Source organism: Pseudomonas lundensis (assembly GCF_015377145.2).
In the GTDB taxonomy this organism is placed as follows: Bacteria; Pseudomonadota; Gammaproteobacteria; order Pseudomonadales; family Pseudomonadaceae; genus Aquipseudomonas; species Aquipseudomonas lundensis.
In genome coordinates this window covers 340,772-395,334 of the sequence record NZ_CP062158.2, presented here as the reverse complement: position 1 = coordinate 395,334, position 54,563 = coordinate 340,772, and the positions used below count along the sequence as shown (strand labels likewise).

62 protein-coding genes and 1 riboswitch (2 of these 63 running past the window's edge) are annotated in these 54,563 nt (G+C 60.5%); of the genes, 47 read left to right on the top strand and 15 right to left on the bottom strand.

Going from position 1 to position 54,563, the window contains the following annotated elements:
* From sctV to IF654_RS02025, 27 genes are all read left to right on the top strand, one after another.
* On the top strand, positions 1 to 118 hold the 3' end of the coding sequence (sctV, locus tag IF654_RS02155) for a type III secretion system export apparatus subunit SctV (RefSeq protein WP_194862801.1). 2,006 nt of this gene lie to the left of the window's left edge; 118 of the gene's 2,124 nt are visible here — the last part of the coding sequence; its start codon lies beyond the left edge, outside the window; its stop codon occupies positions 116 to 118.
* On the top strand, positions 115 to 549 hold the full coding sequence (locus IF654_RS02150) for an LcrR family type III secretion system chaperone (RefSeq protein WP_047278268.1): 435 nt from the start codon (positions 115 to 117) through the stop codon (positions 547 to 549). The genes sctV and IF654_RS02150 overlap by 4 nt, the downstream gene beginning before the upstream one ends.
* Positions 550 to 585: 36 nt before the next feature.
* Positions 586 to 870, top strand: a complete 285-nt coding sequence (locus IF654_RS02145; RefSeq protein WP_048375375.1) for an LcrG family type III secretion system chaperone — start codon at positions 586 to 588, stop codon at positions 868 to 870.
* A gap of 9 nt (positions 871 to 879) precedes the next feature.
* Entirely contained in the window at positions 880 to 1,824 is a 945-nt protein-coding gene (locus tag IF654_RS02140) for a virulence-associated V antigen (protein ID WP_070414101.1), read from the top strand.
* A 10-nt stretch (positions 1,825 to 1,834) separates the two neighbouring features.
* Complete coding sequence (locus IF654_RS02135) at positions 1,835 to 2,332, top strand: SycD/LcrH family type III secretion system chaperone (protein ID WP_047278274.1); 498 nt, start codon at positions 1,835 to 1,837, stop codon at positions 2,330 to 2,332.
* Positions 2,313 to 3,479, top strand: coding sequence for a type III secretion system translocon subunit SseC family protein (gene sctE / locus IF654_RS02130; RefSeq protein WP_047281458.1), 1,167 nt, complete (start codon positions 2,313 to 2,315; stop codon positions 3,477 to 3,479). The genes IF654_RS02135 and sctE overlap by 20 nt, the downstream gene beginning before the upstream one ends.
* A 9-nt stretch (positions 3,480 to 3,488) precedes the next feature.
* Complete coding sequence (locus tag IF654_RS02125; protein ID WP_230683752.1) at positions 3,489 to 4,379, top strand: YopD family type III secretion system translocon subunit; 891 nt, start codon at positions 3,489 to 3,491, stop codon at positions 4,377 to 4,379.
* A gap of 123 nt (positions 4,380 to 4,502) precedes the next feature.
* The gene (locus tag IF654_RS02120) at positions 4,503 to 4,946 is read left to right on the top strand and encodes a type III secretion system chaperone (RefSeq protein ID WP_047278277.1); all 444 of its coding nucleotides are present in this window, start codon (positions 4,503 to 4,505) and stop codon (positions 4,944 to 4,946) included.
* A 7-nt stretch (positions 4,947 to 4,953) separates the two neighbouring features.
* Positions 4,954 to 5,199, top strand: a complete 246-nt coding sequence (locus IF654_RS02115; protein WP_047278279.1) for a T3SS regulon translocated regulator ExsE family protein — start codon at positions 4,954 to 4,956, stop codon at positions 5,197 to 5,199.
* Positions 5,196 to 5,600, top strand: coding sequence for a YscW family type III secretion system pilotin (locus IF654_RS02110; protein WP_194862802.1), 405 nt, complete (start codon positions 5,196 to 5,198; stop codon positions 5,598 to 5,600). Before IF654_RS02115 ends, IF654_RS02110 begins: the two co-directional genes overlap by 4 nt.
* A 259-nt stretch (positions 5,601 to 5,859) precedes the next feature.
* Positions 5,860 to 6,672, top strand: a complete 813-nt coding sequence (locus tag IF654_RS02105) for a helix-turn-helix domain-containing protein (RefSeq protein ID WP_047279436.1) — start codon at positions 5,860 to 5,862, stop codon at positions 6,670 to 6,672.
* A 185-nt stretch (positions 6,673 to 6,857) separates the two neighbouring features.
* Complete coding sequence (locus IF654_RS02100; RefSeq protein ID WP_269468884.1) at positions 6,858 to 7,625, top strand: T3SS regulon anti-activator ExsD domain-containing protein; 768 nt, start codon at positions 6,858 to 6,860, stop codon at positions 7,623 to 7,625.
* A gap of 22 nt (positions 7,626 to 7,647) precedes the next feature.
* Positions 7,648 to 8,070 (top strand): YscB family type III secretion system chaperone, encoded by a 423-nt coding sequence (locus IF654_RS02095; protein ID WP_095009446.1) that lies wholly within the window; start codon positions 7,648 to 7,650, stop codon positions 8,068 to 8,070.
* Positions 8,067 to 9,860, top strand: coding sequence for a type III secretion system outer membrane ring subunit SctC (gene sctC, locus IF654_RS02090; protein ID WP_047283350.1), 1,794 nt, complete (start codon positions 8,067 to 8,069; stop codon positions 9,858 to 9,860). The genes IF654_RS02095 and sctC overlap by 4 nt, the downstream gene beginning before the upstream one ends.
* Before the next feature lies 1 nt (position 9,861).
* Positions 9,862 to 11,130 (top strand): type III secretion system inner membrane ring subunit SctD, encoded by a 1,269-nt coding sequence (gene sctD, locus IF654_RS02085; protein WP_194862803.1) that lies wholly within the window; start codon positions 9,862 to 9,864, stop codon positions 11,128 to 11,130.
* Entirely contained in the window at positions 11,127 to 11,333 is a 207-nt protein-coding gene (locus IF654_RS02080) for an EscE/YscE/SsaE family type III secretion system needle protein co-chaperone (protein WP_047296055.1), read from the top strand. The genes sctD and IF654_RS02080 overlap by 4 nt, the downstream gene beginning before the upstream one ends.
* On the top strand, positions 11,333 to 11,587 hold the full coding sequence (gene sctF, locus IF654_RS02075; RefSeq protein WP_047278292.1) for a type III secretion system needle filament subunit SctF: 255 nt from the start codon (positions 11,333 to 11,335) through the stop codon (positions 11,585 to 11,587). The genes IF654_RS02080 and sctF overlap by 1 nt, the downstream gene beginning before the upstream one ends.
* Positions 11,588 to 11,589: 2 nt before the next feature.
* A complete protein-coding gene (locus IF654_RS02070; RefSeq protein ID WP_094987259.1) occupies positions 11,590 to 11,946 on the top strand; it encodes a YscG family type III secretion system chaperone in 357 nt (118 codons plus the stop codon).
* Positions 11,943 to 12,356: a YopR/YscH family type III secretion effector gene (locus IF654_RS02065; protein WP_052959692.1), complete on the top strand. Its 414-nt coding sequence runs from the start codon at positions 11,943 to 11,945 to the stop codon at positions 12,354 to 12,356. Before IF654_RS02070 ends, IF654_RS02065 begins: the two co-directional genes overlap by 4 nt.
* Entirely contained in the window at positions 12,356 to 12,694 is a 339-nt protein-coding gene (gene sctI, locus IF654_RS02060) for a type III secretion system inner rod subunit SctI (protein ID WP_047278294.1), read from the top strand. The genes IF654_RS02065 and sctI overlap by 1 nt, the downstream gene beginning before the upstream one ends.
* Positions 12,694 to 13,449: a type III secretion system inner membrane ring lipoprotein SctJ gene (gene sctJ / locus IF654_RS02055; RefSeq protein WP_047279190.1), complete on the top strand. Its 756-nt coding sequence runs from the start codon at positions 12,694 to 12,696 to the stop codon at positions 13,447 to 13,449. Before sctI ends, sctJ begins: the two co-directional genes overlap by 1 nt.
* Positions 13,446 to 14,072: a SctK family type III secretion system sorting platform protein gene (locus IF654_RS02050; protein WP_194862804.1), complete on the top strand. Its 627-nt coding sequence runs from the start codon at positions 13,446 to 13,448 to the stop codon at positions 14,070 to 14,072. Before sctJ ends, IF654_RS02050 begins: the two co-directional genes overlap by 4 nt.
* The gene (locus IF654_RS02045) at positions 14,051 to 14,668 is read left to right on the top strand and encodes an HrpE/YscL family type III secretion apparatus protein (RefSeq protein WP_047281463.1); all 618 of its coding nucleotides are present in this window, start codon (positions 14,051 to 14,053) and stop codon (positions 14,666 to 14,668) included. Before IF654_RS02050 ends, IF654_RS02045 begins: the two co-directional genes overlap by 22 nt.
* Before the next feature lie 158 nt (positions 14,669 to 14,826).
* Positions 14,827 to 16,872 (top strand): patatin-like phospholipase family protein, encoded by a 2,046-nt coding sequence (locus IF654_RS02040; protein WP_094987261.1) that lies wholly within the window; start codon positions 14,827 to 14,829, stop codon positions 16,870 to 16,872.
* A 6-nt stretch (positions 16,873 to 16,878) separates the two neighbouring features.
* The gene (locus IF654_RS02035) at positions 16,879 to 17,289 is read left to right on the top strand and encodes a CesT family type III secretion system chaperone (RefSeq protein WP_047278298.1); all 411 of its coding nucleotides are present in this window, start codon (positions 16,879 to 16,881) and stop codon (positions 17,287 to 17,289) included.
* A gap of 76 nt (positions 17,290 to 17,365) precedes the next feature.
* Complete coding sequence (locus tag IF654_RS02030; RefSeq protein WP_047278299.1) at positions 17,366 to 18,199, top strand: DMT family transporter; 834 nt, start codon at positions 17,366 to 17,368, stop codon at positions 18,197 to 18,199.
* A 13-nt stretch (positions 18,200 to 18,212) separates the two neighbouring features.
* Entirely contained in the window at positions 18,213 to 18,599 is a 387-nt protein-coding gene (locus IF654_RS02025) for an MAPEG family protein (RefSeq protein WP_047278301.1), read from the top strand.
* 18 nt (positions 18,600 to 18,617) lie between these two features.
* Here the strand turns inward: IF654_RS02025 and IF654_RS02020 are convergent, their stop codons facing one another.
* Entirely contained in the window at positions 18,618 to 19,337 is a 720-nt protein-coding gene (locus IF654_RS02020) for a 16S rRNA (uracil(1498)-N(3))-methyltransferase (RefSeq protein ID WP_047278302.1), read from the bottom strand.
* Positions 19,338 to 19,456: 119 nt separating this feature from the next.
* The gene (locus IF654_RS02015) at positions 19,457 to 20,863 is read right to left on the bottom strand and encodes an adenosylmethionine--8-amino-7-oxononanoate transaminase (RefSeq protein ID WP_047278304.1); all 1,407 of its coding nucleotides are present in this window, start codon (positions 20,861 to 20,863) and stop codon (positions 19,457 to 19,459) included.
* 288 nt (positions 20,864 to 21,151) lie between these two features.
* On the opposite strand from IF654_RS02015, the gene IF654_RS02010 reads away from it, so the two are divergent.
* On the top strand, positions 21,152 to 21,703 hold the full coding sequence (locus IF654_RS02010) for a cytochrome b (RefSeq protein WP_047278307.1): 552 nt from the start codon (positions 21,152 to 21,154) through the stop codon (positions 21,701 to 21,703).
* 32 nt (positions 21,704 to 21,735) lie between these two features.
* Positions 21,736 to 22,314: a YceI family protein gene (locus tag IF654_RS02005; RefSeq protein ID WP_047278309.1), complete on the top strand. Its 579-nt coding sequence runs from the start codon at positions 21,736 to 21,738 to the stop codon at positions 22,312 to 22,314.
* 183 nt (positions 22,315 to 22,497) lie between these two features.
* On the opposite strand, the gene IF654_RS02000 is transcribed toward IF654_RS02005, so the two are convergent.
* The 3 genes from IF654_RS02000 to ahcY all read right to left on the bottom strand — a co-directional run bounded on the left by IF654_RS02000 (position 22,498) and on the right by ahcY (position 27,040).
* Entirely contained in the window at positions 22,498 to 24,348 is a 1,851-nt protein-coding gene (locus tag IF654_RS02000) for a DEAD/DEAH box helicase (RefSeq protein ID WP_047278311.1), read from the bottom strand.
* Between the two features lie 333 nt (positions 24,349 to 24,681).
* Positions 24,682 to 25,527, bottom strand: coding sequence for a methylenetetrahydrofolate reductase [NAD(P)H] (metF, locus tag IF654_RS01995; protein WP_047278314.1), 846 nt, complete (start codon positions 25,525 to 25,527; stop codon positions 24,682 to 24,684).
* 103 nt (positions 25,528 to 25,630) lie between these two features.
* Positions 25,631 to 27,040: an adenosylhomocysteinase gene (gene ahcY / locus IF654_RS01990; protein ID WP_047278316.1), complete on the bottom strand. Its 1,410-nt coding sequence runs from the start codon at positions 27,038 to 27,040 to the stop codon at positions 25,631 to 25,633.
* Positions 27,041 to 27,062: 22 nt separating this feature from the next.
* A riboswitch (S-adenosyl-L-homocysteine riboswitch) is annotated at positions 27,063 to 27,169 on the bottom strand.
* Between the two features lie 195 nt (positions 27,170 to 27,364).
* On the opposite strand from ahcY, the gene IF654_RS01985 reads away from it, so the two are divergent.
* A complete protein-coding gene (locus IF654_RS01985; protein ID WP_047278318.1) occupies positions 27,365 to 27,766 on the top strand; it encodes an acyl-CoA thioesterase in 402 nt (133 codons plus the stop codon).
* A gap of 135 nt (positions 27,767 to 27,901) precedes the next feature.
* Complete coding sequence (locus tag IF654_RS01980; protein ID WP_047279443.1) at positions 27,902 to 28,747, top strand: formate/nitrite transporter family protein; 846 nt, start codon at positions 27,902 to 27,904, stop codon at positions 28,745 to 28,747.
* Positions 28,748 to 28,795: 48 nt separating this feature from the next.
* On the opposite strand, the gene trhA is transcribed toward IF654_RS01980, so the two are convergent.
* A complete protein-coding gene (trhA, locus tag IF654_RS01975; RefSeq protein WP_047278321.1) occupies positions 28,796 to 29,413 on the bottom strand; it encodes a PAQR family membrane homeostasis protein TrhA in 618 nt (205 codons plus the stop codon).
* Positions 29,414 to 29,819: 406 nt separating this feature from the next.
* Here trhA and IF654_RS01970 point away from each other — a divergent pair, with 406 nt between their 5' ends.
* The 3 genes from IF654_RS01970 to IF654_RS01960 all read left to right on the top strand — a co-directional run bounded on the left by IF654_RS01970 (position 29,820) and on the right by IF654_RS01960 (position 31,621).
* On the top strand, positions 29,820 to 30,383 hold the full coding sequence (locus tag IF654_RS01970; protein WP_094987265.1) for a chromate transporter: 564 nt from the start codon (positions 29,820 to 29,822) through the stop codon (positions 30,381 to 30,383).
* Positions 30,384 to 30,392: 9 nt separating this feature from the next.
* Positions 30,393 to 30,941 carry a chromate transporter gene (locus IF654_RS01965; protein ID WP_194862805.1) on the top strand — a complete coding sequence of 183 codons (549 nt, stop codon included), beginning with the start codon at positions 30,393 to 30,395 and terminating at the stop codon, positions 30,939 to 30,941.
* Positions 30,942 to 31,300: 359 nt separating this feature from the next.
* Positions 31,301 to 31,621, top strand: coding sequence for a DUF6124 family protein (locus tag IF654_RS01960; RefSeq protein ID WP_052892220.1), 321 nt, complete (start codon positions 31,301 to 31,303; stop codon positions 31,619 to 31,621).
* 155 nt (positions 31,622 to 31,776) lie between these two features.
* Here IF654_RS01960 and IF654_RS01955 read toward each other — a convergent pair whose 3' ends face one another.
* Genes IF654_RS01955 through pilG form a run of 7 tightly spaced genes read right to left on the bottom strand, consistent with a single transcriptional unit; the run spans position 31,777 to position 42,604 of the window.
* On the bottom strand, positions 31,777 to 32,694 hold the full coding sequence (locus tag IF654_RS01955; protein ID WP_047281466.1) for a hypothetical protein: 918 nt from the start codon (positions 32,692 to 32,694) through the stop codon (positions 31,777 to 31,779).
* 45 nt (positions 32,695 to 32,739) lie between these two features.
* Entirely contained in the window at positions 32,740 to 33,189 is a 450-nt protein-coding gene (locus IF654_RS01950; protein ID WP_047281467.1) for a chemotaxis protein CheW, read from the bottom strand.
* Entirely contained in the window at positions 33,182 to 39,088 is a 5,907-nt protein-coding gene (locus tag IF654_RS01945; RefSeq protein WP_194862806.1) for an Hpt domain-containing protein, read from the bottom strand. Before IF654_RS01945 ends, IF654_RS01950 begins: the two co-directional genes overlap by 8 nt.
* A 27-nt stretch (positions 39,089 to 39,115) precedes the next feature.
* Positions 39,116 to 41,173: a methyl-accepting chemotaxis protein gene (locus IF654_RS01940; RefSeq protein WP_047283232.1), complete on the bottom strand. Its 2,058-nt coding sequence runs from the start codon at positions 41,171 to 41,173 to the stop codon at positions 39,116 to 39,118.
* Between the two features lie 53 nt (positions 41,174 to 41,226).
* Positions 41,227 to 41,766, bottom strand: a complete 540-nt coding sequence (locus IF654_RS01935; RefSeq protein ID WP_047281469.1) for a chemotaxis protein CheW — start codon at positions 41,764 to 41,766, stop codon at positions 41,227 to 41,229.
* A gap of 10 nt (positions 41,767 to 41,776) precedes the next feature.
* The gene (gene pilH, locus IF654_RS01930) at positions 41,777 to 42,154 is read right to left on the bottom strand and encodes a twitching motility response regulator PilH (protein WP_047281470.1); all 378 of its coding nucleotides are present in this window, start codon (positions 42,152 to 42,154) and stop codon (positions 41,777 to 41,779) included.
* 42 nt (positions 42,155 to 42,196) lie between these two features.
* Complete coding sequence (gene pilG / locus IF654_RS01925) at positions 42,197 to 42,604, bottom strand: twitching motility response regulator PilG (RefSeq protein ID WP_048375337.1); 408 nt, start codon at positions 42,602 to 42,604, stop codon at positions 42,197 to 42,199.
* A 269-nt stretch (positions 42,605 to 42,873) separates the two neighbouring features.
* Between pilG and gshB the strand changes: the two genes are divergently transcribed.
* From gshB to IF654_RS01890, 7 genes are all read left to right on the top strand, one after another.
* Positions 42,874 to 43,827, top strand: coding sequence for a glutathione synthase (gene gshB / locus IF654_RS01920; protein ID WP_047278335.1), 954 nt, complete (start codon positions 42,874 to 42,876; stop codon positions 43,825 to 43,827).
* A gap of 76 nt (positions 43,828 to 43,903) precedes the next feature.
* Complete coding sequence (locus IF654_RS01915) at positions 43,904 to 44,803, top strand: energy transducer TonB (protein WP_047278337.1); 900 nt, start codon at positions 43,904 to 43,906, stop codon at positions 44,801 to 44,803.
* A 102-nt stretch (positions 44,804 to 44,905) separates the two neighbouring features.
* Complete coding sequence (locus IF654_RS01910; RefSeq protein ID WP_083333066.1) at positions 44,906 to 45,478, top strand: YqgE/AlgH family protein; 573 nt, start codon at positions 44,906 to 44,908, stop codon at positions 45,476 to 45,478.
* Positions 45,478 to 45,918: a Holliday junction resolvase RuvX gene (gene ruvX, locus IF654_RS01905; protein ID WP_047278341.1), complete on the top strand. Its 441-nt coding sequence runs from the start codon at positions 45,478 to 45,480 to the stop codon at positions 45,916 to 45,918. The genes IF654_RS01910 and ruvX overlap by 1 nt, the downstream gene beginning before the upstream one ends.
* An 82-nt stretch (positions 45,919 to 46,000) precedes the next feature.
* Entirely contained in the window at positions 46,001 to 46,519 is a 519-nt protein-coding gene (gene pyrR / locus IF654_RS01900; RefSeq protein ID WP_047278343.1) for a bifunctional pyr operon transcriptional regulator/uracil phosphoribosyltransferase PyrR, read from the top strand.
* A 12-nt stretch (positions 46,520 to 46,531) separates the two neighbouring features.
* The gene (locus IF654_RS01895) at positions 46,532 to 47,536 is read left to right on the top strand and encodes an aspartate carbamoyltransferase catalytic subunit (RefSeq protein ID WP_047278345.1); all 1,005 of its coding nucleotides are present in this window, start codon (positions 46,532 to 46,534) and stop codon (positions 47,534 to 47,536) included.
* On the top strand, positions 47,533 to 48,804 hold the full coding sequence (locus tag IF654_RS01890; protein ID WP_194862807.1) for a dihydroorotase: 1,272 nt from the start codon (positions 47,533 to 47,535) through the stop codon (positions 48,802 to 48,804). The genes IF654_RS01895 and IF654_RS01890 overlap by 4 nt, the downstream gene beginning before the upstream one ends.
* 69 nt (positions 48,805 to 48,873) lie before the next feature.
* Here IF654_RS01890 and IF654_RS01885 read toward each other — a convergent pair whose 3' ends face one another.
* Entirely contained in the window at positions 48,874 to 49,290 is a 417-nt protein-coding gene (locus IF654_RS01885) for an NINE protein (RefSeq protein WP_047278349.1), read from the bottom strand.
* A gap of 252 nt (positions 49,291 to 49,542) precedes the next feature.
* Here IF654_RS01885 and IF654_RS01880 point away from each other — a divergent pair, with 252 nt between their 5' ends.
* Entirely contained in the window at positions 49,543 to 50,190 is a 648-nt protein-coding gene (locus IF654_RS01880) for a C40 family peptidase (protein ID WP_047279454.1), read from the top strand.
* A gap of 41 nt (positions 50,191 to 50,231) precedes the next feature.
* Here IF654_RS01880 and IF654_RS01875 read toward each other — a convergent pair whose 3' ends face one another.
* Positions 50,232 to 51,227 (bottom strand): type IV pilus twitching motility protein PilT, encoded by a 996-nt coding sequence (locus tag IF654_RS01875; protein WP_194862808.1) that lies wholly within the window; start codon positions 51,225 to 51,227, stop codon positions 50,232 to 50,234.
* A gap of 57 nt (positions 51,228 to 51,284) precedes the next feature.
* Between IF654_RS01875 and IF654_RS01870 the strand changes: the two genes are divergently transcribed.
* The 5 genes from IF654_RS01870 to metX form a co-directional block, all read left to right on the top strand.
* Positions 51,285 to 51,971: a YggS family pyridoxal phosphate-dependent enzyme gene (locus IF654_RS01870; protein WP_047281473.1), complete on the top strand. Its 687-nt coding sequence runs from the start codon at positions 51,285 to 51,287 to the stop codon at positions 51,969 to 51,971.
* Between the two features lie 32 nt (positions 51,972 to 52,003).
* Positions 52,004 to 52,822, top strand: coding sequence for a pyrroline-5-carboxylate reductase (proC, locus tag IF654_RS01865; RefSeq protein WP_094988773.1), 819 nt, complete (start codon positions 52,004 to 52,006; stop codon positions 52,820 to 52,822).
* Between the two features lie 11 nt (positions 52,823 to 52,833).
* A complete protein-coding gene (locus IF654_RS01860) occupies positions 52,834 to 53,421 on the top strand; it encodes a YggT family protein (protein WP_194862809.1) in 588 nt (195 codons plus the stop codon).
* Complete coding sequence (locus IF654_RS01855; protein ID WP_047279458.1) at positions 53,421 to 53,717, top strand: DUF167 domain-containing protein; 297 nt, start codon at positions 53,421 to 53,423, stop codon at positions 53,715 to 53,717. The genes IF654_RS01860 and IF654_RS01855 overlap by 1 nt, the downstream gene beginning before the upstream one ends.
* A gap of 148 nt (positions 53,718 to 53,865) precedes the next feature.
* Positions 53,866 to 54,563: the 5' portion of a homoserine O-succinyltransferase MetX gene (metX, locus tag IF654_RS01850; protein ID WP_047278370.1), read on the top strand. It continues 442 nt past the right edge of the window; 698 of the gene's 1,140 nt are visible here — the first part of the coding sequence; its start codon is at positions 53,866 to 53,868; its stop codon lies beyond the right edge, outside the window.

Sequence of the window (54,563 nt, the reverse complement as noted above, 5' to 3'; positions counted from 1 at the left end):
CATTCGCCGCTACGTGCGCAAGTTGATTGAAAGCGATTACTACGGGTTGCCGGTGCTGTCGTATCAGGAGCTGACGCAGCAAATCAACATTCAGCCCTTGGGCAGGATTGCCATGTGAACCGCGACCCGCTGTGTGACTGGTTCGAGCAAAGCGGCCGGGGCGTGCGCCCGCACTTTCTGCGCAACACAGGCCTTCAGTTGGGCTGGCAATTTATGTCTGGCGGTTGCGAAGTCGCGTGGCGCTGCGAGGGCGCGCGGGTGTGGATTGTGATGTTTCGCCGCCTCGACGAACGCCTCGGCCTGGCCAACCCCTTTGCGCCTTTGTATCTACTGGCCGAAGCGGCGCGCTGCGTACTACCGCCCCCGGCCTCGCTGTACGGGAATGTCGAGGTACTGGCCCACAGCCCGCTGGCGGCTGCGCGCCTGGGCCGTTTCTATCAGCGCTGGGCGGGTGCCCATCAACCGCAACCCGGCTGGTTCGAGCTGGACGTAAGCCGCGTGTGCTCGCTACAGCACATGCGAAAACGACAAAAACTCGACCGTGCCTGACAGGAAGCCGTGCGCGCTATCCCTACTATAGAGCGCATGAACAAAGACCCTGCCCCCCTCGCCACGACCGTCCAGGCCGCCCGGCTGGCCATTGAAAACAATGCCCAGCGCGGCCGCCTGCTGTCTGAAATGTGGGAAGGCCTGGGGCTGTCTCCCGAGGTGCGTGACCGGGTGTTTCGTCCCGGCCACGACCGTTTGATACAGGCCGCCGAGCAAGAGCTGCTCAAGGAAGTCGAGCGCATGCGCGCCGCCCAACGACCTGTCGCCCAAGCAGGCAGCCGCGTGCGGCGCCCTGCCCGGATGCGCGGGCTTATGGTTTAAGGACTCAGCATGAGCATTTCCCATTACAGCAAAACCACGCCGTTTCTCAGCGACCTGAACGGTGCGTCGCTGGACCAATTGCGCGGCAAAGACACCCACGCGCTGGCCGACCTGCAACAGACACTGGGCAGGCTGAATATCCGCGTCACCCATGACGGCACGCCCCTGACCCAGGAGCAGATGACCAAGGTGCTGGCGTACCTGTTGCCACCCCAGGCGCAGGTTGCCAACGGCTGGTACGCGAGCCAGACCCAAAGCGGGCTTGAGGCGGTGAAAAAGACCCTGGCCGCTTACGCCAAGGCACACCCTGCCACGCCATGGCCGCTGAGCGATTTTCTGGCGCTGACCCATGCCGACCTGACATCCGACACGCTCGACGATGACGTGATCGACGTGTACGTCGCCGTCATGGAGCAACAGGACGCCAAGCGCCTCACGCTGCGCGACGAGTTGACATCGCTGACCGGCGAGCTGTCGATCTACAGCGTGGTGCAGGCGCAGATCAACGCGCGCTTATCCTCCAAAAGCGCCATCAACATTGAAGACACCTCGGCCACAACCGGTCTGAACCTGCTGGACAAGACGCTGTACGGCTACAGCGAGGACAGCCGCTGGCTGAAAAGCGCCGAGTACGCCTTGTTGACCGGGATGGACACCGGCAAAGGCAAGACCCGCATCAGCATCAAGGACTTTTTGAGCGGCGTGCCCAAAGAAAGCGGCGCCATCAAGGCCGTCGATTTGAAGCGCGACTACCCCTTCGAAAAAGATAACAACCCGGTCGCCAACCTGGCCACGACGGTGGGTGATCGCGCGCGGCCGCTGAACGACAAAGTGAGCGAAAAAACCACCCTGCTCAACGATGTCAGCTCGCGCTACAACGCCGCCATCGAAGCGCTTAACCGCTTTGTGCAAAAGCACGACAGCCTGCTGCGCGACATTCTCAATGCCATTTAAAGGAACGCCCATGACCCAGCCCACCCAAGACGCCTGCGAGCAGGAAATGGAAGCGTTTTTGCGCGACGGCGGCACCCTCGCCATGCTCAAGGACGTGTCGGCCGACAGCCTGGAGCAACTCTATTCGCTGGCGTTCAACGACTATCAGGCCGGCAAGTGGGACAGCGCCCACAAGGTGTTTCAGGCGCTGTGCATGCTCGACCATTACGACGTGCGGTTCTTCCTCGGGCTGGGCGCATGCCGTCAGTCCATGGGGCAGTTCGAGCTGGCGTTGCAGAGTTACAGCTACGGCGCGGTGATTGACGTCAACGAGCCACGATTCCCGTTTCACGCTGCTGAGTGCCACCTGCAACTGGGTGATCTCGACGGAGCCGAAAGTGGCTTCTATTCGGCCCGGGCCCTGGCCGCAGCCCAACCTGCACACGCGGCGCTGGCCGAGCGTGCAGGCGCTTTACTGGAAGCCGTCCTCATCAGAAAGGATCAACACCATGATTGCATCAGCGATTGATCGCAACGGGCTCACGCCGGGGGCAGCCTCGACTGCCGAACCGGACGGGCCCAAACGTGCAGAACGCGAACACGACGTCACCGTCAGCCGGGTCCAGGCACAGGCGTGGTCCGCTGTCCCGTCGCAGGGCGTGCAATTGCCCGCCCCTGCTCCCGGCGTTGCCCACAGCCTGCAACCGCAGACGCTGGCCAACATCAAACAGTTGGTCAGCACGGTCATTCACGACAGTAGCCGCCTGACACAACAACTGCTTGTCGCAGTACCCCGCCTTGCCGCCGCACGCCTGAGCTCGCCGCAAGCGTTCGAGATTGAACTGTCCCGCATCACCAGCGAGCTGGGAAGCGCGCAAAAAGCCAACAAACTGGAAGACATCAAGCGGGCGCGCGAGCAGAACCTGCAAAAGATGGACGACAACCAGAAGAAGATTCAAGAGTCGCAAGACGCTGCCAAAGAGGCCCAGAAATCGGGCCTTGCAGCCAAGATTTTTGGGTGGGTCAGTGCCGTGGCCTCGATCATCGTGGGCCTCATCATGGTCGCCACCGGCGCAGGCGCAATTGCTGGCGCGCTGATGATCGCCGGCGGGGTCATGGGCATTGTGTCCCAGTCCGTGCAGGCCGCTGCGGCGGCGGGCTTGATCAGTAAAGAGACGATGGAAAAACTCGGCCCGGTGTTGATGGGCATTGAAATCGCCGTGGCCCTGATGGCCGCCGTGGCCAGTTTTGGCGGCACAGCAGTGGCGGGCGTGGCCAAACTGGGCGCGAAGATGGGCACTAAAGTGGCAGAACTCACGGCCACGATTGCCAGCAAAGTCACTGAATTTGGCAGCAAGTTTGGCACCGTGGCGAGCCTGTCCATGTCCCATGGCGCCAAGCTCGGCGTGCAAGTGGCCGACGTCACACTGGACGTGGCCAACGGCGCCTCTCAGGCCGTCAACAATAGCTATCAGGCCCACGCAGCCCTGCGCCAGGCCGACGTGCTGGAGAACCGCGCAGAGCTGAGCGCGTTTCAAGCCGTGATCGACATCCTGCGCGAAGAACTGACCCGCATGGTCGAGGCGTTTACCCAGGTCATGGAACAGATTTTCCAGATGATCAACGCCAAGGGCGACCTGCTGCATAACTTGTCCAGCCGCCCTGCGGCCATTTGAGGAGCCCCCATGATGATTGATATGAGTGTCAGCCCTCGGGCATTGAGTGACGTCGCTTCCAGCGGCCCGGTTGAAAAGAGCGCTGCCCCGGTGAGCCGCGAGACGGCTCACCGGGCCGCCGATGTGTCGGCCCCTGCCACCTCACCGGCGGGCAGCATCGAGCTGGTCAAACCTGCACAACACTTCAACCCCGCCACGCTGGGCAAAGTCACCCGCGAACTGGACACCACCGTTGAGCTGATGGTGTTGCTGTTTCGTATCGCGCAAAAGGCCCGGGAGCTGGGCGTGCTGCAACGCGACAGCGAAAACACGGCGATTATCGAGGCACAGAAATCCCAGGTCACCGAGATGCGTTCGGGCGCCAACCTGATGATTGCCATGGCAGTGATCTCCGGCATCATGGCCGTCGGCACGGCGATCATCGGCGCGGTGGGCGCGAGCAAAAATGGCAAGGCCATCAAGCAGGAAGGGCAACTGGAAAAGTCCATTGCCGGGCGCAACGAACTGATCGACGCCAAGATGCAATCACTGGGCAAAACGTCGGACGCCGATCGCAAAACCGTCGGCGCTGTTTGGGAGCAGGCCCAAGCGTTCGATAGCGAACTGCTGACTAAAACCGGGAGAAAAATAGACACCCGCACTACCACTTACCAGGCGATGAACAGCGTTAATCAGTCACTGGGGCAGATGGCCAATACTTCGGTACAAGTCAGGCAAGGACACATTCAGGCCAACGCCAAAGAGGACGAAGTTGAGGCGTCAATTGCACAAAGTCGCAAACAGATAGTTGATGAACAATTGAGTTATAACTCTAACTCCATGAAAGAGCTGATTCAGACACTTCATGAACTTTCTCAGAACTACGTAGCCGCCTGGAAAGCAGCGGCGGCGATTGTTTGATCGATTGATGCGAGTAAGAAAAAAGCCACTGAGATGTGGCTTTTTTCTTAAAAGATAAGTCTACCAGTGACAAAATCAGGTTGTGGCCTGGTGCTAGCATTCGCCTGGTACGAGGAGACAAGCATGGATTTAACGATCAGGGTTAATCGGCTGCTGGCCGAATTTGCCAATCGCAGTGGGTTGCCCGCCTTGTCGCTCGACGCAGACGGGGTCGCGACGTTGCTGTTTGATGAACAGTTACACGTGACGCTGGTGCTTTTGGGTGGCCGTGATCGGCTGGTCATGGAAGCCAATGTGGCCGGTCTGGACACATTGGGGGAAGGCATCTTCCGTCAATTGGCGAGTTTTAATCGCCGCTGGTATCGGTTCGACCTGCATTTCGGGTTTGACGAGCAAACCGGTCAAGTGCAGTTGTACGCCCAGTTGCCAGCCGCCGAGCTGACGCTGGAAAACTTCGAGCGCACGTTGGCCAACCTGCTTGACCACGCCGAGTTCTGGCAGCAATTGCTGCCCGGCCACGTGCGTGTCACGCCGCCGGCGGCCCAGCCTGCAGGCATGCGAGTGTGAGCCTGTGATGAAGATCGAAAGCGCGGGCATTGCGCCGTTATCCGCGAATGAAGGCCCGACAGAGGTGGGCCATTTCAACGGCCGTGCGCTGACGCCGGGGGCCAACCCCGCTCAGGCGCAGATCACGTTGGCCGAGCTGCTGGACTGGCTCGGCACCGAGTTGCAGACCAGCCCTCACAGCGAGCAACGGCTGCAACGGTTACTGGACGGCGACATCACGCCCTTGCATGAGCGCCGGGTCCGGTTGCCATGAAGCGCGCGGCGATGGGCGCACTGCTGGTCAGTGCCTTGTCGGGGTGTATCAGCCAGCCCGCCGCCCCTGCACACACGCTGGACCTCACAGGGAACGTGAGCAGCTGCCTGGTGTTGACCCGGGCGGCTTATGTGCGTGTTCGCCTGTATGAAGTGGTGGCCGGGCAACCGCGAATGGTCGCGAAGTCGGACTATCGGGTCAGCGCCCTGCCGCTGGGGTTCAGTTTTCACGTCCCCGCTGCGACGGATCGCCAGTGGTTGATCAGAAGTGAGTTGGCGTGGTCCGAGGCCGGTTCGGTTCAGGCACGCGGGTGGCGACAGGTTGTGCCCGGCCAAGCGGCGCAGCTGCAGTTGACCCCTTTAACGTGCTATCCGAACTGCCGGATAAACACACCTTGGTAACACCGTGTTGCAAGTCTGGTTATAAATAATTAAACGATTTCGGCACGCAGCCGAAACACCAACAGTTCGAATCATATTGAGCGGTTCATTGAATAAGAGTAACTATTCTAAATTTGAATAATTACTCTTATTCATGACCTGGCTTGCTTTCAAGAATTTGCTATATGCGAATGACCGCATGTGCATGGAGATAGAGTGTGCTCATACGTCTGTCAGTAATGACGCGTCAATACGCCGCACACGTTCAGGATCACTACCTATGCAAGGTGCCAGTTTACGTGGCCAACGAATAACGCAGTGTCGATGGTGTATGCCCACCTTCGAATTCAAGTCCAACCCCGAAGAAGGAATTGCCGTACTTATTGAAGGTGAACTGATTGTTCAAGATGTCTGCACCACGTTGCGCATTGCGCCCGGTGAAATGATATTTGCCCGACGCGGTAATTACGTCGTGAGCACTGAAGGTCAGGAGAGTCGCATTCTGTGGATTCCGTTAACGGTTACGCGCTTGCAAAGTTTTATACAGCGCTTCGGCGCGTTGCTCAGCGAAGTTGAGCGCTGTGAAGAACCCAGCAGCGGGATGATCGCGTTTGCCAGCACCCCGTTGCTGGCCGACTGTGTCAAAGGGATCAAAGCATTACTGGAACACGAGCACCCGCCCGCTCTGGCGGTGTTGCGCATTGAAGAGTTGTTGATGCTGTTTGCATTCAGTCCGCAGGGCCCGGCCTTGATGGCCATGTTGCGCCAGCAGGGCAACCGGCAAGTGGAGCGGTTGCAGGCGTTCATGGAGGCCAATTATTTACAGGAGTGGCGCCTGAGCGAATTCGCCCGCGAGTTCGGCATGGGCCTGACCACGTTCAAGGAGTTGTTCGGTTCGGTCTACGGCGTCTCGCCCAGGGCCTGGATCAGTGAGCGGCGCATTCTGTACGCGCACCATTTGCTGCTCAACAGCGAGATGAGCATTGTCGACATTGCCATGGAAAGCGGGTTTTCCAGCCAGTCGTATTTCACCCAGAGTTACCGTCGTCGATTTGGCTGTACCCCCAGCCGTTCGCGGCAGGGCAAAGAATAGCCCCGGACTAAAAAAAACTGACGTTTATTGCAAGTCACTCGCGCCACTCACCCGTAAGATTGACCCGCAACGCAGGCCCCTGATGTGCGTGTCACGAAACAAAACAGTCAAGGCAGAGAATGAGCCAGGAAGACCCTAATCAAAGTCCCCGCCAAGGGATGTTCGCCGGCCGGCGCGTCTCTGTCGTGAGCCAGGATGCTCGTGCGCGGGGAAGTGTCGCCGGTTGTATTTCGGGCAAGATTTACCGTGATAGCGACATCATCAGCGCCCGGCAACTGATGCTCATGCAACGCCTGTTGCCCCGCGAGCAATTGGAGCAACTGTTTCAATCCCATTGGTTACAGCAGCGTCTGGCCCGCGGCATGGCCCTGGAACGCGGGGATGTGCAGTTGGTGTTGCGCAAGGCCAGCGAACAAGGCGAGAACTGGTGTAACTGGCTGGGCGACCGCATCAACCTGGCCTGCCCGCAAACCCTGATCGACTGGGTATTGCTGCCGGTGTACAGCTGGTGGGAAAGCCTGTTTGACGAAGCCATTCCCAGCTGGCGCGCTTCGTTGATCGAGTTCGAAACCCAGTCGCGGCAATTGCGCATCAAGGCGCAATTCTGGCGTCAGGCCACCGATGCCGACCCGCAACTGGTCGACGAGGAGCTGCAAGCCGTCGCTCGCCGCCAAGCTGAAACCGAAATCGAAATAGCCGCGCTGGCACGCAAGCTGGGCGCCATTTCCGAACAGGCCCGCGCAGCGTGGCCCAACTGGCATCAAGGCGTGGCCGTGCTGCTGGCCGATGGCAAGCTGGACGGTTTTTCACCGGTGCCGCTGGCGCTTATTTCCCTGTGGGAACCCCTGATCAGGCTCGACGCAGACGCCAGCGCTGCCGACGCCGTGCAGCACTGGCTGCACGAACGCAGCCTGTGTCAGGCCCAGGATCACTTTTACTGGCAAGGCGCCTGACCAACCGCGGCACTGAGGACTCATGGAACGTTTACTGACTGGATTGGCCGCGCGAACCGGCCAAGGGCCTTTTGTTGCCGATCAAACAGGTGCCTACCACCTGCGCATCGATGGCCACAGCCTGTTTCTGGCCCGCCAGGGTGCAGACCTGATCGTCCATAGCCCGCTGGACTGGCAAGCCCGTGCCGACGCAGCGGGGCAGCGCGAGGTGTTGCGCGACGTGCTGGAACACGTGACCCGCTGGAGCCGCCACTACCCCCAAGCCCTGGTGCTGGACGAAAACGACCACCTGCTGCTCGAAGCCCGCCTTGAGTTCGCCCCCCTTGAGCTGGATGAACTTGAGCGTGTGCTGGCAGCGCAGGTGGGCATTCTTGAGTCCCTCAAGCCCGGTTTGCAGCAGGCTGAGCGCCCACCGCAGTGGACACCCACCTTATGGCGCCCATGAAGTGGCTGCGCGTTGCCGCCTGGCTGCTGGCCAGTGCCGCCTGCCCCGCCACGGCTCAGGAACTGGACTGGGCGCCGGTGCCTTACCACTACGTGGCGCAGGGTGAAAACCTGCGCGATGTGCTGATTAACTTCGGGGCCAATTACGACAGCCCGGTGATTGTCAGCGACAAGGTCAACGATCAAGTCAGCGGCCGTTTCGACCTGCCGACGCCACAAGCCTTTTTGCAACAGATGACCGCGCTCTACAACCTGATCTGGTACTACGACGGCGCGGTGCTGTACGTCTTCAAAAGCACGGAAATGCAGTCGCGGCTGATCAAGCTCGAACAGGTCACCGAGTCCGACCTGCAAGAGGCGTTACAAGCCGCGGGCGTGTGGGAGCCGACATTCGGCTGGCGTTCGGGCGGCGATGGACGGCTGGTCTATGTGTCAGGCCCGGCCCGATACCTGGAACTGGTAGAGCAGACCGCGCAGGCGCTGGAACAACAATCCACCCTGCGCAGCGAAAAGACCGGCGACGTGTCGGTGGAAATCTTTCCCCTCAAATACGCGTCGGCCGAAGACCGCCAAATCAAGTACCGCGAGGACGACATTCAGGCGCCGGGCGTGGCCACCATTCTGGCCAACGTGCTGGGTGACGCCAATGTGGTGTCGGTGGACGGCCAGGCGAACGGCAGCCGCGCACCGCTGCGCTCCGGGCGCGCGGTGATTCAGGCCGAACCGTCATTGAACGCGATCGTGGTGCGCGACAGCGCCGAACGCATGCCCATGTACAAACGCCTGATTGAAGCGCTGGACCGGCCTTCGGCGCGCATCGAAGTCGCGCTGTCGATTGTCGACATCAACGCCGAAAACCTTGCCGAACTCGGGGTCGACTGGCATGTGGGGATTGGGCTGGGGCCAAAGAAAGTCATCGACATCCGCACCAGCGGCTCCGGCGCACCCGGCGCGCAAGCCCCTGGCGCAAGCCTGGTCGACAGCCGCGGCCTCGACTTTTTGATGGCCCGCGTCACCCTGCTGCAAAGTCAGGGCCGCGCTCAGGTGGGGTCGCGCCCGACCTTGCTGACGCAGGAAAACACCCTCGCGGTGATCGATCACAGCGAAACCTATTACGTGAAAGTGACCGGCGAACGCGTCGCTGAACTGAAGTCCATCACCTACGGCACCATGTTGAAAATGACCCCGCGGGTGGTTCAGTTAGGGGAAAAACCGGAGATCAGCCTGAGCCTGCACATCGAAGACGGCAGCCAAAAACCCAATAGCTCCGGCCCCGAAGGCATCCCCACCATCAACCGTACCGTGGTCGACACCGTGGCCCGCGTCGGCCATGGCCAAAGCCTGTTGATTGGCGGGATCCACCGCGACGAACTCAGCGAAGGCGTGCGCAAAGTGCCGTTACTGGGGGACATTCCGTACCTTGGCGCCTTGTTCCGGTTTCAGTCCAACACCGTGCGGCGCTCGGTGCGCCTGTTTCTGATCGAACCGCGCCTGATTGACGACGGGCTGGCCCATTACGCAGCCTTGGGCAGCCAACGGGGCTACCTCGACGGTTTGCTCAATGTCGATCAACTGTCCAACCAGAGCCTGGAGCTGGCCAACGCGATTGGCGCCACCCAGTGCCAGGCGCTGGCCACCGCGCAATTGCTGCAAAACGCACTGCAACAGGCGGGCAAAAGCTCACGGCTGTCCGCGTGTCGCATGGACGGCGAAAGCCGCGGCTGGCGCGTGATTGAAGGCACGTGCGATGACGCGGCAACGCACTGCGTCCGCCCGCTGAAGCGCCCCTGACATGGGCTGGAAAATCCGGTTCTACAGCGGCTTGAATCAAGGGGCCGAAGTGCCCCTGAGCGCCGGTCGGGTGGTGATCGGTTCAGACCCGCTGAGCGCCGACCTGGTGCTGGTGGACGACGGTATCGCGGCCATGCACCTGTTGCTGGAGGTCGACCCGCAAGGGGTGCGCTTGCTGGAATGGGACGCCGCGTGTGAGCCGACCCAGGACGGCCTGCCCGTGCAGCCGGGCACGGTGTTGCACGCTTTGGCCATGCAGCAATGCGGCCCCTTGAGCTGGGCGTATTGCGCGCAGGAACGCGCCTTCGCGCCGCTGCAACCGGTGATCGGCCGGGCACAGGAACGTCGGGCCCCACGCCACCCTGCACATTGGAGCGGTCGCGTGATGGCGGGGTTGAGCGTGGTGCTGGTGGTGCTGTTGATTGGCTTAATGAGCGACCCGTGGTCCAGCGTCAACCGCAGCACGGCCGGTGAAGATCCGCTGCTGGGGTTGCAGACGTTCTTGAGCGACAAGCCGTATCAGCACGTGCAGATTGAAGCCCCGCAAGCCGATGGCGGTGTGTTGCTGACCGGGTATCTGGATGACAACCGCAGCCGCTTGCTGCTCACCCAATACCTTGAAAAAAGCGGGCTGAGTTATCGGCTGGAATTACGCAGCATGGAAGAAGTGCGTCAGGGCGTGGACTTCATCCTGCAAAAATTCGGCTACTCGCGGGTGCGCAGCACGCCCTCGTCAAAAGCCGGCTGGATCATGCTTGAAGGCGAACTGGCCGAACAGGACGACCACTGGGCCAACATCGACACCCTGCTGATGGCCGACGTGCCCGGCCTGATGGGCGTCGAGAACCGCGTGCGGCTCGCCGGTTCGCACATCAAGCGCCTGGAACAACTGCTCAGCGACGCACACCTGACCTCGGCGCTGAGCTATCGCGATCACGGCGAGCGCATTGAGCTGCGCGGCCAGCTGGATGAGCGCCAGTTGAATGACTTTGCACAACTGCAACGCACGTTCCGCCGCGAGTTCGGCGCCAGCCCGACGCTGGAACTGATTAACCGCTCACGCCGTGGCAGCGCAGAAGAACTGGCCTTCGTGGTGCGCGGCGTGTCACTGGGCAAAGTGCCCTACGTGGTGCTCAACGACAGTCAGAAATACCCGGTAGACGCTTCAACCCCCAACGGCGTTCGCGTGTTGTCGATCACAGACGAAGCGATTGTGGTCAGTCGCGGCAAACAGCAATTCATCATCCACCTCAAGGGACAAACGCAATGATGACCGCATTGGAGGAACGCCTGAGCCGTGAAGGCGCGGGCTATCACGCGCAGGTGCGCGCTACGCTGCAAAGCGCGCAAAACGACTGCAAACAGCGCCTGCAAAAAGGCGCGACGCCTGCGCAGTACCAGCAATGGCAACAGGAGGCGCAGGCACTCGAAGCCGCCCTGAGCATCCTCGACACCCTCAAAGGAGCCTGCTGATGGCCGCCATTTTTGCCAACGACACCACCAACACCCTCGATCAGGTTGCCGAGCAGATCAAAGCGCAGGCGAACACCGCCAACACGGACGTGAAAAACGCCATTACGGCGCTCAGCAACGACAACGGCGATAACCCCGCGGTGTTGGCCGACCTGCAACACAAGCTCAACAAGTGGTCGGTGATCTACAACATCAACTCCACCGTGACCCGCTCCATGAGAGACCTCATGCAGAGCATTTTGCAGAAGATTTGATTATGGACAGTTCATTGAAAGGGCTTTTGGCCGAAGTCGCGCTGGCGGGCACCGGGCACCATTGTCATGCGCAGGCCCTGCACATCGCTGAGTGGCTGGATCAGGTCGAAAAACACTCCGAAGCCGCGTGCCTGATCCGCCTCTGCAGCCTGATGAACCGCGGTGATTATCAACAGGCGTTGCTTGAAGGCCAGGGCAAGGATCAGGACTGGCCCTCGTTGTCGCCCTGGCTGGCGCTGTGCGAATGGCGCCTGGGCATGGGGTCAGCACTGGACCGACGCCTGGCGCACCTGGCGCTCAGCGATGACCCGCGCCTGGTGCAGTTTGCCGAGGGTATGCGTCATCCGGAGCACGCATGAACCCGCTCGACCCCCTGACGCTCAATCGCGGTCTGTCGCCACCGGCTGCCCACCCTGTGCGGTCGGCACAAACGGCCGACACGCACGCCTTTGAACAAGCCATGCACGCGCCCGCCGAGGTGGCGAACCCCGTGAGCCCGGTGGCGCTGCGGGTGCTGAGAACCCTGGACGCCCACCGTGACAACGAGCGCCAGGCGCGTGCGGCACTCAAGGACCTCATCAAACAAGAAGCACCGTTTGCCAAGCAACAGCAAGACGCACTGCTGCGGGTGTTGGGCGAGATCAAACCGCTGCCGGACACCGCCGCCGCGAGCCGCGTCATCAACACCGAGCTCAGGCACGTCATCCCGCTGGCCGGGATGATCGACAACCTGATGCGCTACACCCATAAACCCGACCTGGAGTCGTAATGGACATCAGCCAGATCAGCCAATCGGTGGTTACCAGCCTTGAAGAACTCCAACCGGCCGAAGCCAATGCCGCGCAGGTTGCAGACTTTGATCACGCCATGAGCAACGGGGCCGACAGCCTGGGCGGCAGTTTTTTGAGTGAAATCGGGCACATCAAAGAGCAGTTCACCGAGGCCAAAGAAGCGCTGAAAGTGCAACTGTCGACCCCCGGTGACGACCCCAACAGCCTGATGCAGATGCAGTGGTCGCTGATGCGCATCAGCATGCAGGAAGAACTGATCGCCAAAACCGTCGGACGTATGAGCCAGAACGTCGAAACCTTGATGAAGACCCAATGATGCGCCGTGTTCGAACCGCTTTGAAAACCGTGCAGCGCGGCCTGCTGCTGGCCGCCGTGCTGGCGCTCGCGGGGTGCAAGATCGAGCTGTACGCCGGTGTCAGCCAAAAGGAAGGCAACGAGATGCTAGCCCTGCTGCGCTCCGAAGGCATTTCGGCCGACAAACAGCCGGACAAGGACGGCAAAATCAAATTGCTGGTGGAAGAGTCGGACATCGCTGAAGCCGTGGATGCCCTCAAGCGCAAAGGGTATCCGCGTGAAAGCTTTTCGACACTCAAGGACGTGTTCCCCAAAGACGGGCTGATTTCATCTCCGGTCGAAGAACGGGCGCGCCTGAACTACGCCAAGGCGCAGGAAATCTCCCGCACGCTGTCTGAAATCGATGGCGTGCTGGTGGCGCGTGTGCATGTGGTGTTGCCAGAAGAACGTGACGGGCTGGGCAAGAAGTCCTCACCGGCCTCCGCCTCGGTGTTTATCAAGCACGCTGCGGACATCCAGCTCGACGCCTACATCCCGCAGATCAAACAATTGGTCAACAACGGCATCGAGGGCTTGAGTTACGACCGGATCAGCGTGGTGCTGGTGCCGTCGGCGGACGTGCGTCAGGTGCCCTTGGCACCGCATTACGACACCCTGTTTTCGATTCAAGTCACCGAAGATTCCCGGGGGCGGCTGATCGGCCTGTTTGGCGTGATGGTCGCCCTGCTGCTGGTGAGCAATGCGGCGCAGTTCATGTGGCACCGGACTCAAGCATGACCCGCTGCCTGACGCCCTATCAGCTGCGCTTCTGCCCGGCCCGCTACATTGACGAGGGGCACGTGCCCACGGCCTTGCTGGCAGTGCGCAAGGCGCTGCCGGACTGGCGCCAGCGCAGTGCAATCAACGCCTGGTTGCTCAATGAACTGGGGTTGCCGACTGACTACCAAATGCCTCCCCGGCTCGGCGGCTTGGCGCTGTTCGGGCAAGTCGCGCTGCAGCATACCCTGCGTTGCCTGGGCGGCCTGTTGCATGGGCAGGCGTTGCGCCAGGCGTTGACCGCCAACGCGGCGCAACGGGTCCGCGCGGCGCTGGGTGAAACCGGTCACCGGTATTGCCTGCAACAGCTGGACGTGATCATCGGTCCATGGCCGACGGGCTGGCAGGGCACGTTGCCGGACGGCGACCTGGGGGGCTATCTGCAAACCTGCGGTCTGGAGTTCTGGCTCAGTGCAGCCGGTGACATCGACAGCGGCTGTGCCCGGCGCTTGCGTGTACGCCTGCCGCCGGGGCCGCCCTCGCGTTACGCCGCGTTACCCGCCGAAAACCCCGCGCTGGCGCAGGCGCTGTGCCTCAAAGTTGCTCGACAGGTGAGTCCGGAATGTTGCCATTTATTGAAATAAAAAGTGATCAAGTGCTCTTGGCGCCAGATCAAGTGGTGCTGCGCAGTGCCGACTATCAGGCCTACCTGACCGCCAATCAGTTGGTGGAACTGGCCCGGGAACGGGCGCAAGCCATCGAGCAAGGCGCGCGGGACGTCTACGAACAACAAAAGGCCCTGGGCTGGCAGGCGGGCGTCGACGAGGCGCGCACCTCGCAGGCAACGTTGATCCAGGAAACCTTGCAGCAATGCAACCAGTACTACCGCGCGGTCGAGCAAAAGATGAGCGATGTGGTGCTGCACGCGGTGCGCAAGATCCTCAAGCAGTACGACAACACCGAGCTGGCGCTGAGCGTGACCCGCGAAGCGTTATCGTTGGTCAGCAATCAGAAACAAGTGATCCTGCACGTCCAGCCCGAGCAAGTGAGCGCTGTGCGCGAGCGCGTCTCGCACATCCTCAAGGACTTCCCGGAAGTGGGGTATGTGGACGTAGTGGCCGACGCCCGGCTGGACGAAGGCGGCTGCATTCTGGAGACCGAAATCGGCATCATCGACGCCAGTGTCGACGGGCAATTGGCAGCGCTGGCAACGGCCCTGACACAATCCCGTGAGCGCTGAAAACTCGGCGCAGCACCGGCAGGCGAGGTGGTGAGCGTCATTCCTTTTCAAGGCGCTCGTGCAAAGTGACAAAAATGCGCCTGATACTAAAAAAGCCCTTCAAACGATTCACTTAAGCTTTGCGCCATCAAGGAACTCAGGTCCTCCAAGGAGCGCATATGAAAATTCAGTCCACCCCGCCTGCCGGTCTCAACCCCGCCATCGCCACACCTGCACCCCCTGCCGCGCAAGCGCCCAAAGCCACGTTATCCACTGACCCGGTCGGCCAAAGCCTGACCAGCGCACTGAAGAGCGCGTCGGGGATTGTGATCAAAGACCAACTGCCGGACATCGGCCGTATCAAGCTGCTGACCCCGCTGCCGCAAGGGGCTGCGCACACCGTGGCGCAACAGGTCGGTCAGCGCCAATTGACCCTGCGTGAATTCGACAATGGCGTGGCGCAGCTGGAACTCAGCCGTCCGCCGTTGACCAGCCTGGTGCTCAGCGGGGGCGGTGCCAAAGGGGCCGCCTATCCGGGCGCGATCAAGGCGCTGGAAGACAACGGCGCACTCGACGGCATTCGCAGCATGTCGGGGTCGTCCGCAGGCGGCATCACGGCAGCGCTGCTGGCATCGGGCATGGGCGCGGGCGAATTCAAGACCCTGTCCGATGGCATGGACCTGATTTCACTGCTCGACAGCACCCACACAAAACACAAGCTGTTCCAGCGCATCTGCACGGAAATCGGCAATCTGGCGCACAAATACCTGCCCAAGGTCGGCAGCTTCACCCAGCTGATTCTCAACGTGTTGCCACGGGTTCAGTCCGAAGCCCTGCCGCTGGAAAAAGTCATTCGCGACGAGTCGTCCAAAGCCGTTCTGAACCAGATCAGCGCTCACCCGCAGGTGGCCAGCCAACCGGCCGTTGCGGCCATTGCCCACAAACTGGAGCAGGGCGGCGCGGTCACGTTTGGCGACCTCAAACTGTTGAGCCAGCACATCCCGCAGATCAAGGAACTGAACATCACCGGCACCGCAATGTACGAAGGTCGCCCACAGATGGTGGTGTTCAATGCCAGCCTCACGCCGGACATGAGCATTGCGCGGGCCGCGCATATTTCCGGCTCTTTCCCGGTGGTGTTCAAGCCGGTGGACGAACAGGCGCAACCGTTCCAGGTTGAAGGTGAACACACGGCATTCAAGGACGGCGGCGTGATGCTTAACGTGCCCGTCCCGGAAATGGTCGACAGGACGTTCAGCACCAGCCCGCTGCGCCAGTCAGACAACCTGATCCTCATGTTTGAGGAAGAAGAAGGCGTGGCGCCGGACCGTGGCGATCGTTTCGGCGGCGCGCTCACGGACTGGATGGTGGGCGCCCCGGTGGCCGCCCGGCTGATTCTGCAAAACGAAGCGCTGGCCGCGCACGACGACCAGACCGTGATCGTGCCGCTGAAAACGGACAAGGGCGATTTCAGCACCACGTTCGGCGGCACGCTGAATTTCAGCATGCCGGGGGATGTCAAAAATCACCTGCAAGAACGTCTCGATCAGGCGGTCAGCGGCCATCTTGAGCAGCGTGCCCTGACGCGCGAGCAGTACACGTTCGCGTCGATGGAGGCCGCCTTGAACGCGCTGGACGATGACATGCTCACCAGCCTCGCCGCCCAAAACCCCGCCCAGGCCGGGGACGTGTTGCAGTTCCGTCAGCAGGCACGCGAGGCGTTCAGCGAATTGACCGTGGCGATTGTGGCGCAGAACGGCACACCGGCCGGGCTGACGTTCAACGATCAGATGCGGGCGGCCTTCACCCAACTCGACGCGCTGGCCAGCACGCCGGAGCGCAAGGAGTGGCTGGCCAAGGAGCTGAACCACGCCGACAACGTGGATCATCAGCAATTGCTCAGCGCCGTGCGCGGGCAGGCCATCGAGTCGCCAGTGCTCAAGGCCGCGATCGAAGAAATGCAGGTGCGGACCGTGGCCGTGGTGGCCGAGAACATCCGCAAAGAAGTCATTTACCCGTCGTTGTACCGCGCCGGTCAGCCGGACTCCAACGTCGCCTTGCTACGCCGCGCTGAACACAGCCTGGCCCGGGCCACGACGGCGGCGCAGGTCAATCAGGTGCTCGACGACATCATCGACAACTATGGCGCGCGCAATAAGCCGTGGAGCAAGCCGTTGAGCTCCCCCACGATTGAAATGGCCAAAGCCTGGCGGATGGCGGAGTAAACACACATGAGCGTGCAACACTGGCTGGACCAATGGGGCATCCAACTGCCCGCGAACAATGCCGAAACCTGCCGCCTGCAAGTCGCGGATGACCCCGAGCTGGTGCTGGAGAAAGTGCCGGGCGGCTGGCTGATGGCGATGCGCCTGGGACGCCTGCCCAGCCCGATGCTACTGGGTGTGCAGCTGCAATTGCTGCAAGCCAACGGGCCCTTTTCAGCACTGGCGCCGGTGCATGTGGCGGCAGACAGCGCCGGGGATTTGGTGCTGTGGGTCGAGGTTCAGGAAGGGCACGTCGATGTGCCGACCCTGAATAACTGGTACGCCAAGCTGTGTCAGGGTCACAGGCATTTGAGCCCGTTGCTGGAGGCCGTGCCGGATCAGCCCCGGCCTGCGTCGGGCGCACGATTATTCGTTTGACCCCACACACGGTGCCCGCGCCGACGGCTGTTTGACGTATAAACAGCCGTCGTCCCATCGCATTAAGGAGCACGGGGTGCTGGCCACTTTATTGGTGTTGATCGCGGCCGTGTTGCATGCGGTCTGGAATACCCTGATCAAATTCAGCGGCGAGCGCCTGTTGGTCATCGCCTGCATGGACACCGTGGCACTGCTGGTTGTCGCCGTGCTGGTGGGGTTTGTGTCGTTCCCGCCGCTGGCTATCTGGCCGTGGATTCTGGCGTCCGCACTCTTCGAGTTGCTGTACCGCGTGCTGCTGATCCGCGCTTACCGGGTGGGGGATCTGGGGCTGGTGTACCCGCTGATGCGCGGCCTTTCGCCCTTGGTGGTGCTGGCGCTGACCCTGACGTTTGCCGCAGAAGCACTGAGCGGTCAGCAAATCATCGGCATCCTCCTGATTCCGTGCGGCATGGCGTGCCTGCTGTGGCAGGGCGGCGGCGGTGATCGTCTGCCGTGGTCAATGCTGCCGGTGGTCGCACTCATCGGCCTGTGCATTGGCTGCTATACCTTTCTTGATGGTCAGGCGCTACAGCGCTGGTCGCACCCGCTGGATTATCTGGTGTGGCTGACGCTCATCAGCGCGTGGCCGTTCCCGCTGCTGGCAATCACCCGCAAACGTGCCGCGTTCACGCTGTTCTGGCGCACGCAATGGCGGTTGGGGTTGGCGGTGGGGGTGTGCGTGCTGGTCAGCTATGCGCTGGTGCTGTGGGCGATGCAACTGGGCTCGATTGCCGAAGCCGCAGCCTTGCGCGAGGTCAGCGTGATTTTGGTGGTGCTGTTCGGCATGCGGTACCTCAAAGAACCTTTTGGCGGGCCCAGACTCTTAGCCTGTGGGCTGGTGCTGATCGGCATGCTCGTGATGAAACTCTAAAAAGGAAATTCCAATGACGGTTGCCTTCTGGTGTGTACTGATTGCCTTGTGTCTGCCGTACGTGTGTACCGCGGTGGCCAAGTTCAGCGGCGGCAAGTTCGGGCCTCGACAAAACCATGACCCGCGCGCGTTTCTCGACACCCTCGACGGGTTCGCCAAACGCGCCCACAGCGCCCAACTCAACAGCTTCGAAGTCACCCCGGCGTTTGCAGCCGCCGTGATCATTGCCGACATCGTCGGCAACGCCCAGCCCGTCACGATTGATGTACTGGCCGTGCTGTTTATCACCAGCCGCTTGCTGTACATCATTTGCTACCTGGCGGACTGGGCACTGCTGCGTTCGCTGGTGTGGTTCATCGGCATGGGGCTGATCGTCAGCTTTTTCTTCGTGTCGATGTAAACACTTGACGCCTGCGTGTCAGAAGTCGCCCCACAACTGCTGAGCCACGGCCAGCGCGACCACCGGGGCGGTTTCGGTACGCAACACCCGTGGGCCAAGGCGCGCCGGTTGATAGCCCGCCGCCTGGGCCTGATCGACTTCAGGGTCGGTCAAGCCGCCTTCCGGCCCGATCAGGAACGCCAGGCGTGACGGTTTGGCATGGCTGGCCAGCGGCGCGGAGACCGGATGCAGCACCAGCTTGAGGTCGGCTTGCGTGCTGTTGATCCAGTCAGTGAGCAGCATCGGCGGATGAATCACCGGCACCCGTGAACGCCCGCATTGCTCACATGCACTGATCGCCACCTGACGCCAGTGGGCCAGGCGTTTGTCGGCGCGTTCGTCCTTGAGCCGCACTTCGCAGCGCTCGCTCATGATCGGCGTGATTTCGTTGACCCCAAGCTCGGTGGCTTTCTGAATCGCCCAGTCCATGCGCTCGCCACGGGACAACCCCTGCCCAAGATGGATGGCCAGCGGCGACTCGACTTGCCCGGCGAAGGTTTCTTCCAGCAGCACGCGCACGCGTTTTTTGCCAACTTCCAGCAAGCGCCCGAGGAACTCGTGACCCGAGCCGTCGAACACTTGCAGGGCATCGCCCTCGGCCATGCGCAGCACGCGGCCTATGTAATGCGCCTGAGCCTCAGGCAATTCATGCTCACCGAGGCTCAACGGCGCATCGATGAAGAAACGGGACAATCTCATGTGTTTTCTCTGAAAAATGTGCGCTTCAGGCGCGAACGTGCGCGCATCTGAAGAAAATAACCCGAGGGTCTGCTCCCCGTTTCATTGCAAGCCGCGTCGCGGTGACACGGGAACAGCCCCTAGCCCGGGTCGCGGAAGTCCGGGTGGAAGTTCGCCGGTACGGCCACGCTGATGTCGCTGCGGGTCGCGATGTCGATGCCTTCGCTGGCCACTTCGGCCAGAAAGTCGATTTGCTCCGGGGTGATTACGTAAGGCGGCAAGAAATACACCACGCTGCCCAGCGGACGCAACAACGCACCACGTTCCAGCGCATGCTGGAACACTTTGAGCCCTCGGCGTTCCTGCCACGGGTACGCCGTTTTGCTGGCCTTGTCCTGGACCATTTCAATCGCCAGAACCATGCCGGTCTGACGCACTTCCGACACATGCGGGTGATCCGCCAAATGCGCCGTCGAGCTGGCCATGCGCTGCGCGAGGGCCTTGTTGCGCTCGATCACATCGTCTTGCTCGAAGATGTCCAGCGTGGCCAACGCGGCCGCACACGCCAGCGGGTTGCCGGTGTAGCTGTGGGAATGGAGGAAGGCGCGCAGGGTCGGGTAGTCGTCGTAGAAGGCGCTGTAAACCTCGTCGGTGGTCACACAGGCCGCCAAGGGCAAGTAACCGCCGGTCAATGCCTTGGACAGGCACAGGAAGTCGGGAGTGATACCGGCCTGCTCACACGCGAACATCGTCCCGGTGCGACCGAAGCCCACCGCGATTTCGTCGTGAATCAAGTGCACGCCATAACGGTCACAGGCTTCGCGCAACAATTTAAGGTACACCGGGTGGTACATGCGCATGCCCCCCGCCCCCTGAATCAGCGGCTCGACAATCACGGCGGCCACAGTGGCGTGGTGCTCGGCCAGGGTCTGCTCCATGGCCATGAACATCACGCGCGAGTGTTCTTCCCAGCTCATGCCGTCCGGGCGCAGGTAGCAATCGGGGCTGGGCACTTTAATCGTGTCGAGCAGCAGCGCCTTGTAGGTTTCAGTGAACAGCGGCACATCGCCCACCGACATCGCGGCCATGGTCTCGCCGTGATAGCTGTTGGTCAGGGTCACGAAGCGCTTTTTGTTCGGCTGGCCACGGTTGAGCCAGTAGTGAAAGCTCATTTTCAGCGCCACTTCTATGCAGGACGAACCGTTGTCGGCATAAAAGCAGCGGGTCAGGCCGTCTGGCGTCATCTTCACCAGACGCTCCGACAGCTCGATCACCGGCTGATGGCTGAACCCGGCCAGAATCACGTGCTCCAGCTGATCGACCTGATCCTTGATGCGCTGATTGATGCGCGGGTTGGCATGCCCGAACACGTTGACCCACCACGAGCTCACGGCATCGAGGTAGCGTTTGCCTTCAAAGTCTTCGAGCCACACGCCCTCACCGCGCTTGATCGGGATAAGCGGCAATTGCTCGTGATCTTTCATTTGGGTGCAGGGGTGCCATAAAACGGCTAAATCGCGCTGCATCCACTGATTATTCAGGCCCATTTCCACTCTCCTGGCGCTGGCTCCCGGCGTGTGCGGGCAAACAATCGCGCAAGCCTATGCAATGCGCGAGTTCGTAACAAGTCATTGCACTTGCAACAATGCGTATCGCTTCTATGGTGTGCTGACGACCGCCGTCGCCGGGGAGTCATGAATCATCGTTAATGTTTTCTTAATACCTTCCTCCCAGGCTACAGATCGTATTTATCGATACCTTCCAGCAAAAAAATGCGCTTTCATTCGATAGGTAAACGATTAGTCTTAGGCCCAAGTTCCTACAGGATGTTGGCAATGCAGCTACGCAACTCTTCTTCTCGCTACGGTGCGGTCAGTATTTTCTTGCATTGGTTTATTGCCCTGGCCGTGTTCGGCCTGTTTGCCCTGGGCTTGTGGATGGTCGGTCTCGACTATTACAGCCCTTGGCGCAAGGAAGCCCCGGACCTGCACAAAAGCATCGGTTTAACGCTACTGGCCCTGATGGTCATTCGCGTGGTGTGGCGCTGGATCAGTCCGGCACCGCCTGCATTGGCCAGCTACAGCCGTGCCACACGCATTGGCGCCAAGCTCGGCCATGGTTTTTTGTATCTAAGTTTGTTTGCGGTAATGATCGCCGGTTACCTGATTTCCACCGCCGAAGGCGTGGGCATCCCGGTATTCGGGCTGTTTGAAGTACCCGCACTGATTTCAAACCTGCCTGACCAGGCGGATGTGGCCGGTGTCGTGCATTTGTACCTGGCGTGGGCCGTGGTGATCTTTGCCGGTTTGCATGGTCTAGTCGCTCTCAAGCACCACTTTATCGATCGTGATGCGACCCTGACTCGTATGCTGGGACGCAAAGCCTGATGTTCAACCTCAACTCAAAAGGAATAGAACGCATGTTGAAAAAGACTCTCGCCGCTTTGGCACTGGGTACTGCACTGTTGTCCGCCGGCCAGGCCATGGCTGCTGACTACACCATCGACAAAGAAGGTCAGCACGCCTTTATCGACTGGAAAATCAGCCACCTGGGCTACAGCTTCATTCACGGTACGTTCAAAGACTGGAGCGGCACATTCTCCTGGGATGCTGCCAAGCCTGCTGACAGCAAAATCGACGTGACCCTGAAGACCGCCAGCCTGTTCTCGAACCACGCTGAACGTGACAAGCACATCGCCAGCAAAGACTTCCTGGACGTGAGCAAGTACCCGGAAGCCAAGTTCGTCTCGACCAAAGTCGTGCCGACGGGCGAGAAAACAGCTGACGTCACCGGTGACCTGACCCTGCACGGCGTGACCAAGCCCGTGACATTCAAGGCAACGTTCAACGGCGAAGGCAAAGATCCATGGGGCGGCGAACGTGCTGGCTTCAACGCCACCACGACCCTGAACCTGAACGACTTCGGCATCAAAGGCCCGGGCCCTACGTCTCAGACCCTGGACCTGGACATCACGCTGGAAGGTACAAAGAACAAGTAATAGCGCGTACACACGGCTAAAAAGAACGCCCCGGCTTGTGAGAGCCAGGGCGTTTTTTTGTGCGTGGGATTCCCCCCTTGGCCCGCGTCTGATGAGCGAACGGCGAGGGGCGAAGCCATGTTTGGCGACACAAAAAAACGCCCCCGATCTTGCGATGGAGGGCGTTTTTTATTCGTCAGTCACTCAGCGGTTGCGGGTCAGCAAGGCTGGCTTCTCACCGCGAGGACGGTTCGGCAGTTGATCGAGCTGCTCAGGGGTCGGGAAGCGATCGCTTTTCGACTCTTTGTGCATGATCTTCGGCTGATTCTCGCGAGGGCCTTTAACGGCTGGCTCCTGGCGATCATCCCGGGCTGGACGGTTCTCGCGACGGGCCTGGCCGTCACGCGGAGCGCCGTTGCGCGGGCCACTGCGTTTGGCAGGCGGCGTGCCGGTGCTGGCGCCCGTGCCGGTGCGTGGACCGTTCTGACGACCGCCGGTGCGACCGGCCGGAGCCGCGCCGGTGCCTTGCGCCGGAGCGCCCGGACGACGACCACGGCTCTGGTTGTTTTTGTTCTGGTACGGGCTGACGTAATCAGCGCGGTTACCAAAGTTGTCCACGTCGTCATCACGGAACTCGTCCGGCGCACGGTTGGCGTCCGGGCGCGGGACGGCAGCGGCCGCTTGCTGACGCGGTTCACGCGCCGGTGTGCCTTCGCGTGGTTTGTGCTCACGGGCCGGGCGTTCGCCACGGGCTGCGGCCGGTTTTTCTTTACCCTTGTCTTTGCCTTTGTCCTTACGACCGCCACCGCCGCCATTAGGACCATCGCCACGTGGACCACGCGGCGGGTTGCGCGGGTTACGCACATCCGGACGCTCACGCACTTCAGGCTTTTCAGCTTCAATCGTGCTGGCATCGAAGCCCATCAGGTCGCCGTCGGCGATTTTCTGCTTGGTCATGCGTTCGATGCTTTTCAGCAGTTTTTCTTCGTCCGGCGCAACCATCGAGATCGCTTCGCCCGAGCGACCGGCACGGCCGGTACGGCCGATACGGTGAACGTAGTCTTCATCCACGTTGGGCAGTTCGAAGTTGACCACGTGCGGCAACTGATCGATGTCCAGGCCACGGGCCGCGATATCGGTCGCAACCAGAATACGCACAGTGCCTGCCTTGAAGTCAGCCAGCGCTTTGGTGCGCGCGTTCTGGCTCTTGTTGCCGTGGATCGCGACAGCGCTCAGGCCATGCTTGTCCAGGTATTCAGCCAGACGGTTGGCGCCGTGCTTGGTGCGGGTGAAGACCAACACCTGCTCCCACGCACCGGCCGTGATCAAGTGCGCCAGCAGGGCGCGCTTGTGGCTGGCTGGCAGGCGGAACACGCGCTGTTCGATACGCTCGACCGTGGTGTTGGGCGGCGTGACTTCAATACGCTCCGGGTTGCGCAGCAGCTTGCCGGCCAGATCGGTGATGTCTTTGGAGAACGTCGCCGAAAACAGCAGGTTTTGACGCTTGGTCGGCAGACGCGCGAGCACTTTTTTCACGTCGTGGACGAAGCCCATGTCGAGCATCCGGTCGGCTTCATCGAGCACCAGGATTTCAACGTGGGAAAGGTCGACACTGCCTTGGCCCGCCAGGTCAAGCAAACGACCGGGGCAAGCGACCAGCACGTCTACACCGCGGGCCATGGCTTGAACCTGAGGGTTCATGCCAACGCCGCCGAAGATGCAGGCGCTGACGAACTTCAGGTCACGGGCGTAGAGCTTGAAGCTCTCGTGGACCTGTGCGGCGAGTTCGCGGGTAGGCGTCAGGACCAGTACGCGTGGTTGGCGTGGACCGTGACGCTGGGATTTGTCTGGGTGGCCATTGGGAAACAGCTTTTCCAGAATCGGAAGAGCGAAGCCGCCGGTTTTACCAGTACCTGTCTGAGCCGCAACCATCAGGTCGCGACCTTGCAACACGGCGGGAATGGCCCGCTGTTGCACCGGAGTAGGCTCGGTATAGCCCGCTGCTTCAATGGCGCGGACTAAAGCCTCGGAGAGACCGAGGGAAGCAAAGGACATGAGTAATCCTGTTCTAGTTAGGGCTTTGCCCAAAGGGATAGTCTTGCCTGGCGTGAATGGCGTTTATAGGAGACGCAATCCCGTCCGGTCCTGCTTCGGTCCTGAAGGTCCATTCGCACCGCTCGCGCTGGCAAGTGCTGCGCAGTAGCGGGGTTGAATGCCTTGTACAAGGACGAGCGGCCGGGCGTAAGCCTGGCGGAAAGCCCGGAGTATAACAGAGCATTCACAACGCGCCGATTTCATGCTGCTCAACGGTTTTGTACCCATCGAGCGCACCCGGCCTGTAACCGCTCGCGCCCGTGCAACGTGCGGCGGCGGTTACAGGCGCGTGAATCAGCGTGGCAACTTCAGGTTGTTCCAGATCGCCAGGCTCGGCTCAGACTGGTTCAAGGTGTAGAAGTGCAGCCCCGGCGCGCCGCCGTCCAGCAAGCGTTCGCACATCTCGCTGATCACTTGTTCACCAAACGCTTGAATGCTGTGCACGTCGTCGCCATAGGCTTCGAGCTGCTTGCGAATCCAGCGCGGGATTTCAGCGCCACACGCGTCAGAGAAACGCGCCAGCTTGCTGTAGTTGGTGATCGGCATGATACCCGGCACGATCGGCAGGGTGACGCCCGCGGCCTGTACGCGCTCAACAAACCGGAAGTAGCTGTCGGCGTTGAAGAAGTACTGGGTGATGGCGCTGTCAGCGCCCGCGTGGGCTTTGCGCACGAAGTTGCTGATATCGTCTTCGAAGTTGCGCGCTTGCGGGTGCATCTCCGGGTAAGCGGCGACTTCAATGTGAAAGTGGCTGCCGGTCTCTTCACGGATGAAGCTCACCAGGTCATTGGCGTAACGCAGTTCACCGCTGGCCATGCCCATGCCCGAAGGCAGGTCGCCACGCAGCGCAACAATGCGTTTGATGCCCGCAGCCTTGTACTGCTCCAGCAGGCCGCGCAGGTCGCTTTTGCTGTCGCCCACACACGACAGGTGCGGCGCCGCAGGCACGTGTACTTCGCTCTCCAGTTGCAGCACGGTATTGATCGTGCGGTCACGGGTAGAGCCACCGGCACCGTAAGTGCAGGAGAAAAAATCCGGGTTGAAGGTCGCCAGATGGCGAGCCGTGTTCATCAGCTTTTCATGTCCAGCATCGGTCTTGGTCGGGAAGAACTCGAAGCTGAAACGACGGTCTTGAGACATGGGAATACCCTTGCGTACGCGCAGGGGGCCAACAGCAACCCCTGACGCTGAACTCACACACAAAAAAAAGGCGGTCAGTGCATGCCTGGCCGCCTTTCTTTAATCAGTAACGGTAAGCGTCTGGCTTGAACGGGCCTTCGACGGTGACGCCGATGTAATCAGCCTGTTGCTTGGTCAACTGGGTGACCACGCCACCAAAACCGCGAACCATTTCCAGTGCTACTTCTTCGTCGAGCTTCTTGGGCAGCACTTCTACGGTCAGACGCTCGGCTTGCAGTTCAGCCGGCATGTCAGCGTACTTCTGGGCGAACAGGAAGATCTGCGCCAGCACCTGGTTAGCGAACGAACCGTCCATGATGCGGCTCGGGTGGCCTGTGGCGTTGCCCAGGTTCACCAGACGGCCTTCGGCCAGCAGGATCAGGTAGTCGTCGTTCTGCGGATCGAAATCGTTAGGGCCGGTACGGTGGATCTTGTGAACCTGCGGCTTCACTTCTTCCCATGCCCAGTTCTTGCGCATGAAAGCGGTGTCGATTTCGTTGTCGAAGTGACCGATGTTGCACACCACGGCGCGTTTTTTCAGCGCAGCCAGCATGTTTTTGTCGCACACGTTGACGTTACCGGTGGTGGTCACGATCAGGTCGATCTTGCCCAACAGCGCCGCGTCGATGCTGGCAGCAGTGCCGTCGTTCTGGCCGTTGATGAACGGCGAAACCACTTCGTAGCCGTCCATGCACGCTTGCATGGCGCAGATCGGGTCAACTTCGGAGACTTTAACGATCATGCCTTCCTGACGCAGGGACTGGGCCGAACCCTTGCCCACGTCACCGTAGCCGATCACCAGAGCTTGCTTGCCGGACAGCAAGTGGTCCGTGGCGCGCTTGATGGCATCGTTCAGGCTGTGACGGCAGCCGTACTTGTTGTCGTTTTTGCTTTTGGTCACCGAGTCGTTCACGTTGATCGCCGGGATCATCAGCTCGCCCTTGGCCAGCATGTCCAGCAGACGGTGTACGCCGGTGGTGGTTTCTTCGGTCACGCCGTGGATCTTCTTCAGCATGTCCGGGTATTTCTTGTGCAGCAGCTCGGTCAGGTCGCCGCCGTCGTCCAGGATCATGTTGGCATCCCATGGCTGGCCATCTTTGAGGATGGTTTGCTCCAGGCACCACTCGTACTCTTGCTCGGTTTCGCCTTTCCAGGCGAAAACCGGAATGCCGGCAGCAGCGATAGCGGCAGCGGCCTGGTCTTGAGTCGAGAAGATGTTGCACGACGACCAACGCACTTCGGCACCCAGGGCAACCAGGGTTTCGATCAGTACGGCGGTCTGGATGGTCATGTGGATGCAGCCCAGAATCTTCGCGCCCTTGAGCGGTTGTTCAGCGGCATACTTGCGACGCAGGCCCATCAGCGCCGGCATTTCGGACTCGGCGATAAAGGTTTCACGACGGCCCCATGGGGCAAGGGACATGTCAGCGACTTTGTAGTCGGTAAAACCTGCAGGCGTGTTTACAGCGCTCATAGAGAGCCTCCATTCGTTTAATCGCGAATGGGCGCCGTTGTGCGTTGAGTGCCTGCCCAGGGAGCCCTGAACAAACAACGCCCCATCCGAGCCTGACAGGTAAGACCTGCTGCAGCGCCCCTCGGACAGGTGGCGGGAACGGTACTGGGTGACAATGACCGTTGTGAAGCGGGGGTGATTATAGCCATCCGGGCAGATGATCCCAAGGCTTTATCCAAGGCTTTTTCATTTGCGTAATCGAGACCATAGTCGAAGCTTAATAGAGCTGGGCGCCATGGTCTGACATCATGCGCGGCATCTAACGGCAGACGGTCAGGAGTGAACATGAATTTCCACACCCGCAAATGGGTAAAACCCGAAGACCTCAACCCCAATGGCACCCTGTTTGGCGGCAGCTTGCTGCGCTGGATCGACGAAGAAGCCGCCATCTACGCCATCGTTCAACTGGGCAACCAGCGCGTAGTGACCAAATACATCTCTGAAATCAACTTCGTCAGCGCCTCCCGTCAGGGCGACATCATCGAGTTGGGCATCACCGCCACCGAATTTGGCCGCACCTCCATCACACTCACCTGCGAAGTGCGCAACAAGATCACGCGCAAGAGCATCCTCACCGTCGACAAGATGGTGTTCGTCAACCTCGGTGAAGACGGCCTGCCCTCACCTCATGGCCGTACCGAGATCAAATACGTCAAAGACCAGTTCCAGGATGAAAACCAGGCCTGATCCACCGCCTGCCCTCGCTGTCCGGGCACGGGACAACCTCAAGCGTCGCTGAGCCCCCTGTAAAGCAGGGGCACAGTGAACAGCTTCATGCCGCCAGTGTCGTACGCTTACACACGCTAACGGTCATGAAGCCTCATGGACACACAAAACACCGGCAAAACCCCCAACCTGTCGGCTGAAGAAGAGCACGACATCACTAAAAACCAGCCCCCGCGTGCGGCGGTGCTGCATGAAATCATCCGCTTGCAGGGCGATCAGGAATTGGAGCGCAGCGTCGCGGCCCTGTTCTGGTCAGCCCTGGCTGCCGGTCTGACCATGGGCCTGTCGCTCATGGCCATGGGGCTGCTCAACTCGCGGCTGCCCAGCGGCGAAGCCTTCAAAGTGATTGCCAGCTTCGGCTACTGCGCAGGCTTTTTGGCCGTGATTCTGGCTCGCCAGCAACTGTTTACCGAAAACACCCTCACCGCCGTGCTGCCCATCATGAGCAAACCGACGTTGAGCAATTTCGGGCGCCTGTTCAGGCTATGGGGAGTGGTGCTGGTGGGTAACCTGCTCGGCACCCTGCTGGTGGCCTACGTCATGCTGCACTTGCCGATTTTCGACACCCGGACCGACAACGCCTTTCTGGAAATCGGCCGTAAGGTCATGGAAAACGACACGCGCCAGATGTTCGCCAAGGGCATTATTTCCGGCTGGATGATCGCGACCATGGTGTGGATGATCCCGTCGATGGAAAGCGCCAAGATGTGGATCATCATCCTCATCACCTACCTGATGGCGCTGGGCGATTTCACCCACATCGTGGTCGGCACAGCAGAAGTGTCGTATCTGGTGTTTGCAGGCGAGCTGCCATGGAAGGACTTCTGGCTGATCTTTGCCGGCCCCACACTGGCGGGCAACATCATTGGCGGCAGTTTCATCTTTGCCTTGATCAGCCATGCGCAAATTCGCAGCGACAACCCGAAATCCACGAAAAGCTGATCGCTGCATCCGCAGGGGCCAAGGCGCCCCTGCGGGTCGAGTGGCGCTTTAAATCACGTAATGCGCGATTGCCACAAAATGCAGCAGGCTGCCTGCGATCACAAACAAATGCCAAATGCCATGGGCATGGCGCAGGCGATGATCCAGGGCAAAAAAGATAATCCCCACCGTGTACATCACACCGCCCGTGGCCAGCCAGATAAACCCGGCCGTGCCGAGCGCGGCAATCAGTGGCTTGACCGCCACCAGCACGATCCAGCCCATCACGGCGTAAATCACAATCGACAAAATACGCGCCTCGGAGCGCGGTTTGATCTCTTGCAGCATGCCAATCACCGCCATGCCCCACACGATCCCGAACAGCGACCAGCCCCACGGCCCATGCAACGTCACAAGGCAAAACGGCGTGTAACTCCCGGCGATCAACAGGTAAATCGACAGGTGATCAAACTTCTGCATGATCACCTTGGATCGCCCGCGCACGCTGTGATAAACGGTCGACACGCTGTACAGCAACACCAGCGTGACCCCATAAATTGCCGCGCTGACAATCTTCTGCGGGCTGCCGTCAAGGCACGCCATGACCAACAACCAAACACTGCCCACTGCGGCGGCCACGGCCCCCAGCAAGTGAGTCCAGGCATTGAGCTTTTCTCCGTGATACATCTGCAACATCCTCAATAGCCGATAGTGCGACTGTGTCACTTTGTTACGAGATAAGGGTCAAGGTTGCGAACTTAAAGGGCAATGCGGCGTTCGTCGAGGAAGACAGCATTTCTCCCCTTTAATCCTCAGACCTATAACTCAAACGCTTAAGACCTAACTCACACAAAATCCGCACTTTTCGCACACAAATCACCCATCCAACCTGACATAGCCTTTCGGCATACACGCCCAGAATCACTCTGCAGGCCCCACTAAAAATAACAGCCTGCGGGAGATCTCATGAAGCTGACGCCTACATGGACATCACCTCACTGGAACCGAAAAAGCCTACTGGCCATTTCGCACGACTGGGCAATCACCAATGCGCGGTGGATATCACGGTCAGGGTCTTTTCGGGGAGATCGCCATGCCACAGCACCTGGATCAGGTCGCGCCTGTTAAGCCCACGCGCTGGCAACTTTTTTACAACTTCGCATGGGTCGGGCTTTTAGGGTTTGGCGGGGTTTTGCCGTGGGCGCGGCAGATGATGGTTGATCGGCGTGGCTGGGTGAATGAAAAAACCTTCAATGAACTACTGGCCATCGGGCAGTTCTTCCCCGGCCCTAATGTCTGCAACGTGGCGATTATCTATGCGCGAAAGCAGCACGGGTTGCAGGGGGCCTGCCTTGCAGTGGTGGGGCTGTATTGCTTCCCTTCACTCATCACTGTTTCGGCGGGCCTGGCGTATGCCTCATGGTGGCAACATCAAACCGTCCAGCACGTGTTTGGCGCCATTTCACCCATTGCCACAGGGTTGATGCTCGGCACTGCATTGCGTCTGCTCAAGGCCATGCCACCTACTACCGCCAATTACACCGTGTTCGTTTTGACCTTCATATTGATGGGCGTGCTGGTGGTGCCGTTATGGACCGTGCTGTTGATCAGCATGACGGTCTCGATGGTCTGGCGCCTGATTGACCGCAACGCCTGAGGAGCAATCATGCAGCCGGTGCTGTTTCATCTGGTGCTCCAGTGCGGGTTGTGGTCGCTGATGGCCATCGGCGGTAACACCGTGGCACTAGGGGATATTCACCGTTACACGGTGGCCGAGATGCGATGGTTGAACGACGCACAGTTCGTGTCGTTTTTTGCCCTGTCTCAAGCACTGCCGGGCCCGAACGGGATGTTCCTCGTATTCATCTGGCAACACGTGGCGGGCGTACCCGGAGCGTTGGCGACATTGATCGCCAAATTGCTGCCGTGCTCTGCGTTGACATGGTTTGGCGCAGGCTGGCTGGAGCATCATGCCGATACACCTTGGGTGCTCATGACCAAGCGCGCACTCGTACCTGTTTCGATCGGGTTGATACTGGCAGCCAGTTACATTTTGATCGGCAGTCTTGAACTCAATCGCCTCAGCCTGTTGCTGACAACAGTCAGTGCGCTCGTGGTGGTGTTCAGCAAGCTCAACCCCCTTTGGTTGATCGCCATCGGCGTAGGGCTCGGATTGCTGAGCGCTCAGTCAGGGGCGTACTGGTTTGGAAGCTAAGGACTCAACTTTCCACGCACACACTGCCCTGCCCATGCAGTTTCATGGGATGCATCCCTTTCCCTTGCGCGAACTTTCCGAGACAATCCCCAACGCATTGCGCCTGACGGTTTACGCGCCTAGTCTCGCTCCGTCGCTGCTCATCAGCGATCGGGTTTAGCAGCTCGGATCACGTTAGGCGTACTTCGCCCCTTCAATACAGGCGCTTTTTTTTGCCTGAATTTTATGGTGGTCGTGCGCAGGGCACCTTCGGGTGCGCCGGTTTCCTAACGTACCGGCCTGCTAACCTGCGCTCGGCCGCCACCCTTCGTTTAGCAGCGAAACTGGCGGTCTCCACACTACGTTAGGAGTTCGTACCCATGCTCAAAATCACCCCGGATCCACCCGCCCACGGGACGTTTGTGTTGGCGTCCAATGATGAGTTGCTCAAGGACCGTGCCGCTGCGCAACGCGCCCTGAGTCACTACCTGCCCGGCAACACCGCCCGTCACCCAAGCATCGACGTAGAAAACGCATTGGTTCACGCGTCGGACTTGTTACGTTGCGCCAGCGTCTCGGCTGTTGAGGCAAGCAGCAACCTGGACGGGACGCAACGCGACTGGGTGTTGTCGGTGCTGTACTTGGTGGACATGGCCAGAACGCAGGTCGATCTATCGTTGAGCAGCCTCACGGCCCGCTGATCCAGACACGCGCCTGATTGACAGCAGGCGCGCTTCTATTTGTCATGAAACAGCCACGCTGTAAGCCCGTGGGCGCTCACTCACATGCCGTGCGAACACAGTCAGGGCTCAACAACTCAACCGCGTCCATTGTTCATTCGATGCACAGCGTATCTTTACACCGACTCAGCTTTACGGCGTTCAACTAATAAGGCCGCATGCCAAAACACATAAATTAAGGGCACGCCCCAAAACAACAAACTTATCCACCCATCTTGCCAACCTCGGACATCAATAAACGTTGAGACCCCTACCCCATAGAACAGCACTGCCGGTACAACTAAAAGAATGACCAAGATAAAAAAGTAGCGCCCCTTTGGCTTATCGACATACCCAAAACAGGTTGCAACCCAACTCATTAACGAAAGAATCAGGGCATACGCAAACGCACTGACAACAGCGCTAGAACTCTGCGTCCACACAAGATCCTTAATAAAAAACAAAGCCAGTGTGCTACACAACGCCAGCAATGAAAGCAACACGGTTAACAGCGTTAATACGAGCATAAAAGGGCGACTCTTTCTTCTCATCGCTGCCTCTTCAGCTTCGTCTTCACCGGGTCTTGCTCTTCGCAGGAGGGTCGATGAGATAAAACTCGCAGACATTCCGCCAAGCGTCATCAATGTGAAGTTGGTCAACAGCGTAAACACGGCTTCGCTATAGGCGCTTTTCTTTTTACCTTTTAATGTCTCTATGGCCTGTGCCTCAACATCCCCCAAGGCTGGGCATAATGCGCTGTTCCTCCCACACGCTTCACTTTGATAACGTAAATTCTTAACCACCTGTTCGACAGTCAGGTTCGAAACACTATTAGGTCCCGCACTGGACTGATTGACATAAGCCATATGAAACATCACTAAAAACGCACCGATCGCGGCAACAAAAAAACCTAAAACCCCTGCCAGCCCCAAAGGCAACTTCATTGTTACCACGGCCGCTATAACGCACACAATTAACCAAAAAAGAATATCAATGGCATACGGGGTTTCTTTTAACGCCGTCATAAATCCATTTGAAAAATCAAGCCATTCCATTCAACACTCCACACACCACATTTATTAAATACAAAAAAACACGTCTTAAACGGCCCCCAACACCAACCGCTCCAACGCCCACAAATCCGGGATCTTGGCCACATGCTCGCCCACTTGCACGGCAGCCCGTTCCAGCGGGCAGAGGGGCACGTCGACAAAGCTCAGTTGGCTGTCGAGTTTGTAGGAACGCGGGATGCCTTGGACCACCATGGCGATGTACTTGAGCGCCGGGTTGCCGCCCAAGGTGTTGAGGATGACGATGCGCGCGCGGTCGCCAATCAGCAGCGGGCTGCCGCAGGCCGCTTCGAAGCTGATGAGCGGCAAGGGATGGTCGCGCCAGATGATCTGGCGCAAGTGCCACGGCGGCGAGTCACTGCTGGGTTCGCCACGCTGGTAGTCGATCAGTTCTGCGATCGCAACGTTGGGCAGTAACAGGTCGCGATCGGCCAGCGGCAAGAGCAGGCACGTCAGGCTGCCTACACGGTGGTCAAGCATGGAAGGTGCTCCAGTAGGCGATGCGTTCCAGCAATACCGACTCTTGGTAGGGTTTGCCCAGGTAGTCGTTGACGCCAATGGCCATGGCGCGGTTCTGGTGTTTCTGCCCGGTACGCGAGGTAATCATGATGATCGGCATGTCTTTGAGGCGCGGGTCGTTACGCACGTGCGTGGCCACTTCGAAGCCGTCCATGCGCGGCATTTCGATGTCCAGCAGCATCAGGTCCGGGGTGTGTTCTTCGAGCACGCTCATGGCGTCGACCCCGTCTTTGGCGGTGATGACGTTCATGCCGTTGCGCTCCAACAGGCGGCTGGTGACTTTGCGCACGGTCACCGAATCGTCGACCACCAGCACCAACGGCGGGCGCACGGCCGGGATGAATTCGAGTCCGCCGCCTGCTTCGTGCTGGGCGCGCAGCAACGGCTGACGCACCTGATGCGCGCGGATGTAGGCCAGCAAATCCAGGATCAGCACCACACGGCCATCCCCCAGAATCGTCGCACCCGACAACCCCTGCACGGCAGCAAATTGCGGGCCGAGGCTCTTGACCACGATCTCGCGCGAGCCCGCCAGGGCATCGACTTGCAGGGCCACGCGCATGTCCTGGCAATGCACCAGCAGCACCGGCAATGAATGGGTTTCGCCCGCCAGCTTGGGTTTGACCACGGTCTGTAACAACTCGCCCAGATACCGCAGTTCGTAGGTCTGGCCGCCGTAGTGATACAGCGGCGGGTTGAGTTGGTAATAGCTTTCCAGCTCGCTGGGCATGACCCGCACGATGCCTTCAACGGTGTTAAGCGCGATGGCGTATTGCTCATCGGCGCACTGCACCATCAAGGCCCGGTTGAGGGACACACTGAACGGCAGACGAATCTGAAAGTGCACGCCCTGCCCTGCCACCGAGTCGAGGGTCATGCTGCCCCCCAACTGACGCACTTCTTCGTGGACGACGTCCATGCCCACGCCGCGCCCGGAAATCTGGGTGATTTTCTCGGCCGTGGAGAAGCCCGGTTGCAAGATGAACTGCAACACGTCGCGGTCGCTGACGCTGTTCAGCGGGTCCAGCAGGCCGCGATGGATCGCTTTGCGGCGCACGGCTTCAAGCGGGACACCGGCGCCGTCGTCGCGGATATCAAACACCACGTCGCCGCCTTCGTTGGACAGCTCAAGCGTAATCATCCCTTGCTCGGGCTTGCCGCTGGCATGGCGCACCTCGGCAGGCTCCAGACCGTGGTCGACGGCGTTGCGCAGCATGTGCTCCAACGGCGCCACCATGCGCTCCAGCACGTTGCGGTCAATCTCGGCTTCGGCGTTGATGACGCTGAATTCGACCTGTTTGCCCAACTCGCTGGCCACCTGGCGCACCACCCGCTTGAGGCGCGGCAAAACGCGCTCGAACGGCACCATGCGGGTGCCCATCAGGCCCTCTTGTAACTGGGTGTTCACCCGCGCCTGTTTTTGCAACAGGTTGTGTGCGTCCTGATTGCGCGCGGCCAGTGTGGCCTTGAGGTCGAACAGGTCGGACGCGGACTCGAACAGCGCACGCGACAGTTGTTGCAACTGCGAATGCCGGTCCATTTCCAGCGGGTCGAACTCGTCGTAGGCCAGCCCCTCCGCCTCGCTGTGCGGACGGTTGTGCAAACGGCCCTGGGTTTCGATGTCGAGACGGCGCAGCTGGTCGCGCATGCGCTCCAGCGTGGTTTGCATCTCATTGAGCGCGACGTGGCCATCGTTGATCTGTTGCTCGATACGGCCGCGAATCATCGAGGTTTCGCCCGACAGGTTGACCATGTCTTCCAGCAATTCGGCCGGCACCTTGACCGTGTCCAGCCCGGTGCGCTCGCCTTCGGTCACCGCCGTGGCACTGGCTTCGGCCTTGCTCGGTGCGGGGGGCTGGGGCGCTTGCGGGTCTGAGCGTTCGGTGCTGCGAATTCGCGCAATCAAGTCCTGCGGCGACTGCAACGGCTGCCCGCTGCGCAGGGCGTCGAGCATTTGCGCGGTGCGGTCATGGCAACCCTGCAACAAGGCAAACAACTCGGCATCCGCCGTGACCACGCCAGCGGACACGTCTTCCAGCAGGGTTTCCAGTTCGTGGGCGAAGTCGCCAATGGCGGTGATTTCCACCATGCGCGCGCCGCCTTTGAGGGTGTGCAGATCGCGCAGCAGGTTTTCGACTTCAAGGGTGTTTTGCGGTTCGGCTTGCCAGCGCGCCAACGCGGCGCCCGAGCTTTCGAGGATGTCGAAGGCTTCTTCGAGGAAGATTTCCAGCAACTCGGGATCGGCGCCGCTGGTTGGGTCCGGCTCAGCGACGGGCTGCCCGGCAACCGGCGGGCCGGGATGACGATAGCCGCGAATGGCCTCAATCAGTTCAAAGGGCTCGCGCAGCGGTTGCTGCTGTTGCAGGTGTTCAAGCATGAGGGCCAGGTGCTGGTGGCTGCGAACCAGCAACTGCGCCAGCGCCGGGCTCTCGTTGGCACGGCGGTCCAGCAGGCCCTCGTACAAGTGTTCCAGCTCATGGGCCAAATCGCCCACCGGGACGACGCCCGCCATGCGTGCCCCGCCCTTGAGGGTGTGCAAATCACGCTGCAACGATGACAGGGGCGCGAGGCTGTCGGGCTCGCTCAACCAGCGCTGCAAGGCCTGGCCCGCGCTCTCCAGAATGTCTACCGCTTCTTCGAGGAAAATGGCGACTATTTCGTCGTCCAGCCCGTCATCGTCGTCCTCGCCTGCGATCTCATCGAGTTGTGCAGTGGCAGCCCCCAGCTCGGTGATGTCCAGGGTCTGGCCGCCTTCGCGGCGGATCAACCCCGTGGCGTCGGGCGCCAACCCTTGGTGCAGTAATTGGTTCAAGGTGTGGATGAGGGTCGGCTGCGGGGTAATTTCCTGACCTGCGGCCAATTGGTCGAGCATGTTAATCAGCGCTTCGTGGGCCTCATCGGCCACGTCGAAAAAACGATCGCTGACGGCCAGACTGCTTTCTTCAACCGCCCCATACAGGTCCAGCAGGGCTTCGCACAGCGCGTCGACCGGTTGCAGGTCGAGCGCGTGCGCGGCCTCGCCCAAGGCGGTCAACAGGTCCAGCAGCGTGTCGAGCCCCTCGCGCTCATGGGGGTGCTGACGCCAGTGACGCAGCAGGTCTTCGGCGTCAAACAGGGTGTCCATGCCCTGTTCCAGAAACGCCGTGATGCGCTGCGGGTCGCGCTTGGGCACCAACGCGCTGCCGGTTGCGTTGAGCAACGCATCCAGCCGGTCGGCAATCAGGCATTCCGTGCGCTCAATCAGAGAGCGCGCGCCCTGGATGTCGGCCAGCGGATCAACGTCCAGTTGCTTCAAGCCGCGGTGCAACAGGCCGTCGGCTTCGAGCAGCAGCTCGATTTCGTCCAGATCCAGCGCCACGTGATGGGCTTTGTACTCACGCACCAGATGGTCCAGTGGCGCCGCCAGTTCGGCCATGGGCAACACGCCCGCCATGTGTGCGCTGCCTTTGAGCGTGTGCACGGCACGTTGCAGGTCATCACTGGCATGCAGCGGCATGTGCGCGCTGGCCTGATCGAGGAAGCGGTTCAACGTGTCGAGGTGGGTCTGCGCTTCCTGCCGGAAGATCTCCAGTAATTGCGGGTCAAAGGCCGGGCTGTCCTGCTCGATCAACAGCGGCAAAGGATCGCCTTGGGACAACTGATGCGCCCGCGCGGCCAGTGCGTCGACGTCGTCGCGCTGACGCTGGTCTCGCTCGGCAAACGCCTGGATCAAGTCGGGCAGGATCACCAGCGTGTCTTCGAGCAACTGATGAATCGCCGGCCCCGGCGCCACGCTGCGTTCGATCACCCGGTTGAGCAGGTTTTCGACTGCCCACGCCAGTTCACCCAGCACCAGGGCGCGCACCATGCGTCCGCTGCCTTTCAAGGTGTGAAAGCCGCGTCGCAGCTCACTCAGCGCGTTGCTGTCCGCTGGGTTGGCCACCCATTGCGGCAGGGCTTCGTGCAGCGCCATCAGCACTTCATCGGTTTCTTCGAGGAAGACTTCGAGCAGTTCTTCGTCCACCGGCACCTCGTCCACCGGGGGCGGCAACAGGCTGCCGGGGATGTGCTGCGCGGGCGGGTTGAGCGCCGACACCGGGCTAGCCAACACGTCGGCCAGGCTTTGCACCACCTGCGGGTCTTGCAACTCTTGCAAGTCTTCCATCACCAGCACTTCGGTCGGGCTGAGGATGTCATCGAGCAGCGGGACATTGCGTTCGGCCGGGGCATACCCGAGCGCGATCAGGCTGTTTTCGGCACGGTCCAGTACGGCCTCGCCTGCCGCGCCGGGGTCCAGGGCCAGACGCTCCAAATAGTATTCGATGCTCACCAGTGCGTCGGCAAAGTGGTCGATGTGTCGCGCATCGGGCCGCTCGCGGCCCAGCAGCAGGTGCTCGCATAAGTAGTCGTCACAGGCTTGCAGCAAGCTGGCAGCGCGGTTGAGCGGGATCATCGCCAGCGCCCCGCGAATTTGCGTGAGCAAACCCGGCACCGCCTGCAACGCCTCGCGGTCGTAATCGGCGGCCAGGTAATCGTTGATCAAGTCTTTGGCTTCGTCGAACACCAGCCGCGCTTCCTTGATCACCAACTGGTGGATTTGCATCAGGTCGGTGGTGGGCAGGCGGCTTTCTTCGCGTTGCGAAGGTTCGACGCTGCCGACCATCCCGGCCAGCGTGGCCTCGACGTACAGCAGCGCGGCGGCAACGTCCATCAACACCGGGTCCGTTGGCTCGCGCTGGCCCTGAGCCAGGCTCTGCACCACGGCCAGTTGGTCAATGATGACCTTGCGCGGCTGGCCAAAGCCTAAAACGGCCAGCGTGTCGGCTATCTGCCGCAGCGGCGCCAGCAGGCTGCTGAGCTCCGACACGTGGGTGCGGTCGCTGCGCACGAACAGGTCGAGGCGCTCCTTGACCCGCACCAGTTCCTCACACAGCGCGGCTACGACGGAGCGCATGGCATCGCGGTCCGGCCCGGCCAGGCGCGCGCGCTCGGCGTCGACCATGGCCGCATCGGGCATGGCTTCGTCCAGTTCGTACAGGGCTTTGAGGCTGAGCATTTTCGGCGTGGGGCGCTCAGCCTTGGCGATGTAAAACAACAGGCTGGTGACGAGCCTGTCGGAAGCGGGCTGATTGACCGCTTCGATGCCCTGGGCCTGCAGCCGTTGTAGCGGTTTGTCGGTTTCTCTGAGCAGGCTGCGCAGCGCCGGGCTGTTGGCGACTTTGCCCTTGAGCATGCCTTCGACCAACGCCGAGGCGATTGTCCACAGCGCATTGAGGGGCGCGCCCCGGCACAGGGTTTCCAGTTGCGCAAAGACCTCGGCCAGTTGCGCCAACTGACCCGGCACGTCGTCTTCACGCAGCAGCCCCAGCAACGCACTTTGCAGGTGTTGACGCAGGGCAGGCACCCGCTCGGACACGTCCTGCACCGGCAGTTGCGCCAGCGGCTCCAGCACTTGCAAGGGCGGGCTGAACAGGCTGGTTTGCGCAAGCAGGGGTTGGCCCCGGGCGGTGCGCAGGTCGTTGATTAAAGGCAGCACCACCAACGGCCAGTCGCGCCGGGCGCTGTGCACGCGGTCCAAATAAAGCGGCAATTGGTTGAAGGCCTGTTGCAAGACCCGCACGGCCTCGTCGAGCTGGCTGACGCGCCCGTGTTGCAGGGCCATCACCAACTGCTCCATCTCTTCGGCCAGCAACGCAGCGCCGTAGAACTCGACCATCAACAAGCTGCCATGCACTTGATGCACGCACGTCAGGCACTGCGCCAGCGCCTGGGGCGAAGGCTGCAACGTATAGCCGTCCAGCGCTGCGCGGGCCAGTTTGAGGGTCTCGCCGATTTCGTCTTTGACCCACTCAAGGGCTACGTAGTCGTGCCGGTCAACCATAACGACTCCCGTCAATATTGCGCCGCACTACTGAGGCTCACGCGGTTCAGGGGTGTCGGGCAAGGTAAAACCGGACACCGAACGCCGCAGTTGGCTGGCCATCTTGGCCAGGTTGCCAATGCTGTCGGCGGTGGCGGTCGAGCCGGACGAGGTCTGGCTGGTGATTTGCTGGATCACGTTCATGGTCAAGGAAATCTGGCCCGCCGAGGTGGTTTGCTGCTGGGCGGCATTGGAAATGCTTTGAATCAGGGCGGCGAGGTTTTGCGACACGCCTTCGATCTCTTCGAGCGCCACCCCGGCGTCCTGCGCCAGACGCGCCCCGCGCACCACTTCGGTGGTGGTTTGCTCCATGGAGATCACCGCTTCGTTGGTGTCGGCCTGAATCGCCCGCACCAGGGTTTCGATTTGCCGCGTGGCGGCCGATGAACGCTCGGCCAAGCGCTGGACTTCGTCAGCGACCACGGCAAAGCCGCGCCCGGCATCCCCGGCCATGGACGCCTGAATCGCCGCGTTGAGGGCCAAAATATTGGTCTGGTCGGCAATGTCGTCAATCAGGCTGACAATGTCGCCAATCTCTTGAGACGACTCGCCCAGACGCTTGATGCGCTTGGCCGTGTCCTGAATCTGGTCACGGATGTTGTCCATGCCGTGAATGGTGTTGTGCACCACTTCGTTGCCTTTGTTGGCAATCGCCACCGAGCGCTCGGCCACCGCCGAGGACTCTGACGCGTTGGCCGACACTTCATCGATGGAGTGGGCCATTTGCTGAATGGCGCCCGAGGCTTCGGCAATCTGCCGGGCCTGATGCTCGGAGGCTTCGGCCAGTTGCATCGCGGTGGCCTGGGTGTCTTGCACCGCCGCCGCCACTTGCCCGGCGGTGAGGTTGATGGTGGCCACCAGATCGCGAAGCTGGTCGACCGAGTAGTTGATCGAGTCGGCAATGGTGCCCGTGAAATCTTCGGTCACGGAGGCGGTGACCGTCAGGTCGCCATCGGCCAGGTCGGCAATTTCATCCAGCAAACGCATGATTGCGTTTTGGTTGCGGTCGTTCTTCTCGGCGGTTTCGCGCAGTTGGCGATTGGTTTCGCGCACCATCACCATACCGATCAGGATGATCGACGCCAGCGCCAGCAAGCCCAATACGTAGCCGCCGATGATGTCCAGCGAACGGCCGCTGGCAAGGTTCTCGAACCCGTTGGCCAGCATTGAGGCTTCGTCGAGCAAGGTCTGCGACAAGCTGAAGATATTGCTCGCGGCTTCGCGCACCTGAAACAACTGCGGCGAGGTTTCGAGGATTTCATCCACCGAACCCGACACAAACTGGAACAGCTCCGAGATTTCCTGCAAGCGGGCGCGGGCGTCTTTGTCTTCGACCTGCGAAATACGCATGCCCGCGTTGCCTTCGAGCATGCCGTTCAGCACTTGGCCGAAACGGTTGGCGTCACGCCCGAACGCATCGGCTGCCTGAGCCGCGGTTTCGTCCCCGGCCAGTACCGTGTTGACGGCGCCCAGAATCCGCTCGGCCAGCAATGATTGGCGTTGCGCCACCGCCACCTGGCTGGCCGGCGCTCCGCGCTGCAACAGGATCTCGACCACTTTTTCGTATTCGACCTGCAACTGCGGCACGGTTTCGGCCAGCGTTGCCGCCACTTGATGCAGCGAGAGCACGGTTTGTTCACTGGCCAAAATGGCGTTGGTGTTGCTCAGCAACTGTTCCCAGTCGCGCTGAACGGCCTGCATTTCTTTGTGAACGGCGGGTGGCGCGGCGGGCAGGCCGGTGGCCGGGTCGCCTTTTTTCAGGTAACCCCAGCGCTGGCTGAAGTCGTTGCGCGCATCGCTCAGCAGGCGGAACGCTGCGGCTTTACCGGCAGCGGCTTCAGTGGCGTTTTTGGCAATGCGCTGGGACAGCACGCGCAGCTCGCCCGCGTGGCTGATGTATTGCTTGTCGTAGTTGGACTGGGTGTTGAGGTAAGCAAAATTGGCGAACAACAGCATGATGAACACGATCAGGGCGATAAACAGCACGATGATCTGCGAACGGCTGCGCGACCCTTCCATTGGTTTAGCGTTGTTGGCTGCGGTCATCGATCAGGCCCTGACATGCTGTATGGATGCTTGAGGTTCCAGGTGCTCACTGCTCACACCGCGACCGCCCGGAACTCGGACGCTTGCGCCAAGGCAAACGGGCTGAATACCCACCAGTCATGGCCGGCGGCGAAGCGCCCTTGTACATAAGGCGCGAAAGGTAAGCCGGGGGAAACGGATGGTTGGGTGTCCAGATCCGTCTGGGCAAAGTGCTGCATGCCCAGCACTTCATCGACTTGCAGGCCGACGAAGATGTCGTCGTACTCCAGCACCAACACCCGGCGCTGTTTGCGCAATGTGGATAACTCGACGCCGAAAAAGCCGCACAAGTCCATGATCGGCAGCAGTTGCCCACGCAAGTTGGCGACGCCTCTGACCCAAGGTTTGACGCCCGGCAGCAAGGTGAAACGCGGCTCATGCAGGATCTCGGCGATTTCCCCCATTGGCGCCACAAAACACTGCTCGCCGATGCGAAATCCAATACCGCTCCAGGTGTGCGCCGCGGCGGGCTCGGCCACAGGCCCCGCCGCCAGCAAGCGACAGCGCTGGTCGATGTCGAGCAGCAGCTCAAACGCAGTCAGAGAATCGGGCATGGTGCGGCCATCACTTGTGCGTGGAGGCTGGCAGAAGTTCTTTGATTTTATCGGTCAGCGCGTCCTCATCGACCGGCTTGGTCAAATACCCTTTTGCTCCCTGACGAGAAGCCCAGAGCATGTCGGTCTCTTGATCCTTGGTGGTCACCACGATGACCGGGATCCCTTGGGTTTCCGGGTCTTTGGTCAATTGACGCGTGGCCTGGAACCCGTTGAGGCCCGGCATCACGATGTCCATCAGGACCAGATCGGGTTTTTCCTGGCGCGCCAGTGCGACGCCATCTGCGCCGTTGCCCGCCTGCAACACTTGATGGCCGTGCTTTTCGAGCATGCCGGTCAGTTTGTACATTTCAGTCGGCGAGTCATCGACGATCAGAATGCGAGCCATGGTGTTCCCCATTTATAAGGTGATCGGCCTGTTGACCGAGCATCAGTGAGCGTTTTGCACAACCGTGAAACCGGGCACGTGCGCCTTGATTGCATTGAGCAACTCGTCCCGACTGAAGGGTTTGGTCAAAAATTGATCAGACCCGACAATACGCCCTTTTGCCTTGTCGAACAGGCCGTCTTTGGAGGACAGCATGATCACCGGCGTGGACTTGAAGGAACGGTGGTTTTTGATCAGTGCGCAGGTCTGGTAGCCATCAAGGCGCGGCATCATGATGTCGACAAAAATGATGTGCGGATGATGGTCGACTATTCTGGCCAATGCATCGAAGCCGTCAACGGCGGTGATCACCTCGCAGCCAACGTTTTTGAGCAACGTTTCAGCGGTGCGGCGAATGGTTTTCGAATCGTCAATCACCATCACCTTCAAGGCGCTGGAATGCTTGTCCATATGTGCTCTACCATCGCCACGGCGACCCGTTTTGTTACAACGTTGCGATCCCGAAGCCCAAGTCCTTGGTAGACAAGGGCTGCAGGTGCTGTGCGAGCCTTTTTAGCACAGTCTCTACATGCAATCTATCGAACGTCCCGCCACCTGCTGGCGCAGACGGTTTTTCCTTGACCGAGACACCACACGGCGCCACTCTGGCGCCACTTTTAATTGCCTGCTGATCGCTTTTACAGCGATTGGCTTAGCTCACTACTGTTGAGGAATTTGCCATGAGCGTTCGAGTCGGGATTGTCATGGACCCCATTGCGAGCATCTCCTACAAGAAGGACAGCTCGCTGGCCATGTTGCTGGCTGCGCAGGCGCGCGGCTGGACGCTGTTCTATATGGAACAGCAAGACCTGTACCTCAATGAAGGCAAGGCGCGGGCGCGCATGAAGCCGCTCAAGGTGTTCGCCAACCCGGAAAAATGGTTTGAGCTTGAAGCCGAAACCGACACGGCCCTGAGCGATCTCGACGTGATCCTGATGCGCAAGGACCCGCCATTCGACATGGAATTCGTGTATTCCACCTACTTGCTCGAACAGGCCGAGCGTGACGGCGTCTTGATCGTCAACAAGCCGCAGAGCCTGCGCGACTGCAACGAAAAACTGTTCGCCACGCAATTCACCCAATGCACGCCGCCGACGGTCGTCAGCCGTCGCGCCGATGTCCTGCGCGAATTTGCAGCACTGCACGGTGATGTGATCCTCAAACCGCTGGACGGCATGGGCGGTACGTCGATTTTCCGTCATCGCGTGGGGGACCCGAACCTGTCGGTGATCCTCGAAACCCTCACCGCCAACGGCACTCAGCAAATCATGGCGCAAGGCTACTTGCCGGGGATCAAAGACGGCGACAAGCGCATCCTGATGATCGACGGCGAGCCTGTTCCCTATTGCCTGGCGCGCATTCCGGCGCAGGGCGAAACACGCGGCAACCTGGCCGCCGGTGGTCGCGGCGAAGCCCGCCCGTTGAGTGACAAGGATCGCTGGATCGCTGAACAGGTCGGCCCGACCCTGCGTGAAAAAGGCTTGTTGTTCGTAGGACTGGACGTAATCGGTGAGCACCTGACCGAAATCAACGTCACCAGCCCGACCTGCATCCGCGAGATCGATAACGCGTTCGGCACCAACATCGGCGCACTGCTGATGGACGCCATTGAGCGCAAACTGGCCGCTCGCTGATTTCTATCCGCCAGACACAGACCAACATTGCGTTATCATGCGCAGCCTGTGAAACCCGCGATGTTGGTCTTTTGCCATGACACTTCCCAGCGACCTGCCCTCTGAACTCACGCACGGCGGCGTGCGCGCGGCTGATCGTCTGGGGTTTACGCTGTTTGTCGCGGCACTGATTCACCTGGCGGTGATCCTGGGCGTCGGGTTCAGCATGAGCGAGCCCAAACAGATCAGCAAAACCCTCGAAATCACCCTGTCCACGTTCAAGAGCGAGAAGGCACCGAAGCAGGCGGACTTTCTGGCGCAGGACAATCAGCAAGGCAGCGGCACGCTGGACAAGAAAGCCGTGCCCAAAACCACAGAAGTGGCGCCGTTTCAGGCCAACGAAGTCAAAAAGGTCACGCCGCCCCCTGCCGCCCGGCCCGAACAAAAGCAGGCTGCACCCAAAGCCGCCGTTACCACCGTGGCGCCAAAGCCCAAAAAAGCCACGCGCGAGCCGCAGAAGGTCATCACCGAGGCCGCGCCCAAGGCCAGCATTCCGTCGTTTGACAGCTCCCAACTGTCGAGCGAGATCTCCAGCCTCGAAGCCGAACTGGCCAACGAGCAACAGCTGTATGCCAAAAGGCCCAAGATCTACCGCATGAGTGCGGCCTCGACCATGCGCGACAAAGGCGCCTGGTACAAAGAGGACTGGCGCAAAAAGATCGAGCGCATCGGCAACCTCAACTACCCCGAACAGGCACGCCGCGAAAAAATCTACGGCAAGCTGCGGCTGCTGGTCTCGATCAATCGGGACGGTTCGCTGCATGAAGTACTGGTGCTCGAATCTTCCGGCCAGCCGTTGCTGGATCAGGCAGCGCAGCGCATCGTGCGTCTGGCCGCGCCGTTCGCGCCGTTCACCGGTGACCTGGCCGACATCGACCGCCTCGAAATCATCCGCACCTGGAAATTCGCCCAGGGCGACCGGCTGTCCAGTAATTAATGCCGGGGTAAATGAGCGCTCGCGCCGCGTAGCCCAAGCGGCTTTCAAGGCGCGCCATCTGCCAACTTGTCAGTTTCACTTGTCAGCGCCACACTAAGGCTCATGAAAAACCGCGCACCGACCTACCTCAAGCATCAGTTCCTGATCGCCATGCCGCACATGGCTGACCCGAATTTTGCTCATTCCTTGACGTACATCGTCGAGCACACGGCCAATGGGGCGATGGGCCTGACCATCAATCGGCCGCTGGACCTCAACCTCAAAGATATTCTTGAGCAGTTGCGCCCCGATCGCGCCGTGCCCGAGCTGTGCGAGCACGTGCCGATTTATGCAGGCGGCCCGGTAATGACCGACCGCGGTTTTGTCCTGCACCCCGCCAGCATGAGTTTCGACGCCACGGTTGAGCTGCAAGAGGGCTTGGCGCTAAGCACGTCACTGGATGCCCTGGGCAGCATCGCCGACGGCAATGGCCCGCGACGCAGCCTGATTTGCCTGGGCTATGCCGGGTGGGAAGCCGGTCAACTCGAAGCCGAACTGGCTGACAACGCCTGGCTCACGTGCCCGTATTCTGCCCACATTTTGTTCAACACCTCGAGCGAGCTGCGCCTTGACGCGGCCGCCAAACACCTCGGAGTTAACCTCAACTTGTTAAGCACTCAAGCAGGTCACGCCTGATGGCCCACCTACGTTTACTGCTGGGTTTTGATTACGGCACCCGCTCCATCGGCGTCGCCGTCGGCCAGATGATTACCGGGCAAGCTCGCGAGCTGTGCAATTTGAAAGCCGAGAACGGCATCCCGAAGTGGGAAGAAATCGAGAAACTGATCAAAGAATGGCAGCCCGATGCCATGGTGGTCGGCATGCCGTTGAATATGGACGGCACCCCCAGCGAGTTCTGTGCTCGCGCGCAAAAATTTGCCAATCGGTTGAATGGCCGCTTCAATCTCCCCGTTTTTACCCACGACGAACGCCTGACCACCTTTGAGGCCAAGGGCGAACGCAAGGCCCAGGGTGGCCAGCGGGGCAGTTACCGCGACAACCCCGTCGACGCCATCGCCGCCAAACTGGTGCTGCAAGGCTGGCTCGACGAGCACCCGGCTGAACCTCAAGCCTGACATTGCGTTTAATTGTTTGACGCACCTCATTGTTTGCGCCCGTCGCAGCACGCATCCTGCGCGGGCCTTTTAAGGAGCCACCATGATCCTGCCTGTTCCCGCTGAACTGATCTCTCAGATGGCGCTTGATCTCAAGGCCCATCTGGCCCGCCGTCACATCACCGAGCCCCGTTTCATCGGCATCCGCACGGGCGGCATCTGGGTGGCCCAGGCGCTGTTGCGGGCCATGGACAGCGACGCGCCGCTGGGCACGCTGGACGTCTCGTTCTACCGCGACGACTTCAGCCAGAACGGGCTGCACCCGCAAGTGCGGCCGTCTGACCTGCCGTTCGAGATCGAAGGCCAGCACCTGGTACTGATCGACGACGTACTGATGAGCGGCCGCACCATCCGCGCGGCACTCAACGAATTGTTCGACTATGGTCGTCCGGCCAGCGTGACCCTGGTCAGCCTGCTCGACCTGGACGCCGCCGAGCTGCCGATCCGGCCGAATGTGGTGGGCGCGACCTTGTCGCTCAAACCGACCGAGCGGGTAAAATTGTCCGGCCCCGCGCCACTGACACTCGAACTCCAAGACCTATCTCAAGAACCCGCCCTTTAAGAGACCACTGCGATGACGCCTACAGACGCCAAGCGCCCGCTGCAGCTCAATGATCAGGGCCAGCTGCGCCACTTTCTGTCGCTCGACGGCTTGTCCCGCGAGCTGCTGACAGAGATCCTCGACACCGCCGACTCGTTCCTTGAGGTCGGCGCCCGTGCGGTGAAAAAAGTCCCGTTGCTGCGCGGCAAGACCGTGTGCAACGTGTTCTTCGAAAACTCCACCCGCACCCGCACCACCTTTGAAATGGCCGCCCAGCGCCTGTCTGCCGACGTGATCACACTCAATGTGTCCACGTCCTCGGCGAGCAAGGGTGAAACCCTGCTCGATACCCTGCGCAACCTCGAAGCCATGGCCGCTGACATGTTCGTGGTGCGCCACGGCGATTCGGGCGCTGCACATTTCATCGCCGAGCACGTGTGCCCGCAGGTCGCGATCATCAACGGCGGCGACGGCCGTCACGCTCACCCGACCCAGGGCATGCTCGACATGCTGACCATTCGCCGCCACAAGGGCGGGTTTGAAAACCTGTCGGTGGCCATTGTCGGTGACATCCTGCACTCGCGGGTCGCACGCTCGAACATGATCGCGCTCAAAACACTGGGCTGTCAGGACATTCGCGTCATTGCCCCAAAAACCCTGCTGCCTGTGGGCATCGAGCAATACGGGGTCAAGGTGTACACCGACATGACCGAGGGCCTGAAGGACGTCGACGTGGTCATCATGTTGCGCCTGCAGCGTGAGCGCATGTCCGGCGGCCTGCTGCCGAGCGAAGGCGAGTTCTACCGCCTGTTCGGCCTGACCACTGCCCGCCTGGCGGGCGCCAAACCCGACTGCATCGTCATGCACCCCGGCCCGATCAACCGTGGCGTAGAAATTGAATCGGCCGTGGCCGATGGCCCGCACTCGGTGATTCTCAATCAGGTGACGTACGGCATCGCCGTGCGCATGGCGGTGTTGTCCATGACCATGAGCGGGCAAACGGCCCAGCGCCAATTCGAACAGGAGAACGCCCAGTGAAGCTCAGCATTCTCGGCGCCCGTGTAATAGACCCTGCCAGCCAGTTGGACCAGGTCACCGACCTGCACCTGGAAGCCGGAAAAATCGTCGCCATGGGCGCGGCCCCGGCGGGTTTCTCGCCCGCCCGCACGCTTGACGCCAAGGGCCTTGTGGCCGCACCGGGGCTGGTGGACTTGAACGTTGCCCTGCGCGAGCCCGGTTACAGCCGCAAAGGCACAATTGCCAGCGAAACCCGCGCCGCCGCCGCCGGTGGCGTGACCAGCCTGTGCTGCCCGCCGCATACCAAACCGGTGCTCGACACCTCGGCCGTGGCCGAACTGATCCTCGACCGCGCCCGCGAAGCCGGCAACTGCAAAGTGTTCCCCATCGGGGCACTGAGCAAAGGGCTCGAAGGCGAACAACTGGCCGAACTGATCGCCCTGCGCGATGCCGGTTGCGTGGCCTTCGGCAACGGCCTGAGCAGTTTCAGCAACACGCGCACCTTGTGCCGCGCGCTGGAATACGCGGCCACGTTTGACCTGACGGTGATTTTCCACTCTCAGGACCGTGACCTGGCTGAAGGCGGCCTGGCCCACGATGGCCCGATCGCGGCCTTCCGTGGCTTGCCTGGCATCCCTGAAACCGCCGAAACCGTGGCGCTGGCCCGCGACCTGTTGCTGGTCGAGCAAAGCGGCGTGCGCGCGCACTTCAGCCAACTGACCAGCGCCCGGGGCGTCGCGCTGATAGCGCAAGCTCAGGCTCGCGGCCTTAAGGTCACCGCCGATGTGGCGCTCTATCAGTTGATCCTGACCGACGAAGCGCTGGTCGACTTCTCCAGCGTCTACCACGTGCAACCGCCGCTGCGCACCCGCGCCGACCGTGACGGGCTGCGTGAAGCCGTCAAATCCGGCGTGGTGCAGGCCATCTCCAGCCATCACCAACCCCATGAGCGGGACGCCAAACTGGCCCCGTTCGGCGCCACCGAGCCGGGCATGAGCAGCGTAGAGCTGTTGTTGCCGTTGGCGATGACGCTGGTCGAAGACGGTTTGCTGGACTTGCCGACGTTGCTGGCGCGCTTGAGCACCGGCCCGGCAGATGCCTTGAGCTTGCCAGCGGGGCGTTTGAGCGTGGGTTCGGCGGCCGATCTGGTGCTGTTCGATCCGGGCGCTTCCACCGTGGCCGGTGAAACATGGCACTCCAAAGGCGACAACTGCCCATTCCTGGGCCATTGCCTGCCAGGCGCCGTGCGCTACACGCTGGTGGACGGTCGAATCAGCTACGAAGGCTAAGGCGTCGCCTACACCCTCACCCCACCCCCTGCATACGGTAGAGGCTCGGGGTGAGGGTTTTTTTAGCGCTTAACGTCGCTCGGCATTCTTGATCGATATCTGGGTATTCAAGGTCCAGAAGTCGTACAAGACACCGATCAGGAACAAACCGCCCGTGAACAGGTAGATGATCCCGGTGATCCATTTGCCCATGTACATGCGGTGCAGGCCGAACACGCCTAAAAACGTCAGCAGAATCCACGCCACGCTGTAATCGGTATTACCCGATGTAAAGCGCAAGTCCGCTTCGCGGTCCATGCTCGGGATCAGGAACAAGTCGATCAGCCAGCCAATGCCCAACAAGCCCAGGGTGAAGAACCAGATGGTTCCGGTGACCGGCTTGCCGTAATAGAAACGATGAGCCCCCAGAAAGCCAAAAATCCACAGCAGATAACCCAGTACCTTGCTGTGGGTATCGTGTTGTACATCGTCTCGATAGCCGCTCATTAATGCCCCCTTGGGAGTCGATAGAAAAAAATTTACACTTTTTTTGTGACTTTTTTACTGTCTCGCAGCACGTAATAGTCTGTTGCAGGTTTTCGCGCAAACCCTTATGCCATCAGGCCTGCATCGCCACACTGTGACAATTTGCCACCGCCTTGAGGGTTTTTGACCCCCCGGTCCAATCGACAAACGGCCTTAGAAAGGACAAAAAAGCTGTTATAAAGTTGCGCGCTTAACCACTTAGAGCCCTGCCGAATGCGTCCTTTATTCAAGACATGGCTAACCATTTGCCTATTACTGCCTCTGGCCGCCCACGCCACCAACCGTGAGCAACGTCTTCCTTCGGGTTTCACCGGATACACCGCAAAGTCATCTGCGAGTGCACCGTTTGTAGCCTCTAACAGCAAAACCGTCTCACGTGCGACCTCCAGTAAAGTTCATCGCAAAGCTCCCGGCAAAATAGCGACCGCTTCTCTGGTCGCCGCCAACAAGCAAAGCAGCACCGTGCTGAGCCGTGCGGTCAACGTGCTGGGCACTCCTTATCGTTGGGGCGGCAGCAGCCCAAGTAAAGGCTTTGATTGCAGCGGGCTGGTCAAATACGCGTTCAACGATGTAGCGGCGGTCAATCTGCCCCGCAGTTCCAGCGCCATGGCCAGCGGCCACGGCCAGAAAGTCGATCGCAAAGACTTGAAGCCCGGCGACTTGCTGTTTTTCAACATCAAGAGCCGCAAGGTCAACCACGTGGCCATTTACCTGGGCAACGACCGGTTTATTCACGCGCCACGCCGCGGCAAGTCGGTGACCATCGACACCCTGAAAAAGCCGTACTGGCAGAGCCACTATGTAGTCGCCAAGCGCGTATTGCCCAAAGAGCAAACCAACCTGCGGGTTGCGCAGCGCTAACTGACATCGTTGAAGGGCAGCGCAAGGCTGCTCTTCGGCGGTTACAGGTCGATGATTCCCCTCTCCTGCAAGCGTTTCACACTCATGTCCAATGTCTGCATGCCGATCGCTGCGCCGGTCTGGATGACAGACGCCATCTGCGCCACTTTGTTTTCCCGTATCAGGTTCCGGATCGCAGGCGTACCGAGCATGATTTCGTGTGCCGCCACCCGTCCGCCGTCCTTTTTCTTGAGCAACGTCTGAGACACCACTGCCTGCAGTGATTCGGACAGCATCGCCCGCACCATGGCTTTCTCTTCGGCCGCAAACACATCGACGATGCGGTCAATGGTCTTGGCCGCACTGGGCGTGTGCAGCGTGGCAAACACCAGGTGCCCGGTTTCTGCGGCGGTCAGGGCCAACCGGATACTGTCGAGGTCGCGCATTTCACCAAGCACAATCACGTCCGGGTCTTCACGCAACGCTGAGCGCAATGCGTTGGCGAAACCGTGGGTGTCGCGGTGGACTTCGCGCTGATTGATCAGGCAGCGTCGCGAGGTGTGAACGAATTCAATCGGGTCTTCAATGGTCAGAATGTGTTGCTGACGCGTGCTGTTGAGGTGATCGATGAGGGCGGCCAGCGTGGTGGTTTTGCCTGAACCCGTGGCGCCGGTGATCAGGATCAGACCATGAGGCACGTTAAAGAGCGGGCTCAGCACTTGCTCCAAACCCAGTGATGCCAGGCTCGGCACCGTGGCGCCAATACGGCGCAACACCGCTGCGGGGCCATGCTGTTGCCTGAAGGCATTCACCCGAAACCGCCCCAGCTCCGGCACGGTGTACGAAAAATCAGCTTCGAGGGTTGTTTCAAACGCCTCGCGCTGCGACGCGGTCATCATGCTGTGGATAAGTTCGAGTACACACTGCGCACTTACGCTCGGCAGCTCGCACCGCTGCAGGTCGCCATCAATGCGCAGCAGCGGCTCCACGCCCGCAGACAGGTGCATGTCCGATGCGCCGCGCGCCACGCATACAGCCAACAGGTCGGCGATATCCATCCCCCCTCCCAATTCCAGTAGAATGCCGCAGACTTTCACCACGGCGGGCTTAATTGAATGTCCACGATAGCTGACAACATTGCTCAGGTTGAGGCGCGCATCCGTGCAGCCGCACTGGCTGTGCAACGCGATGTAACGAGCGTTCACTTACTGGCGGTCAGCAAGACCAAACCCGCCGCTGCGCTGCGTGACGCCTATGCCGCCGGGCTGCGCGACTTTGGCGAAAATTATCTGCAGGAAGCTCGCGCCAAACAGGTCGAATTAGCTGACCTGCCCTTGTGTTGGCACTTCATCGGCCCCATTCAATCGAACAAGACACGTGACATCGCTGAGCATTTTGCGTGGGTGCATTCCGTAGACCGCCTCAAAATTGCCCAACGTCTGTCAGAGCAGCGGCCAGATGGGCTGCCCCCGTTGAACATTTGCATTCAGGTGAACGTCAGCGGCGAAGCCAGCAAGTCCGGGTGTGCCCCGGCTGACCTGACGGCGCTGGCACACGCCATCAGCGCTTTGCCACGCTTGAAGCTGCGCGGGTTGATGGCGATTCCCGAGCCCACCGACGAGCGCGCCGAACAGGACGCCGCGTTTGCGAAGGTCCGTGAATTGCAAGAGGGCCTGAACATGGGCCTCGACACACTTTCCATGGGCATGAGCCATGACCTTGAGTCGGCCATTGCCCAAGGCGCCACGTGGGTGCGGATCGGTACTGCACTGTTTGGCGCTCGCGACTACAGTCAGGCCTGAAAAGGCTTGCCTCACACTTATAAGGATCGGTCATGAGCAAGACGCGTATTGCCTTTATCGGAGCCGGCAACATGGCTTCCAGCTTGATCGGCGGCCTGCTGGCCAAAGGGTTCGACGCTGCACAGATCCGCGCCAGCGACCCTGGCGCCGACACCCGCGCCAAGGTAGCGGCCGAACACGGTATCGACGTGTTCGCTGAAAACGAAAAAGCGGTGCAGGACGCTGACGTCATTGTCATTGCAGTCAAGCCACAGGCGATGAAGGCTGTGTGCCAGGACCTGCGTCCGCACCTTCAGCCCAAACAACTGGTGGTGTCGATTGCTGCCGGTATCAACGCCTCCAGTTTGCTGGAATGGTTGGGCACTCAGCCGTTGGTGCGCTGCATGCCCAACACGCCTGCCCTGCTGGGCAAAGGGGTCAGCGGTCTGTTCGCCACTCAGCAGGTCACCCAAGCACAACGCGCGCTGGCCGATGAGCTGCTGAGCGCTGTGGGCGTTGTGGTCTGGGTCGAGCAAGAAGCTCAGATCGACGCCGTGACGGCGGTATCGGGCAGTGGCCCGGCGTATTTCTTCCTGCTGATCGAAGCCATGACCAACGCGGGCGTGAAGTTGGGCCTGAGCCATGACGTCGCGGAGAAACTGGCCGAGCACACAGCACTCGGCGCCGCCTGCATGGCCGTGGACAGCGATGCCGACGCGGCCGAATTGCGTCGTCGCGTGACCTCGCCCGCGGGCACCACCGAAGCTGCAATCAAGTCATTCCAGGCCAGTGGTTTTGAAGCCACGGTCGAAAAAGCATTGAGTGCCGCCGCGCACCGCTCGGCCGAATTGGCCGAACAACTGGGTCAATAAAGGAGCAAATGATGTCAGGACTTAATGGCGCTGCCATTTTTGTGGTTCAAACCCTGGGCAGCCTGTATTTGCTGGTCGTGCTGTTGCGTTTCATCCTGCAACTGGTACGCGCCAATTTCTACAACCCGATCTGCCAGTTCATCGTCAAGGCCACGCAAACCCTGCTCAAGCCTATGCGCCGCGTGATTCCCAGCATTTTCGGCCTGGACATGTCGTCGCTGGTACTGGCCATTCTGGTGCAAATGGTGGTGTTCGTCATCGTGCTGACCTTGAGCTATATCCCGTTCAACATCCTAGGGCTGCTGCTGTGGTCGATCATCGGCGTGACGGCACTGTTCCTGAAAGTGTTCTTCTTCGCCATGATCATCAGCGTGATTCTGTCGTGGGTGGCACCGGGCAGCACCAGCCCTGGCGCTGAGCTGGTCAACCAGATCACCGAGCCGGCGCTGGCCCCGTTCCGTCGCTTCCTGCCGAACCTGGGCGGCCTGGACATCTCGCCGATCCTGGCGTTCATGGTCATCCAGTTGATCCAGAGCTACGTGATCCCGCCACTGGCCATGTCCGTCGGTATGCCGCTTGAGCTGTTCGGCCTGATCTGATGAGTTATTTCCGCTGGGACGGTGACGACCTGATTCTCGATTGTCATTTGCAACCCAAGGCCAGCAGCGATGAGTTCGCTGGCCTGCACGGTGACCGCCTGAAAATCCGGCTCACCGCCCCACCGGTCGAAGGCAAGGCCAACGCCCATTTGATGGCTTTTCTGGCCAAGGCGTTTGGCATCTCCAAAAGTCAGGTCAGCCTGATCAGTGGCGAACTCAACCGGCAAAAACGGGTACGCCTGCACAGCCCCAAAAAACTGCCGGTGCTGCCCGGGTTGACCCGTCCCGACCTCTAGGATCTGTTCCCGTTTGCGCGGGCTGCGACAGGCTGTACGACGGCCTTCAGAACAGCCTTCAAACGCGACCAAAGGGTTTTGCACCATTGCTTGCCGCTCGCTGCCCCGCTCATTAGACTTACGCCTCATTTAAATGAGAGCAGGGTCGATGCCAGCTGCCTTTCCCCCCGATTCCGTTGGTCTGGTTGTGCCTCACGTTGCACATTTCAGCGAACCGCTGGCACTTGCGTGCGGCCGCTCACTGCCAGCCTATGACCTGATTTACGAAACCTACGGCCAGCTCAATGCGTCGGCCAGTAATGCCGTGCTGATTTGCCACGCGCTGTCAGGTCATCATCACGCCGCCGGGTATCACAGCGTCGACGACCGCAAGCCCGGCTGGTGGGACAGCTGTATCGGCCCCGGCAAGCCCATCGACACCCGCAAATTCTTCGTGGTCAGCCTCAACAACCTCGGCGGTTGCAACGGTTCGACCGGCCCGAGCAGCATCGACCCCGACACCGGCCGCCCGTTTGGCGCGTCGTTCCCGGTGCTGACCGTTGAAGACTGGGTGCACAGCCAGGCGCGTCTGTCTGACCGCCTGGGCATCTCGCAGTGGGCCGCCGTGATCGGTGGCAGCCTTGGCGGGATGCAGGCATTGCAATGGAGCATCAGCTACCCCGACCGTCTGCGCCATTGTCTGGCCATCGCCTCGGCGCCGAAGCTCTCGGCGCAAAACATCGCGTTCAACGAAGTCGCGCGCCAGGCCATCCTCACCGACCCCGAGTTCCATGGCGGGTCGTTTCAGGAAAAGGGCGTCATCCCCAAACGCGGTCTGATGCTGGCGCGAATGGTCGGCCACATCAC

Excerpts from the sequence above, each read along its gene's own strand:
- IF654_RS01910 (WP_083333066.1), top strand. The coding sequence starts at position 44,906 with ATGAAAAACCGCGCACCGACCTACCTCAAGCATCAGTTCCTGATCGCC.
- IF654_RS02050 (WP_194862804.1), top strand. The coding sequence starts at position 13,446 with ATGACCCGCTGCCTGACGCCCTATCAGCTGCGCTTCTGCCCGGCCCGC.
- IF654_RS01885 (WP_047278349.1), bottom strand. The coding sequence starts at position 49,290 with ATGAGCGGCTATCGAGACGATGTACAACACGATACCCACAGCAAGGTA.
- IF654_RS01875 (WP_194862808.1), bottom strand. The coding sequence starts at position 51,227 with ATGGATATCGCCGACCTGTTGGCTGTATGCGTGGCGCGCGGCGCATCG.
- gshB (WP_047278335.1), top strand. The coding sequence starts at position 42,874 with ATGAGCGTTCGAGTCGGGATTGTCATGGACCCCATTGCGAGCATCTCC.
- IF654_RS02105 (WP_047279436.1), top strand. The coding sequence starts at position 5,860 with ATGCAAGGTGCCAGTTTACGTGGCCAACGAATAACGCAGTGTCGATGG.
- proC (WP_094988773.1), top strand. The coding sequence starts at position 52,004 with ATGAGCAAGACGCGTATTGCCTTTATCGGAGCCGGCAACATGGCTTCC.
- IF654_RS02145 (WP_048375375.1), top strand. The coding sequence starts at position 586 with ATGAACAAAGACCCTGCCCCCCTCGCCACGACCGTCCAGGCCGCCCGG.
- IF654_RS02080 (WP_047296055.1), top strand. The coding sequence starts at position 11,127 with ATGATGACCGCATTGGAGGAACGCCTGAGCCGTGAAGGCGCGGGCTAT.
- pilH (WP_047281470.1), bottom strand. The coding sequence starts at position 42,154 with ATGGCTCGCATTCTGATCGTCGATGACTCGCCGACTGAAATGTACAAA.
- IF654_RS02040 (WP_094987261.1), top strand. The coding sequence starts at position 14,827 with ATGAAAATTCAGTCCACCCCGCCTGCCGGTCTCAACCCCGCCATCGCC.
- IF654_RS02065 (WP_052959692.1), top strand. The coding sequence starts at position 11,943 with ATGAACCCGCTCGACCCCCTGACGCTCAATCGCGGTCTGTCGCCACCG.
- IF654_RS01855 (WP_047279458.1), top strand. The coding sequence starts at position 53,421 with ATGAGTTATTTCCGCTGGGACGGTGACGACCTGATTCTCGATTGTCAT.
- metF (WP_047278314.1), bottom strand. The coding sequence starts at position 25,527 with ATGTCTCAAGACCGTCGTTTCAGCTTCGAGTTCTTCCCGACCAAGACC.
- IF654_RS01955 (WP_047281466.1), bottom strand. The coding sequence starts at position 32,694 with ATGGAATGGCTTGATTTTTCAAATGGATTTATGACGGCGTTAAAAGAA.
- IF654_RS02035 (WP_047278298.1), top strand. The coding sequence starts at position 16,879 with ATGAGCGTGCAACACTGGCTGGACCAATGGGGCATCCAACTGCCCGCG.
- IF654_RS01950 (WP_047281467.1), bottom strand. The coding sequence starts at position 33,189 with ATGCTTGACCACCGTGTAGGCAGCCTGACGTGCCTGCTCTTGCCGCTG.
- IF654_RS01985 (WP_047278318.1), top strand. The coding sequence starts at position 27,365 with ATGAATTTCCACACCCGCAAATGGGTAAAACCCGAAGACCTCAACCCC.
- IF654_RS02045 (WP_047281463.1), top strand. The coding sequence starts at position 14,051 with ATGTTGCCATTTATTGAAATAAAAAGTGATCAAGTGCTCTTGGCGCCA.
- IF654_RS02125 (WP_230683752.1), top strand. The coding sequence starts at position 3,489 with ATGATGATTGATATGAGTGTCAGCCCTCGGGCATTGAGTGACGTCGCT.
- IF654_RS02005 (WP_047278309.1), top strand. The coding sequence starts at position 21,736 with ATGTTGAAAAAGACTCTCGCCGCTTTGGCACTGGGTACTGCACTGTTG.
- IF654_RS02110 (WP_194862802.1), top strand. The coding sequence starts at position 5,196 with ATGAAGCGCGCGGCGATGGGCGCACTGCTGGTCAGTGCCTTGTCGGGG.
- IF654_RS02010 (WP_047278307.1), top strand. The coding sequence starts at position 21,152 with ATGCAGCTACGCAACTCTTCTTCTCGCTACGGTGCGGTCAGTATTTTC.
- IF654_RS01915 (WP_047278337.1), top strand. The coding sequence starts at position 43,904 with ATGACACTTCCCAGCGACCTGCCCTCTGAACTCACGCACGGCGGCGTG.
- sctF (WP_047278292.1), top strand. The coding sequence starts at position 11,333 with ATGGCCGCCATTTTTGCCAACGACACCACCAACACCCTCGATCAGGTT.
- IF654_RS02020 (WP_047278302.1), bottom strand. The coding sequence starts at position 19,337 with ATGAGATTGTCCCGTTTCTTCATCGATGCGCCGTTGAGCCTCGGTGAG.
- ahcY (WP_047278316.1), bottom strand. The coding sequence starts at position 27,040 with ATGAGCGCTGTAAACACGCCTGCAGGTTTTACCGACTACAAAGTCGCT.
- IF654_RS01970 (WP_094987265.1), top strand. The coding sequence starts at position 29,820 with ATGCCACAGCACCTGGATCAGGTCGCGCCTGTTAAGCCCACGCGCTGG.
- IF654_RS01935 (WP_047281469.1), bottom strand. The coding sequence starts at position 41,766 with ATGCCCGATTCTCTGACTGCGTTTGAGCTGCTGCTCGACATCGACCAG.
- IF654_RS02120 (WP_047278277.1), top strand. The coding sequence starts at position 4,503 with ATGGATTTAACGATCAGGGTTAATCGGCTGCTGGCCGAATTTGCCAAT.
- IF654_RS01860 (WP_194862809.1), top strand. The coding sequence starts at position 52,834 with ATGTCAGGACTTAATGGCGCTGCCATTTTTGTGGTTCAAACCCTGGGC.
- IF654_RS01880 (WP_047279454.1), top strand. The coding sequence starts at position 49,543 with ATGCGTCCTTTATTCAAGACATGGCTAACCATTTGCCTATTACTGCCT.
- trhA (WP_047278321.1), bottom strand. The coding sequence starts at position 29,413 with ATGTATCACGGAGAAAAGCTCAATGCCTGGACTCACTTGCTGGGGGCC.
- IF654_RS02025 (WP_047278301.1), top strand. The coding sequence starts at position 18,213 with ATGACGGTTGCCTTCTGGTGTGTACTGATTGCCTTGTGTCTGCCGTAC.
- IF654_RS01940 (WP_047283232.1), bottom strand. The coding sequence starts at position 41,173 with ATGACCGCAGCCAACAACGCTAAACCAATGGAAGGGTCGCGCAGCCGT.
- IF654_RS02115 (WP_047278279.1), top strand. The coding sequence starts at position 4,954 with ATGAAGATCGAAAGCGCGGGCATTGCGCCGTTATCCGCGAATGAAGGC.
- IF654_RS01965 (WP_194862805.1), top strand. The coding sequence starts at position 30,393 with ATGCAGCCGGTGCTGTTTCATCTGGTGCTCCAGTGCGGGTTGTGGTCG.
- IF654_RS02070 (WP_094987259.1), top strand. The coding sequence starts at position 11,590 with ATGGACAGTTCATTGAAAGGGCTTTTGGCCGAAGTCGCGCTGGCGGGC.
- IF654_RS02135 (WP_047278274.1), top strand. The coding sequence starts at position 1,835 with ATGACCCAGCCCACCCAAGACGCCTGCGAGCAGGAAATGGAAGCGTTT.
- sctI (WP_047278294.1), top strand. The coding sequence starts at position 12,356 with ATGGACATCAGCCAGATCAGCCAATCGGTGGTTACCAGCCTTGAAGAA.
- IF654_RS01980 (WP_047279443.1), top strand. The coding sequence starts at position 27,902 with ATGGACACACAAAACACCGGCAAAACCCCCAACCTGTCGGCTGAAGAA.
- IF654_RS01870 (WP_047281473.1), top strand. The coding sequence starts at position 51,285 with ATGTCCACGATAGCTGACAACATTGCTCAGGTTGAGGCGCGCATCCGT.
- IF654_RS02140 (WP_070414101.1), top strand. The coding sequence starts at position 880 with ATGAGCATTTCCCATTACAGCAAAACCACGCCGTTTCTCAGCGACCTG.
- IF654_RS01945 (WP_194862806.1), bottom strand. The coding sequence starts at position 39,088 with ATGGTTGACCGGCACGACTACGTAGCCCTTGAGTGGGTCAAAGACGAA.
- sctJ (WP_047279190.1), top strand. The coding sequence starts at position 12,694 with ATGCGCCGTGTTCGAACCGCTTTGAAAACCGTGCAGCGCGGCCTGCTG.
- IF654_RS02015 (WP_047278304.1), bottom strand. The coding sequence starts at position 20,863 with ATGGGCCTGAATAATCAGTGGATGCAGCGCGATTTAGCCGTTTTATGG.
- pyrR (WP_047278343.1), top strand. The coding sequence starts at position 46,001 with ATGATCCTGCCTGTTCCCGCTGAACTGATCTCTCAGATGGCGCTTGAT.
- sctD (WP_194862803.1), top strand. The coding sequence starts at position 9,862 with ATGGGCTGGAAAATCCGGTTCTACAGCGGCTTGAATCAAGGGGCCGAA.
- ruvX (WP_047278341.1), top strand. The coding sequence starts at position 45,478 with ATGGCCCACCTACGTTTACTGCTGGGTTTTGATTACGGCACCCGCTCC.
- sctE (WP_047281458.1), top strand. The coding sequence starts at position 2,313 with ATGATTGCATCAGCGATTGATCGCAACGGGCTCACGCCGGGGGCAGCC.
- sctC (WP_047283350.1), top strand. The coding sequence starts at position 8,067 with ATGAAGTGGCTGCGCGTTGCCGCCTGGCTGCTGGCCAGTGCCGCCTGC.
- IF654_RS01960 (WP_052892220.1), top strand. The coding sequence starts at position 31,301 with ATGCTCAAAATCACCCCGGATCCACCCGCCCACGGGACGTTTGTGTTG.
- IF654_RS02095 (WP_095009446.1), top strand. The coding sequence starts at position 7,648 with ATGGAACGTTTACTGACTGGATTGGCCGCGCGAACCGGCCAAGGGCCT.
- pilG (WP_048375337.1), bottom strand. The coding sequence starts at position 42,604 with ATGGACAAGCATTCCAGCGCCTTGAAGGTGATGGTGATTGACGATTCG.
- IF654_RS02000 (WP_047278311.1), bottom strand. The coding sequence starts at position 24,348 with ATGTCCTTTGCTTCCCTCGGTCTCTCCGAGGCTTTAGTCCGCGCCATT.
- IF654_RS01895 (WP_047278345.1), top strand. The coding sequence starts at position 46,532 with ATGACGCCTACAGACGCCAAGCGCCCGCTGCAGCTCAATGATCAGGGC.